Annotated in this window: 69 protein-coding genes and 2 riboswitches (1 of these 71 running past the window's edge); of the genes, 13 read left to right on the top strand and 56 right to left on the bottom strand. The window is 62.3% G+C overall.

Features of this window, described 5'->3' with window-relative positions:
* From BM186_RS22755 to BM186_RS22740, 4 genes are all read left to right on the top strand, one after another.
* Nucleotides 1-561, top strand: partial view of an alpha/beta fold hydrolase gene (locus BM186_RS22755; RefSeq protein WP_074918569.1) — the 3' portion only. Its footprint begins 390 nt before the window's first position; 561 of the gene's 951 nt are visible here — the last part of the coding sequence; its start codon lies beyond the left edge, outside the window; it ends in the stop codon at nt 559-561.
* A gap of 82 nt (nt 562-643) precedes the next feature.
* On the top strand, nt 644-2539 hold the full coding sequence (dxs, locus tag BM186_RS22750; RefSeq protein WP_074918567.1) for a 1-deoxy-D-xylulose-5-phosphate synthase: 1896 nt from the start codon (nt 644-646) through the stop codon (nt 2537-2539).
* A 79-nt stretch (nt 2540-2618) separates the two neighbouring features.
* Nucleotides 2619-4868: a methyl-accepting chemotaxis protein gene (locus BM186_RS22745; RefSeq protein WP_241519885.1), complete on the top strand. Its 2250-nt coding sequence runs from the start codon at nt 2619-2621 to the stop codon at nt 4866-4868.
* Nucleotides 4869-4917: 49 nt separating this feature from the next.
* Nucleotides 4918-5123, top strand: a riboswitch (cobalamin riboswitch).
* Nucleotides 5124-5210: 87 nt separating this feature from the next.
* Nucleotides 5211-7076, top strand: a complete 1866-nt coding sequence (locus tag BM186_RS22740) for a TonB-dependent receptor domain-containing protein (protein WP_074918563.1) — start codon at nt 5211-5213, stop codon at nt 7074-7076.
* 215 nt (nt 7077-7291) lie between these two features.
* Here the strand turns inward: BM186_RS22740 and BM186_RS22735 are convergent, their stop codons facing one another.
* From BM186_RS22735 to nrdR, 13 genes are all read right to left on the bottom strand, one after another.
* Nucleotides 7292-8086: a cobalamin-binding protein gene (locus tag BM186_RS22735; RefSeq protein ID WP_074918561.1), complete on the bottom strand. Its 795-nt coding sequence runs from the start codon at nt 8084-8086 to the stop codon at nt 7292-7294.
* Entirely contained in the window at nt 8086-8499 is a 414-nt protein-coding gene (locus tag BM186_RS22730; RefSeq protein ID WP_074918559.1) for an MFS transporter, read from the bottom strand. Before BM186_RS22730 ends, BM186_RS22735 begins: the two co-directional genes overlap by 1 nt.
* The gene (gene ribA, locus BM186_RS22725) at nt 8496-9116 is read right to left on the bottom strand and encodes a GTP cyclohydrolase II (protein ID WP_017675575.1); all 621 of its coding nucleotides are present in this window, start codon (nt 9114-9116) and stop codon (nt 8496-8498) included. Before ribA ends, BM186_RS22730 begins: the two co-directional genes overlap by 4 nt.
* A 111-nt stretch (nt 9117-9227) precedes the next feature.
* Entirely contained in the window at nt 9228-9872 is a 645-nt protein-coding gene (locus tag BM186_RS22720) for a retropepsin-like aspartic protease family protein (protein ID WP_074918557.1), read from the bottom strand.
* A gap of 18 nt (nt 9873-9890) precedes the next feature.
* Nucleotides 9891-10625 carry a substrate-binding periplasmic protein gene (locus BM186_RS22715; RefSeq protein WP_074918555.1) on the bottom strand — a complete coding sequence of 245 codons (735 nt, stop codon included), beginning with the start codon at nt 10623-10625 and terminating at the stop codon, nt 9891-9893.
* A gap of 9 nt (nt 10626-10634) precedes the next feature.
* On the bottom strand, nt 10635-11162 hold the full coding sequence (locus tag BM186_RS22710; protein ID WP_017675578.1) for a phosphatidylglycerophosphatase A family protein: 528 nt from the start codon (nt 11160-11162) through the stop codon (nt 10635-10637).
* Nucleotides 11163-11177: 15 nt separating this feature from the next.
* Entirely contained in the window at nt 11178-12131 is a 954-nt protein-coding gene (thiL, locus tag BM186_RS22705; protein ID WP_074918553.1) for a thiamine-phosphate kinase, read from the bottom strand.
* A complete protein-coding gene (gene nusB / locus BM186_RS22700) occupies nt 12128-12607 on the bottom strand; it encodes a transcription antitermination factor NusB (RefSeq protein WP_017675580.1) in 480 nt (159 codons plus the stop codon). The genes thiL and nusB overlap by 4 nt, the downstream gene beginning before the upstream one ends.
* Complete coding sequence (gene ribH / locus BM186_RS22695) at nt 12604-13080, bottom strand: 6,7-dimethyl-8-ribityllumazine synthase (RefSeq protein WP_003243999.1); 477 nt, start codon at nt 13078-13080, stop codon at nt 12604-12606. The genes nusB and ribH overlap by 4 nt, the downstream gene beginning before the upstream one ends.
* Nucleotides 13081-13354: 274 nt before the next feature.
* Nucleotides 13355-14434, bottom strand: coding sequence for a bifunctional 3,4-dihydroxy-2-butanone-4-phosphate synthase/GTP cyclohydrolase II (gene ribBA, locus BM186_RS22690; RefSeq protein WP_072424491.1), 1080 nt, complete (start codon nt 14432-14434; stop codon nt 13355-13357).
* A gap of 12 nt (nt 14435-14446) precedes the next feature.
* On the bottom strand, nt 14447-15109 hold the full coding sequence (locus BM186_RS22685) for a riboflavin synthase (RefSeq protein ID WP_003243995.1): 663 nt from the start codon (nt 15107-15109) through the stop codon (nt 14447-14449).
* A 126-nt stretch (nt 15110-15235) separates the two neighbouring features.
* Nucleotides 15236-15390: riboswitch (FMN riboswitch) on the bottom strand.
* 194 nt (nt 15391-15584) lie between these two features.
* Nucleotides 15585-16700: a bifunctional diaminohydroxyphosphoribosylaminopyrimidine deaminase/5-amino-6-(5-phosphoribosylamino)uracil reductase RibD gene (ribD, locus tag BM186_RS22680; protein ID WP_074918551.1), complete on the bottom strand. Its 1116-nt coding sequence runs from the start codon at nt 16698-16700 to the stop codon at nt 15585-15587.
* Entirely contained in the window at nt 16697-17164 is a 468-nt protein-coding gene (nrdR, locus tag BM186_RS22675) for a transcriptional regulator NrdR (protein WP_003243991.1), read from the bottom strand. Before nrdR ends, ribD begins: the two co-directional genes overlap by 4 nt.
* 145 nt (nt 17165-17309) lie before the next feature.
* On the opposite strand from nrdR, the gene BM186_RS22670 reads away from it, so the two are divergent.
* From BM186_RS22670 to trxA, 3 genes are read left to right on the top strand one after another with little or no spacing between them, the layout of a single operon-like run.
* Nucleotides 17310-17750: a hypothetical protein gene (locus BM186_RS22670; RefSeq protein ID WP_072424494.1), complete on the top strand. Its 441-nt coding sequence runs from the start codon at nt 17310-17312 to the stop codon at nt 17748-17750.
* On the top strand, nt 17747-18406 hold the full coding sequence (locus BM186_RS22665; RefSeq protein WP_074918549.1) for a class I SAM-dependent methyltransferase: 660 nt from the start codon (nt 17747-17749) through the stop codon (nt 18404-18406). Before BM186_RS22670 ends, BM186_RS22665 begins: the two co-directional genes overlap by 4 nt.
* A gap of 55 nt (nt 18407-18461) precedes the next feature.
* Entirely contained in the window at nt 18462-19334 is an 873-nt protein-coding gene (gene trxA / locus BM186_RS22660) for a thioredoxin (protein WP_074918547.1), read from the top strand.
* A gap of 126 nt (nt 19335-19460) precedes the next feature.
* Here the strand turns inward: trxA and BM186_RS22655 are convergent, their stop codons facing one another.
* On the bottom strand, nt 19461-19802 hold the full coding sequence (locus tag BM186_RS22655) for a hypothetical protein (RefSeq protein ID WP_072424497.1): 342 nt from the start codon (nt 19800-19802) through the stop codon (nt 19461-19463).
* A gap of 113 nt (nt 19803-19915) precedes the next feature.
* Between BM186_RS22655 and BM186_RS22650 the strand changes: the two genes are divergently transcribed.
* The 4 genes from BM186_RS22650 to BM186_RS22635 all read left to right on the top strand — a co-directional run bounded on the left by BM186_RS22650 (nt 19916) and on the right by BM186_RS22635 (nt 23263).
* Nucleotides 19916-20500: a DUF2796 domain-containing protein gene (locus BM186_RS22650; protein ID WP_074918545.1), complete on the top strand. Its 585-nt coding sequence runs from the start codon at nt 19916-19918 to the stop codon at nt 20498-20500.
* Between the two features lie 214 nt (nt 20501-20714).
* A complete protein-coding gene (locus tag BM186_RS22645) occupies nt 20715-21422 on the top strand; it encodes an ABC transporter ATP-binding protein (protein ID WP_074918543.1) in 708 nt (235 codons plus the stop codon).
* Between the two features lies 1 nt (nt 21423).
* Nucleotides 21424-22689 carry an ABC transporter permease gene (locus BM186_RS22640; protein WP_074918533.1) on the top strand — a complete coding sequence of 422 codons (1266 nt, stop codon included), beginning with the start codon at nt 21424-21426 and terminating at the stop codon, nt 22687-22689.
* A gap of 52 nt (nt 22690-22741) precedes the next feature.
* A complete protein-coding gene (locus BM186_RS22635; RefSeq protein ID WP_017675594.1) occupies nt 22742-23263 on the top strand; it encodes a DUF3299 domain-containing protein in 522 nt (173 codons plus the stop codon).
* 181 nt (nt 23264-23444) lie between these two features.
* Here the strand turns inward: BM186_RS22635 and BM186_RS22630 are convergent, their stop codons facing one another.
* The 6 genes from BM186_RS22630 to BM186_RS22605 are packed head-to-tail and all read right to left on the bottom strand — an operon-like array spanning nt 23445 to nt 28301.
* The gene (locus BM186_RS22630; RefSeq protein ID WP_074918531.1) at nt 23445-24542 is read right to left on the bottom strand and encodes a tetratricopeptide repeat protein; all 1098 of its coding nucleotides are present in this window, start codon (nt 24540-24542) and stop codon (nt 23445-23447) included.
* Between the two features lie 2 nt (nt 24543-24544).
* Nucleotides 24545-25219: an energy transducer TonB gene (locus BM186_RS22625; protein ID WP_074918529.1), complete on the bottom strand. Its 675-nt coding sequence runs from the start codon at nt 25217-25219 to the stop codon at nt 24545-24547.
* Nucleotides 25219-25629: an ExbD/TolR family protein gene (locus BM186_RS22620; RefSeq protein ID WP_021489595.1), complete on the bottom strand. Its 411-nt coding sequence runs from the start codon at nt 25627-25629 to the stop codon at nt 25219-25221. The genes BM186_RS22625 and BM186_RS22620 overlap by 1 nt, the downstream gene beginning before the upstream one ends.
* Before the next feature lie 11 nt (nt 25630-25640).
* Complete coding sequence (locus BM186_RS22615) at nt 25641-26189, bottom strand: MotA/TolQ/ExbB proton channel family protein (RefSeq protein ID WP_074682460.1); 549 nt, start codon at nt 26187-26189, stop codon at nt 25641-25643.
* Nucleotides 26182-27531: a MotA/TolQ/ExbB proton channel family protein gene (locus BM186_RS22610; RefSeq protein WP_074918527.1), complete on the bottom strand. Its 1350-nt coding sequence runs from the start codon at nt 27529-27531 to the stop codon at nt 26182-26184. The genes BM186_RS22615 and BM186_RS22610 overlap by 8 nt, the downstream gene beginning before the upstream one ends.
* The gene (locus BM186_RS22605) at nt 27528-28301 is read right to left on the bottom strand and encodes a DUF3450 domain-containing protein (protein WP_074918525.1); all 774 of its coding nucleotides are present in this window, start codon (nt 28299-28301) and stop codon (nt 27528-27530) included. Before BM186_RS22605 ends, BM186_RS22610 begins: the two co-directional genes overlap by 4 nt.
* Nucleotides 28302-28493: 192 nt before the next feature.
* Between BM186_RS22605 and BM186_RS22600 the strand changes: the two genes are divergently transcribed.
* Nucleotides 28494-29177: an OmpW family outer membrane protein gene (locus BM186_RS22600; protein WP_074918523.1), complete on the top strand. Its 684-nt coding sequence runs from the start codon at nt 28494-28496 to the stop codon at nt 29175-29177.
* 55 nt (nt 29178-29232) lie between these two features.
* Here the strand turns inward: BM186_RS22600 and BM186_RS22595 are convergent, their stop codons facing one another.
* From BM186_RS22595 to BM186_RS22580, 4 genes are read right to left on the bottom strand one after another with little or no spacing between them, the layout of a single operon-like run.
* On the bottom strand, nt 29233-30156 hold the full coding sequence (locus BM186_RS22595; protein WP_074918521.1) for an NAD-dependent epimerase/dehydratase family protein: 924 nt from the start codon (nt 30154-30156) through the stop codon (nt 29233-29235).
* On the bottom strand, nt 30149-31033 hold the full coding sequence (locus tag BM186_RS22590; protein WP_074918519.1) for a sugar nucleotide-binding protein: 885 nt from the start codon (nt 31031-31033) through the stop codon (nt 30149-30151). The genes BM186_RS22595 and BM186_RS22590 overlap by 8 nt, the downstream gene beginning before the upstream one ends.
* Before the next feature lie 19 nt (nt 31034-31052).
* Nucleotides 31053-31544 (bottom strand): single-stranded DNA-binding protein, encoded by a 492-nt coding sequence (locus tag BM186_RS22585; protein WP_003463262.1) that lies wholly within the window; start codon nt 31542-31544, stop codon nt 31053-31055.
* A gap of 9 nt (nt 31545-31553) precedes the next feature.
* Entirely contained in the window at nt 31554-32948 is a 1395-nt protein-coding gene (locus tag BM186_RS22580; protein ID WP_074918517.1) for an MFS transporter, read from the bottom strand.
* Between the two features lie 191 nt (nt 32949-33139).
* Here BM186_RS22580 and uvrA point away from each other — a divergent pair, with 191 nt between their 5' ends.
* Entirely contained in the window at nt 33140-35974 is a 2835-nt protein-coding gene (gene uvrA / locus BM186_RS22575) for an excinuclease ABC subunit UvrA (protein ID WP_074918515.1), read from the top strand.
* A gap of 46 nt (nt 35975-36020) precedes the next feature.
* Here the strand turns inward: uvrA and bfr are convergent, their stop codons facing one another.
* The 32 genes from bfr to BM186_RS22415 form a co-directional block, all read right to left on the bottom strand.
* The gene (bfr, locus tag BM186_RS22570; RefSeq protein ID WP_074918513.1) at nt 36021-36485 is read right to left on the bottom strand and encodes a bacterioferritin; all 465 of its coding nucleotides are present in this window, start codon (nt 36483-36485) and stop codon (nt 36021-36023) included.
* A gap of 135 nt (nt 36486-36620) precedes the next feature.
* The gene (gene katG / locus BM186_RS22565; protein ID WP_074918511.1) at nt 36621-38771 is read right to left on the bottom strand and encodes a catalase/peroxidase HPI; all 2151 of its coding nucleotides are present in this window, start codon (nt 38769-38771) and stop codon (nt 36621-36623) included.
* 183 nt (nt 38772-38954) lie between these two features.
* Nucleotides 38955-40334: a Na+/H+ antiporter NhaC family protein gene (locus BM186_RS22560; protein WP_074918683.1), complete on the bottom strand. Its 1380-nt coding sequence runs from the start codon at nt 40332-40334 to the stop codon at nt 38955-38957.
* 198 nt (nt 40335-40532) lie between these two features.
* Entirely contained in the window at nt 40533-40919 is a 387-nt protein-coding gene (gene rplQ, locus BM186_RS22555) for a 50S ribosomal protein L17 (protein ID WP_003243945.1), read from the bottom strand.
* Between the two features lie 44 nt (nt 40920-40963).
* Complete coding sequence (locus BM186_RS22550; RefSeq protein WP_003463273.1) at nt 40964-41965, bottom strand: DNA-directed RNA polymerase subunit alpha; 1002 nt, start codon at nt 41963-41965, stop codon at nt 40964-40966.
* Nucleotides 41966-41987: 22 nt separating this feature from the next.
* On the bottom strand, nt 41988-42608 hold the full coding sequence (gene rpsD, locus BM186_RS22545) for a 30S ribosomal protein S4 (RefSeq protein WP_017675608.1): 621 nt from the start codon (nt 42606-42608) through the stop codon (nt 41988-41990).
* 17 nt (nt 42609-42625) lie between these two features.
* Entirely contained in the window at nt 42626-43015 is a 390-nt protein-coding gene (gene rpsK / locus BM186_RS22540) for a 30S ribosomal protein S11 (RefSeq protein WP_003243933.1), read from the bottom strand.
* A 30-nt stretch (nt 43016-43045) separates the two neighbouring features.
* Nucleotides 43046-43402: a 30S ribosomal protein S13 gene (gene rpsM, locus BM186_RS22535; protein ID WP_012019780.1), complete on the bottom strand. Its 357-nt coding sequence runs from the start codon at nt 43400-43402 to the stop codon at nt 43046-43048.
* Between the two features lie 133 nt (nt 43403-43535).
* A complete protein-coding gene (gene rpmJ, locus BM186_RS22530) occupies nt 43536-43652 on the bottom strand; it encodes a 50S ribosomal protein L36 (RefSeq protein WP_002555468.1) in 117 nt (38 codons plus the stop codon).
* Between the two features lie 28 nt (nt 43653-43680).
* On the bottom strand, nt 43681-45009 hold the full coding sequence (gene secY, locus BM186_RS22525; protein WP_017675609.1) for a preprotein translocase subunit SecY: 1329 nt from the start codon (nt 45007-45009) through the stop codon (nt 43681-43683).
* Nucleotides 45010-45441: a 50S ribosomal protein L15 gene (rplO, locus tag BM186_RS22520; protein ID WP_017675610.1), complete on the bottom strand. Its 432-nt coding sequence runs from the start codon at nt 45439-45441 to the stop codon at nt 45010-45012.
* 2 nt (nt 45442-45443) lie between these two features.
* A complete protein-coding gene (rpmD, locus tag BM186_RS22515) occupies nt 45444-45623 on the bottom strand; it encodes a 50S ribosomal protein L30 (protein ID WP_003243922.1) in 180 nt (59 codons plus the stop codon).
* Nucleotides 45624-45625: 2 nt separating this feature from the next.
* Nucleotides 45626-46126 (bottom strand): 30S ribosomal protein S5, encoded by a 501-nt coding sequence (rpsE, locus tag BM186_RS22510; RefSeq protein WP_074918509.1) that lies wholly within the window; start codon nt 46124-46126, stop codon nt 45626-45628.
* A gap of 3 nt (nt 46127-46129) precedes the next feature.
* A complete protein-coding gene (gene rplR / locus BM186_RS22505) occupies nt 46130-46480 on the bottom strand; it encodes a 50S ribosomal protein L18 (protein WP_017675612.1) in 351 nt (116 codons plus the stop codon).
* Between the two features lie 11 nt (nt 46481-46491).
* Nucleotides 46492-47025: a 50S ribosomal protein L6 gene (gene rplF / locus BM186_RS22500; RefSeq protein WP_017675613.1), complete on the bottom strand. Its 534-nt coding sequence runs from the start codon at nt 47023-47025 to the stop codon at nt 46492-46494.
* 13 nt (nt 47026-47038) lie between these two features.
* On the bottom strand, nt 47039-47431 hold the full coding sequence (gene rpsH / locus BM186_RS22495) for a 30S ribosomal protein S8 (protein ID WP_003243915.1): 393 nt from the start codon (nt 47429-47431) through the stop codon (nt 47039-47041).
* Between the two features lie 192 nt (nt 47432-47623).
* Nucleotides 47624-47929 (bottom strand): 30S ribosomal protein S14, encoded by a 306-nt coding sequence (rpsN, locus tag BM186_RS22490; protein WP_003463288.1) that lies wholly within the window; start codon nt 47927-47929, stop codon nt 47624-47626.
* 14 nt (nt 47930-47943) lie between these two features.
* Complete coding sequence (gene rplE / locus BM186_RS22485; protein ID WP_017675614.1) at nt 47944-48483, bottom strand: 50S ribosomal protein L5; 540 nt, start codon at nt 48481-48483, stop codon at nt 47944-47946.
* A 19-nt stretch (nt 48484-48502) separates the two neighbouring features.
* Complete coding sequence (gene rplX, locus BM186_RS22480; protein ID WP_017675615.1) at nt 48503-48817, bottom strand: 50S ribosomal protein L24; 315 nt, start codon at nt 48815-48817, stop codon at nt 48503-48505.
* Nucleotides 48818-48828: 11 nt separating this feature from the next.
* Entirely contained in the window at nt 48829-49197 is a 369-nt protein-coding gene (gene rplN / locus BM186_RS22475) for a 50S ribosomal protein L14 (RefSeq protein ID WP_003243907.1), read from the bottom strand.
* Between the two features lie 23 nt (nt 49198-49220).
* Entirely contained in the window at nt 49221-49487 is a 267-nt protein-coding gene (gene rpsQ / locus BM186_RS22470) for a 30S ribosomal protein S17 (RefSeq protein ID WP_026088453.1), read from the bottom strand.
* 2 nt (nt 49488-49489) lie between these two features.
* On the bottom strand, nt 49490-49681 hold the full coding sequence (gene rpmC, locus BM186_RS22465; RefSeq protein ID WP_003463299.1) for a 50S ribosomal protein L29: 192 nt from the start codon (nt 49679-49681) through the stop codon (nt 49490-49492).
* The gene (gene rplP, locus BM186_RS22460; RefSeq protein ID WP_003243901.1) at nt 49681-50094 is read right to left on the bottom strand and encodes a 50S ribosomal protein L16; all 414 of its coding nucleotides are present in this window, start codon (nt 50092-50094) and stop codon (nt 49681-49683) included. Before rplP ends, rpmC begins: the two co-directional genes overlap by 1 nt.
* A gap of 12 nt (nt 50095-50106) precedes the next feature.
* Nucleotides 50107-50793 (bottom strand): 30S ribosomal protein S3, encoded by a 687-nt coding sequence (gene rpsC, locus BM186_RS22455; RefSeq protein ID WP_017675617.1) that lies wholly within the window; start codon nt 50791-50793, stop codon nt 50107-50109.
* Nucleotides 50794-50806: 13 nt separating this feature from the next.
* The gene (gene rplV / locus BM186_RS22450; RefSeq protein ID WP_003103908.1) at nt 50807-51139 is read right to left on the bottom strand and encodes a 50S ribosomal protein L22; all 333 of its coding nucleotides are present in this window, start codon (nt 51137-51139) and stop codon (nt 50807-50809) included.
* An 11-nt stretch (nt 51140-51150) separates the two neighbouring features.
* Entirely contained in the window at nt 51151-51426 is a 276-nt protein-coding gene (rpsS, locus tag BM186_RS22445; RefSeq protein WP_017675618.1) for a 30S ribosomal protein S19, read from the bottom strand.
* 16 nt (nt 51427-51442) lie between these two features.
* Nucleotides 51443-52267, bottom strand: a complete 825-nt coding sequence (gene rplB / locus BM186_RS22440; RefSeq protein WP_017675619.1) for a 50S ribosomal protein L2 — start codon at nt 52265-52267, stop codon at nt 51443-51445.
* A gap of 14 nt (nt 52268-52281) precedes the next feature.
* On the bottom strand, nt 52282-52581 hold the full coding sequence (gene rplW, locus BM186_RS22435) for a 50S ribosomal protein L23 (RefSeq protein ID WP_003463306.1): 300 nt from the start codon (nt 52579-52581) through the stop codon (nt 52282-52284).
* Complete coding sequence (gene rplD / locus BM186_RS22430; protein WP_072424511.1) at nt 52578-53180, bottom strand: 50S ribosomal protein L4; 603 nt, start codon at nt 53178-53180, stop codon at nt 52578-52580. Before rplD ends, rplW begins: the two co-directional genes overlap by 4 nt.
* Before the next feature lie 14 nt (nt 53181-53194).
* On the bottom strand, nt 53195-53824 hold the full coding sequence (gene rplC / locus BM186_RS22425) for a 50S ribosomal protein L3 (RefSeq protein WP_017675621.1): 630 nt from the start codon (nt 53822-53824) through the stop codon (nt 53195-53197).
* Nucleotides 53825-53907: 83 nt separating this feature from the next.
* Nucleotides 53908-54219 carry a 30S ribosomal protein S10 gene (rpsJ, locus tag BM186_RS22420; protein WP_003463313.1) on the bottom strand — a complete coding sequence of 104 codons (312 nt, stop codon included), beginning with the start codon at nt 54217-54219 and terminating at the stop codon, nt 53908-53910.
* Between the two features lie 155 nt (nt 54220-54374).
* On the bottom strand, nt 54375-54572 hold a 198-nt coding region (locus tag BM186_RS22415), incomplete at its 5' end, for an EF-Tu C-terminal domain-related protein (RefSeq protein ID WP_074918507.1).

Genomic DNA, 54572 nt, shown 5'->3' with positions numbered 1-54572 from the left:
GGCCGGCCGAAACGCCCGGCCATCGAGATGATGCGCGAGGCCTATGCCGGGCGCTTTCACTACATCCTCTACTTCCAGCAACCGGGGCTGGCCGAGGCCGAACTGGACGACGACATCGGCCGCAGCCTGCGCCTGCTGCTTGGCGGCCTGGACGATGCCCTGCTGGCAGCGGACAAGCCGGCCGATGCGCGGCTGTTCGATGGCATGCCGGACGACCTGCCGCTGCCACCCTGGTGCAGCGAGGCGATGTTCGCCCACTACCTGCGCACCTTCGAGCGCCACGGCTTTCGCGGCGCGCTGAACTGGTACCGCAACTTCGAGCGCAACTGGCAACGCAGCGAGCATCTGGCGGGTCTGCAGATCACGCAGCCGACGCTGTTCCTGCTCGGGGAGAATGACCCGGTGGGCCGCTTCGAGGCACCGACGCTCAAGCGCATGGGCGACAAGGTGCCGCACCTGGAACGCCACGACCTGCCCGGCGCAGGCCACTGGCTGCAGGCCGAATGCGGCGAGCGGGTCAGCGCCCTGCTGCTGGACTTCCTCGCACGAAACTACCAGTAACGGCGATATGGACAGCGGATTGGGCTGTTTTCCTGGCATCAGGTAAACTGCCGCATCTTTTACGCCTATAACGATTCGCCTGATGCCGACCACTTTCCACGAGATCCCCCGCGAGCGCCCGTTGACGCCGCTGCTCGACAGCGCCAACACGCCCGACGAACTGCGCCGCCTGGCCGAAGCGGACCTGGAAACCCTCGCCGACGAACTGCGCCAGTACCTGCTCTACTGCGTGGGTCAGAGCGGCGGGCACTTCGGTGCCGGCCTCGGGGTGGTCGAGCTGACCATCGCCCTGCACTACGTCTTCGACACCCCCGATGACCGTCTGGTGTGGGACGTCGGCCATCAGGCCTACCCGCACAAGATCCTCACCGGCCGTCGCGAGCGCATGGGCACGCTGCGCCAGAAGGACGGCCTGGCCGCCTTCCCACGGCGTAGCGAGAGCGAATACGACACCTTCGGCGTCGGCCACTCCAGCACCAGCATCAGCGCGGCGCTGGGCATGGCCATTGCTGCTCGCCTGAAGGGCGAGAAGCGCAAGAGCGTAGCGGTGATCGGTGACGGCGCACTGACCGCCGGCATGGCCTTCGAAGCGCTGAACCACGCCACCGACGTCGGCGCCAACATGCTGGTGATCCTCAACGACAACGACATGTCGATCTCCAAGAATGTCGGCGGCCTGTCCAACTACCTGGCCAAGATCATCTCCAGCCGCACCTACGCCAGCATGCGCGAGGGCAGCAAGAAGATCCTCTCGCGCCTGCCCGGCGCATGGGAAATCGCGCGCAAGGTCGAGGAACACGCCAAGGGCATGCTGGTACCCGGCACCCTGTTCGAGGAACTGGGCTGGAACTACGTCGGCCCCATCGACGGCCACGACCTGCCGACGCTGCTCGCCACCCTGCGCAATATGCGCGATCTGGACGGCCCGCAGTTCCTGCATGTGGTGACCAAGAAGGGCAAGGGCTTCGCCCCGGCCGAGGCCGACCCCATCGGCTACCACGCCATCACCAAGCTGGAGCCTGTGACCCCGGTGGCCGCACCGAAGAAGCCAAGCGGCCCGAAATACTCCAACGTGTTCGGCCAGTGGCTGTGCGACATGGCCGCAGCCGATAACCGCCTGGTTGGCATCACCCCGGCGATGAAGGAGGGCTCCGACCTGGTGGCCTTCGCCGAGCTCTTCCCCGATCGTTACTTCGACGTGGCGATTGCCGAGCAGCACGCCGTGACCCTCGCCGCCGGTATGGCCTGCGAAGGCGCCAAGCCGGTGGTGGCGATCTACTCCACCTTCCTCCAGCGCGCCTATGACCAGTTGATCCACGACGTGGCCGTGCAGCACCTCGACGTGCTGTTCGCCATCGACCGCGCCGGCCTGGTGGGCGAAGACGGCCCGACCCATGCCGGCAGCTTCGATATCTCCTACCTGCGCTGCATCCCCGGCATGCTGGTGATGACCCCGAGCGACGAGAACGAGCTGCGCCGCATGCTCAACACCGGCCACCTGTTCGACGGCCCGGCGGCGGTGCGCTACCCACGCGGCAGCGGCCCCAACGCGCCGCTCGATGCTGGCCTGGAGCCACTGGAAATCGGCAAAGCCGTAGTGCGCCGCCAGGGTAAGGGCGTTGCCCTGCTGGCCTTCGGCGTGCAACTGGCCGAAGCCTTGCGCGTGGGTGAGACAATGGACGCCACGGTGGTCGACATGCGTTTCGTCAAACCGCTGGACGAAGCGCTGCTGCGCGAGCTGGCGAGCAGCCACGTGCTGCTGGTGACCATTGAGGAGAACAGCATCATGGGCGGCGCCGGCAGCGCGGTCAGCGAGTTCTTCGCCGCCGAGAACCGCCAGGTGCCGATGCTCCATCTGGGCCTGCCGGACTACTATGTCGAACACGCCAAACCGAGCCAGATGCTGGCCGAGTGCGGCCTCGACGAAGCCGGTATCGAACACGCAGTACGCCAACGCCTGAACTTGCTACAGCCCTGATCTGACGCCCTGCACGGCCCAATTATTGCAAAATATTTGGGCTACGCTCTCAGCATTGAGCAGCGGACAGGGGCGCATCATGTCGTTACGCAGTCATCAGATGAACTTCACCGGACAGGAACGGCGCTGGCTGCCCTGGTTCGGCAAAACCGGCAAACTGGCCATGCGCTGGTCATGCCTGCTCAATGCCGGACAGGTGGCGCGCGTCGAGAAAACCTTCGCCGGCTTGGCGCAAACCCGTGTCGACCTGCTGGTCAACTGGGCGCGCCAGCACTGGCAAGAGTTCGAGCTGATCGCCAGTGGCCTGCAGCAGGCCTGGCCCATCACGGCCAACAGCGAGTTGCAGAGAGCGCACAGCCACATGCCGGAAGTCTCCGAGCTGTTCGTGGTGGACGTCAGTGGCCTCGTTATCGCCTCCACTCATGCACCCCGCGCAGGTCAGCGCCACGATGCAAAGCCCCTCGCCGCCGGCCTGGCCGCACCCTTCCTGCACGGTCCTTATGTCGACCCGGTGACCCGGCAACTGGGTGCGACCACCTCCAAGTTCCATGACGCCGTTACCCTGATGTTCCATCAGCCGCTGCGCCATGCCGGCAAGGTAGTCGGTTGCCTGTGCGCACGCATTCCCAACGACGTGCTGAGCGACCTGATCCAGCGCGAGGCCGGACACGTCTACCGCGACTCGGGTGACAACTACCTGTTCATGGTGCAAAGCCGTCATGACCCGCAGATCGCCCCGGGCACCGCCCTGTCCCGCTCGCGCTTCGAAGACGATACCTTCAGCGGCGGCGACAACCTGAAACAGGGCGTAAAAACCGCTTTCGGCACCGTTCGGGTGCAGAACCATACCGAGTTCGAGCTGCGCTTCACCGATCCAGCAACGGGCGAGCTGCACCCGGGGGTGCGCGAAACCATCCGCAACGGCAGGAACCTTTTCGCCCTTTACCCGGGCTACCCGGATTACCGGCACATCCCGGTGATCGGCGCCGGACTGACCCTGCAGATGCCCGGCTCGCCCGATACCTGGGGGCTGATGTGCGAGGGCGACCTGGAGGAGGTTTACCGTCAGCGCAGCCTCAGCTATACGCTTTCCAGCCACCTGCTCCTTGGTCTACTGGCCTTGGGGTTGCTGCAGTGGCAACTGCAGCAACTGGTGCCGGCCTTCGCGGTACAGGCCGGCATGATCGCCACAGCGGCCATGATGTTCGCTTACTGGGGCTTGAGCCTGCGTCCGCGCGTGCGCAGGCTCCAGGCTCTCTCGGACTTCTTCCTGGAAACCGCCGAATGCGGCGCACCACTGAGCAACCGCCTGGCCCCCGAATTGTTCGGCAGTGACGAAGCCGGCGCGCTGGCCGGCTGGGTAAACAGCTTCGTCGACAAGATGGACCACACCATGCAGGGCATCCTCACTGCCGGTACGGCCCTGCAACAGACCTCCACAGGACTGACGCGCACCTCCATCAATGCCAGCCAGTGTGCTACCCAGGGACAGAACGCGGCGACCTCCACTGCCCGCGCGATGGTCGAGGTCAACCACAGCATCGGCCAGGCCACAACGCACATCCTCGACAGCGAACGCGCCTCGCAACAGGCTCTGGCCATGACGCGCCAGGGCAGCGCTGCGGTTAACCAGAATGCCGAGGAAGTCAGCCAGCTGGCCGAGCGCATCGAACAGTCCAGCCAATCCCTGCAGGCACTGAATCGACAGACCGAAGAGATTCAGCACATCAGCGAGTCGATCCACGCCATCGCCGAACAAACCAACCTGCTGGCCCTGAACGCTGCGATCGAAGCCGCCCGTGCCGGCGACAGCGGCCGCGGCTTCGCGGTGGTGGCAGATGAAGTACGCAACCTGGCGCAGCGCACGGCGCAAGCGACCGAGGAGATCACCACCACCTTGGCCAGCGTGCGCCAGCAGACCCTGGACAGCATGAGCAGCATGCGCAGTTGCCAGGAAGCGGCGCAGCGCAGCGTGACGCGTTCCGATGAAGCCACCGCAGCCCTGGCGCGCATCCAGCACGAAGTGGAAGCGATGCAGAGCCGCCTTGGCCAGTTGAGTCAGGGCATGCAATCTCAACTGGCGCAGGTGCATGCAGTCAACGATCAGGCCCAGGCCATTACCGGCGCCGCCGAACGCAGTAGCCAGAGCGCAGATGAAACCCTGCAAGCAGCACAAGTCCTGGCGCAACTGGTGCTCGATCTGCACAAGACGGCGAGCCGCCTCAGCCATCAGGAGCCCCAGACTGATCAGCGCACGACGATCCAGCATGGCTGGCAAGCGCCGCCCAGGATGAAGAGCGATCTGAGCATGAGCACCACTCATCGCTGAATGAGCGGCGCTTGCTTGTCATTCATACTCGCGCGCACTAAGGTGCGCGCCATTCATGTTCCGCCAGGGTGCGCTGCGCAAGCAGTGTTAAACGGGAAGTCGGTGCGCTTGTGTTGAGCAAACCCGACGCTGCCCCCGCAACGGTAATCGACAGCAAGCGCTGAGCTTGCGCCACGTCCAACAGCCACTGGGCCAAGCCTGGGAAGGTGGACGCGGGTCGAGAGCCCGGAGACCGGCCAAGGCGGTGCGACTGGTGTTGCGGAGGGCGACACGGTCAAGCGCCGTCCTGCCCGCGCTTGCGCCTGCCCTCCTCGAACGTCTGCCGACTGTTGAGGAAAAATAATGAAACTGTCTCGTCTGGCTCTGGCCATCGCCGTCATGCCAGGTCTTTCGCTGGCCGCCGAAACCTACGTGGCCGAGCCACTGGTCGTCACCTCCGGGCGCCTGGCCGAACCGCAAGCGCAGGCTACCGCCGCCACCACGGTGTTCAAACGGGACGACATCGAGCGCCTGCAGGTCAGCAGCGTTACCGAGCTATTGGAGCGTGTGCCCGGCCTCAGCGTCGTCCGCACTGGCGGTGCAGGCAGCCAGACGGGCGTGTTCCTGCGCGGCACCAGCACGGCACAAACCCTGGTCCTGGTCGACGGGCAACGTATCGCGGCAGCCTCCAGCGGCACCAGCAGCCTCGAGTTTCTCGCCCCCGAGCAGATCGAACGTATCGAAGTGGTTCGTGGAGCGCGTTCGGCGCTATACGGCTCAGACGCCATTGGCGGGGTGATTCAGATCTTCACTCGCCAGGGCGATGGCCAGGGACTCAAGCCTTACGCGCGTCTGGCGGCTGGCAGTGATAGCACTTACCAGCGCAGCCTCGGCCTCTCCGGCGGCGACAAGCGCACTCGCTTTCACCTCGGCGCCGCCCTGGACGAAACAGCCGGTATTGACGCAACCCGCGACGGTTTCGGCGCCAATGGCGACGACGACGCCTACCGCAACCGCTCGTTAAGCCTGAATCTGTCGCACCGCTTCAACGACTCGCTGGAGGTTGGCGTCACTGCGCTCGATCAGCGCGGGCAGGTGGAGTATGACGACACCTTCACTGGCTCCCTGCCAACCACCGATTTTCTGCTCAGCAGCATCTCTGGTTTTATCGAGGCTCGTGTTACCGAAGTCTGGAGCAGCCGCCTGGAACTGGGACACAGCGAGGACAAGCGCGACAGCGGCAACGACCAGGCAGGCGGTACCGTCAGCCAGTTCAATACCTACCGTGACGCAGCCAACTGGCTGAACACCCTGACACTCAACGAAAACCACCAACTGCTGCTAGGTCTGGACTGGTATGAAGATCGAGCGCAGGGCACGACGGACTTTGTCGAGGACTCACGCTGGAACCGCGCGACCTTCGTTCAGCATCGTTATATCGGAGAAACGTTCTCGACCGAGCTAGGGGTGCGCCACGACGACAACCAGCAATTTGGTAACGAGAACACATGGAACGCGTCATTGACCTTACCCCTCAACAACGCCAACGACCTGATCCTGTCGTATAGCGAAGGCTTCCGCGCCCCGACCTTCAACGACCTTTACTACCCGGACTTCTGCTTTGGTGGCATGTGCTTCCCCAGTGCCAATCCCGACCTCGCCCCGGAACGCTCCAAGAGCTACGAGCTGCAATGGCGTAGCCGCTACAGCGACACAGGATCGTTGCAGGCTTCCGTGTATCGAACCGATATCGAGGACGCCATCGTCCTGGACGAGAACTTCATTCCACAGAACGTCCAGACAGCCCGGATCAATGGCTTCGAAGCCGCCGTGCAGCAGGAGTTGTTCGGCTGGCAAGGCAATCTCGCGCTGGCCCTGATCGACCCGCGTGACCGCGCCAGCGGCCATACCCTGCAGCGCCGCGCCAAACGCACTTTGAGCCTGGACGTCGACCGCCGCTTTGGCGATGTGTCGGTGGGCGCAGGCTGGCGTGCGATCAGTGGTCGCTACGACGACGCCGACAACGAGATCGAAATGAGCGGCTACGGCCTGCTGAGCCTGCGCGCCGCCTGGCAGGCCAATGAGGAACTGGGGCTGAGCCTGAAGCTGGATAACCTGCTGGACAAGGACTATGCAGAAGCGACCTACAGTACACCCAATGGCCGTTTCGGCTACAACAGCGCCGGCCGCACCGCACTATTCGCCGTCACCTGGACGCCGCAACTCTAAAGTTGATGTGCAATCTGCGTAGGGTGGTTTAGCGGAGCTGAACACCAATCTTGCAAACGCAGATACAGGCAGCGCGCTCGGATGGCCGCCCCACGTAACCCACCAGGCGATGGATCGCCTTGCACCAATGGTGGGTTACGCCGCATCAAGCACAGTGAATCACGCAACCACCGCAACAAGCGCACCCTACGCAACCATATGCAACCCACGTAACGCTACCGTGCCTCGGCCATCAACACGCACAACTGCTCGATGGCACCCAGCATCTGCCGGCTAGGCCGTTCCAGGCCCTTGTCCGGCACCGCCCAGACCTGTCCCAGCCGCACCGCATGCAACTGCGGCCAGGCTTGCCAGGCGCTCAGCTCGGCATTGCTGCCACCGAGTATCACGTCCGGATCACGCGCCAGCACCGCCTCGACGCTTACCTGCGGCGCCGGCTGCGGCAGGTCGGCGAACAGGTTGCGCGCTCCACACACCTGCAAGGCGTCACCAATCAGTTGCTCGCCACCAATGGTGTAAAGCGGTTGGTGCCAGACTTGGTAGAACACCGCAAGGGGCTGCTCCCGCCGATAGCGCTGGCGCAGCGCATCCAGTTCGGCGCGAAACTCAGCCGCCAGCCGCGTCCCCTGCTCGGCCCGGCCCACTTGCTCGCCAATACGCATGAAGGCCTCGCCGAGTTGCTCGAGGCGCTGCGGCTCGACAATCAGCAGGTCAATGCCGAAACGCTGCAACTGCGCTTGTTGCGCCGGCGGCACACTGCCAGGCGCGATGAGGATCAGATCCGGCGCCAGCTGTAACAGACGCTCGAATTCCAGCTGGCCATAACGACCGACTGTGGGGAGATGCGCCAGCGCGGCGGGACGCTCATCACCGTCGAGCACGCCGACCAGCAGGTCGGCGGCATCCAGATCGAGCATGATTTCACTGAGCGATGGGGCCAGGCTGATCACCCGCTCGGCGGCTGTCAGCGGCAACGCCAGCAGGCAGAGCGCGAGCAGCAGCGTGCGCATCAGCCCAACTGGCGGGGTATGCGGTAGAGGCTGTGCAGCACGATGGACGACAGCGCCAGCAGTACCAACGGGATCGCCTCGAGGCCAGCGAGGACTGCCAACGCAGCGATCCACGCAGGCAGCGCAGCACCGAGCAAGGCACGCAGACGGACACGATCCAGCTCCAGCCAGGCGGCAGGTTCGTCGTCGCTGTCGAGAGCCTTTTCGGTCGCGATCAGAGCGCGTTTGTAAGCGGAGAACAACGGCAGGCTGACGAACATCGCAGCCAGGCCAGCGATGAACAACGGCATGGTCAGCACCGTGGTGCTACCGCCGCCGAACAGCAGGTTGAACATGAACACGGGCGCCAGCGCCACGCCCAGCTGACGCCACCAGGCCAGCGCCAGGCGACGCTTTACCTGGCCTCGGGTCACAGGCTTTCCTCGGTCTCGCCCTGATGCTGGTTGCCCAGCATATGACCGAGCTTGCCGGCCTTGGTGGCGAGGTAGCGCTTGTTGTAGGGATTGTGCGCAATCTGCAGCGGCACACGGTGATCCACGGCGATGCCCATGTCGCCCAAGGCTTTGACCTTGCGCGGGTTATTGGTCATCAGCTTGAGGCTGTCGATGCCCAGGTGCTCGAGCATCGGCAGGCAGATGGCGTAATCACGCTGGTCGGCGCCGAAACCCAGGCGCTCGTTGGCTTCCACGGTATCGGCACCGCCGTCCTGCAGTTCATAGGCGCGAATCTTGTTCAGCAGACCAATACCACGGCCCTCCTGACGCAGATACAGCAGCACGCCGCGGCCTTCGTTGGCGATGGCCTGCAGCGCCGCCTGCAGCTGGGCACCACAGTCGCAACGCAAGCTGAACAGTGCGTCGCCGGTCAGGCATTCGGAATGCAGACGTCCCAGCACCGGTGCACCGTCGGCGACGTTGCCGAAGGTCAGGGCGACATGTTCCTTGCCGGTAGCCTCATCGAGGAAACCGTGCATGGTGAACACACCGAAGGGCGTGGGCAGTTGGGAGGCGGCGACGAACACGACGGACACCGGATACTCCTAGCAATGAGTACGAAACAGGGCCGGCATTGTATCAGCAGCCCCCGCTGGCGGGTCAGTCAGAATTGCCGATCATCAGTATCGAAACGGTCAATGGCAGTCTCATAGCTTGGACTCCAGCACTAGCATCCCCTGCTCCTCGCGCCAGCCAACCCGACCGAGGAAGCTCATGCCCAGCAGCGCCTCATGCGGCGCGCCACCTTCGAGCACCACAGCTTCGACGCCGAGCACCTCGAGATCGCCGACCTTGACCCGGTCGAGCATCACTCGCCAGCCACGCGCAACGCCGCTGGCGGTGTTGACCTGCAGAGGCCGCCCACTGACTCGATAATCGATACCCAGGCGTCGGGCATGGGCGTCGTTGAGCGCCACCGAGGTGGCGCCGGTATCCACCAGAAACTGCACCGTCTGGCCGTTGACCGAACCGGCCACCCAGTAATGTCCGCCGATGCCCTTGGCGATGCTCAGACGCTTCCTTACCGGCTCGGCGAAACCGGCACTGTATTCACGACTCAGTGGATAGACGCGCTCGACGCCCTCGACACGCAGCACCGCGCCCTGCTTGTCGACGCTGACCACTTCCACCCCGCCAGGGCCGGCCTGGCCGACCCGCACCAACTTGCGCTGGCCATCGACATTGAGCACCGCCGCACCGGGAAACAGGCCGACCACCTGAACCTGAGAGGCCGCCCAGGGAGAACTCGCACATAGCAGCGCCAGCGCGGCGAGACAATGACGAAGCTGCATGTATGAAGGCCTCCCGGCTCAGTCGAAGGGATAGGGTTGCTGCCAGCGCTCGAAGATTGGCCGCAGCTCACCACTGGCGATCAGCTGCGTCATACGCTGATCGAAGAGCTTGGCCAGGATATGGCCGCGTGGCGTATCGGCAAAGCCGAGATAGAGCGGCAATTGCATCAGATTCGTCACCCGGTATTGCTGAGGCTTGGCGGCCCGGCCCAGTACGTAGTCGACCTCGGGACGGGCATCGATATAGAAATCCGCGTGGCCCAGCTCGAGCATGCCGAGGATACCGTCACGCCGCTGTACTTCCCGGTAGTCGTGCACATTCGGCAGATATTCCTCGTAACCGTAGCCTCGCACCCAGACCAGCCGGTGCTTGCCCAGGCCGTCCAAGGTCGGCACCGGTTTGTCCTTGAGGGCGAGTGCGACGATCTGATCACGGTCATAGTGATGCTTGGGGTAGAACACCGGCCCCTCGACCTCGTCACGATAGGAACCGACCCAGGCATCGGCTTCGCCACGCTGCACCAACCCGACAGAACGGGTGTATGGCACGCTGTGAATATCCAGACGGACGCCTGCCGGCTCGAACACCTCGCGCATGACATCCCAGCCCAGACCGGTACCATCGGCTTCGGTATAGGCCTCCCAGATTTCACTGGCCAGACGTATTTCACCTGGCAGCTCGCCCTGGGCCTGAGCACCAGACAAGGCAGAGAGCATCAGCAGCATCCCCAGCCAGACTTGCCTCATGCGCATGTCCACTCCTTAGAAACCCAGCCCGGCTCCATAGTTGGCCCAGCCCCAGACCAATCCCTGCATCGCCAACCAGGCAAAGACCCCGGCGATGACATCATCGAGCATGATGCCTACACCGCCATGCACGTGCCGATCGATCCAGCGAATCGGCCAGGGTTTGACGATGTCGAACAGGCGAAACATGAGAAAGCCTAGCAGCAACCAGACCCAGCCCTCGGGCACCAGCCACAGGGTGATCCACATGCCGACCATTTCGTCCCAGACGATGCCTTCGTGGTCGTGCACGCGCAGATCGTCGGCCACCTTGCCGCATAGCCAGAAGCCGAACAGCATGGTCACCCCGAGCATCAGCCAGTAGCCCCAGTCCGGCAACATCTGCCATAGCGGCACGAACGGCAGCGCCACCAGCGACCCCCAGGTGCCGGGCGCCTTGGGCAGGGTGCCGGAGCCGAAGCCGAAGGCGATGAAATGCCAGGGATTGCGCCATACCGAGGGCGGTACGTACTCGGCGGGAACCTGGTTGGGGTGATCGGTCACACGCACTCCGTCCTGTCAGAAATGTTGGTAGCCGCCACGCGGCAGCTCGATGGGCTGGCCGGCGGCGTCCAGCAACTCTACCCCAGAGCCAGCCTGCACACGGCCAATCACCCGTATTTCGGGCCAATCGGCCTGCAGATCGGCGAGCAGGGCTGGCGGTAGGGTAAAGGCCAGTCGGTAGTCATCGCCACCGCCCAGCGCGCAGACCCGCGCCTGCTGCTCGCCGGCGAAGGCGCGCAGCGGCGCAGACAGCGGCACGTGCTCCAGCTCGATCTTAAGGGCGACCTGTGAAGCCTTGGCGATATGCCCGCAGTCGGCCAACAGGCCGTCGGAAATATCCAGCGCGGCCGTGGCGCGGCCACGCAGCGCTTGCCCCAAAGCCAATTGGGGTTGCGGCGACCAGTAGCGCGCCAGCAATGCTTCGCTGATGTCCGCCGCCGCCTCGCGCTGCCCCAGCACCAACGGCAGCGCGCCCGCGGCATCGCCCAGCTCGCCGCCGACGCAAAGCAGATCGCCCACCTGCGCGCCGCTACGCAGCAGCGCCTGTCCGCTCGGCACTCGGCCGAACACGGTGAGCGTCAGACTCAGCGGACCGCGCGTGGTGTCGCCACCGACCAGCGCCAGCGAACAGCTCTGCGCCATCGTTTGCAGGCCGCGAGCGAATTCGGCCAGCCAGGTTTCATTGGCGCTCGGCAGGGTCAGGGCAAGGGTAAAAGCCAGCGGCGTAGCGCCCATGGCGGCCAGATCACTGGCGGAAACGGCCAGCGCACGCTGACCGAGGAGAAAGGCATCGCAGGATTCAGGGAAATGCACCCCGGCAACCAGGGTGTCGGTGGAAACCGCCAGCTGTTCACCGGCAGGCAACGCCAGCAGCGCGCAGTCATCACCGATGCCGCGAACCACGCCGTCGCCGCCCTGCGCACAGGGGGCGGCGGCGAAGTAGCGGCGGATCAGCTCGAACTCATTCACCGCTTGTTGGCGTTGACTTCGGCGGCACGCAGCTTGGGCGCGAGCTTGTCGAGAATGCCGTTGACGAACTTGTGCCCGTCGGTGGCACCGAACACCTTGGCCAGCTCGATACCTTCGTTGATCACCACCTTGTAGGGGACGTCGACGCGGTTCTTCAGCTCGTAGGTGGACAGGCGCAGGATGGCCAGCTCGACCGGGTCGATCTCTTCCAGCGGGCGATCGAGCAGGGGCGTGAAGGTCTCGTCCAGCTCGGTCTTCTGCCGCGGCACGCCGTGCAGGATCTCGTGGAAGTAGGCACCATCGACCTTGCTGAAATCGTTGTCGACGCGAAACTGCGCTTCGATCTCGTTCAGCGGCTGGCCGGCGATGTGCCAGGAGTACAGGGCCTGCATGGCCAGGGTACGGGCTTCGCGGCGCGCGAGAATCTTGCCGCTGGGGCCCTTCTTGGCCGGCTGGCCGTTACCGGAGTTGCTCACTTGGCCTCCAACTGCGCCAGCAGGCTGACCATTTCCAGGGCAGACAGCGCAGCTTCGGCACCCTTGTTACCCGCCTTGGTGCCGGAGCGTTCGATGGCTTGTTCGATAGAGTCGACGGTCAGCACGCCGAAGGCGACCGGCACGCCGTATTCCATGGAAACCTGGGCCAGGCCCTTGGTGCACTCGCCCGCTACGTATTCGAAGTGCGGGGTGCCGCCACGAATGACCGCGCCCAGGGCGATGATCGCGGCGAACTCACCACGCTGAGCGACCTTCTGGGTCACCAACGGAATCTCGAAAGCACCCGGCGCACGGATGATGGTGATGTCGCTCTCGCTAACACCGTGGCGAACCAGGGCGTCGATGGCGCCGCTGACCAGGCTCTCGACGACGAAGCTGTTGAAACGGCCTACCACCAGGGCGTATTTGCCCTTCGGGGCGATGAAGGTACCTTCGATGGTCTTCAGGGTCATGACGGGTCTCACATGGGTTAAAGAGCCGGAGCGCCTTGCGCTCCGAAAATAAAATTCGTTTGTCAGCGTAGCCTTCTCGCCACATGCAGAGGGCTCACTTTCTCCCCTCTCCCATTTATGGGAGAGGGGGAGAGGGTTAGGCGTTGACCACAACACCCTCTCCCGCCCTGCGGGCACCCTCGGCTTTGGCATCCTGCGTCGCCCTACCTCCTGCATCCATGCAGTCGTCTCCCAGAGGGAGAGGGTCATCAGATGCGGCTCTTCAAGCCGCCTGTTAATCAGCCGGCAGGTATTCTACAACCTCGAGGTCGAAGCCGGATATCGCGTTGAACTTCATCGGCGAGCTCATCAGGCGCATCTTGCGCACACCAAGGTCGCGCAGAATCTGCGAGCCGGCGCCCACGGTACTGTAGGTCGCCGGATTAGCCGGCTGCTGGCGGCTGATCAGCGCCAGCAGCTCCGGCCCGGTCAGCGGGTTGCCCAGCAGCAGCACCACGCCGCTGCCGGCCTTGGCCACTTCCGCCATGGCAGCACGCATGCTCCAGCGCCCTGGCTGGTTGACCATGAACAGGTCGCGCAGCGGGTCCATGTTGTGCACGCGCACCAGGGTCGGTTCCTCGGCGCAGATGGTGCCCAGGGTCAGCGCCATGTGCGCGGTGTCTTCCACCGCGTCACGGTAGGTCACCAGGTTGAACTGGCCCAGTTCGGTGTCCAGCGGCTGCTCGCTGATGCGCTCGACGGTGCGCTCGTGGATCAGACGGTAGTGGATCAGGTCGGCGATGGTGCCGATCTTCAGGCCGTGCTCTTCGGCGAACTTTTCCAGCTCCGGGCGACGCGCCATGGTGCCGTCGTCGTTCATGATCTCGCAGATCACCCCGCTCGGCTCGAAACCGCCCATGCGCGCCAGGTCGCAGGCCGCTTCGGTGTGACCGGCACGGGCCAGTACGCCGCCAGGCTGGGCCATCAGCGGGAATATATGACCGGGGCTGACGATATCGTCGGCCACGGCATTGCGCGCCACAGCGGCCTGCACGGTACGCGCGCGGTCGGCGGCGGAGATGCCGGTGGTCACGCCCTCGGCAGCCTCGATGGAGACGGTGAACTTGGTGCCGAAGCCGGAGCCATTACGCGGCGCCATCAGCGGCAGCTTGAGCAGCTCGCAGCGCTCGCGGGTCATTGGCATGCAGATCAGGCCACGGGCAAAGCGGGCCATGAAGTTGATATGTTCGGCCGTCACGCATTCCGACGCGATGATGATGTCGCCTTCGTTCTCGCGGTCCTCGTCATCCATGAGGATGACCATCTTGCCGGCGCGGATGTCTTCGATCAGTTCTTCAGCGGTATTGAGCGCCATCGGGGCGTCTCCTCAATTCTTCAGGTAGCCGTGTTCGGCGAGAAAGCTTTCGGTCAGGCCCGAGGCCTTGGGCTCTGCGGCCTTGTCGCCGAGCAGCAGGCGCTCCAGGTAGCGAGCCAGCAGGTCGACTTCGAGGTTGACCTTACGCCCGGCCTGGTAGTCGACCATGATGGTCTCGGCCAGGGTGTGCGGCACGATGGTCAGTTCGAACTCGGCGCCATCGACCGCGTTGACGGTCAGGCTGGTGCCGTCGACGGTGATCGAGCCCTTGTGCGCGATGTACTTGGCCAGCTCACGCGGGGCGCGCACCCTGAACTGCACGGCGCGGGCGTTATCGGCTCGGGAGACGATCTCGCCGACGCCGTCGACGTGGCCGCTGACCAGGTGCCCGCCGAGGCGGCTGGTGGGCGTCAGGGCCTTTTCCAGGTTAACCGCGCTGCCGGGTTTGAGGTCGACGAAGGCGGTACGCGCCAGCGTCTCGCGGCTGACGTCGGCCCAGAAGCCGTCGCCGGGCAGTTCCACTGCGGTCAGGCACACGCCGTTGACGGCGATGCTGTCGCCGAGCTTGACGTCGCCCAGATCGAGCTTGCCGGTGGCCACGTAGACGCGCACGTCGCCGCCCTTGGGCGTCATGGCGCGGATGCTGCCGATGGCTTCGATTATGCCGGTGAACATGCGCGCTCCGGTGTCACGTTGAAGATGGTGCTGAACAGCATGGACGAACTCCTGTTTTGGTCAAAAACAGGGCAATGCCGATCGATAGGGATTTCGCGGACGCGCAAAAAGCGCCCGAGGAGGGAATCCCGCTCTCTCTTTATCCGGACTATACCGTCGGCCCCGGAATCGCACCGGGTCTGCTGGACCTCGCCAGGCAGGTGCCATGGCGAGCGCTCGCGGGCTAGGTTCTGCGAACCATTACCGCCGGTGGGGAATTCCACCCCGCCCTGAGAACGTTGCGGCCATATGAATGGCCGCGTGGCGTTTTACCATATTTATCGCAGCGCTGCATGGCCTGTAGGGTGCGCTGTGCGCACCAGGGCCAACCGCCGATCTACCAGGCCAGCACCTGTTCCCGTGCCAGCTCGAATCATTGCCGCCAGGCAAAGGGGATGTGGAGAGAGCCGCGGCGGCCACGGTGCGCACGGCGCCCCTACCTGGCCTTGGGCACCGCGGTGATCTGCCAGTCGTCGCCCACGGCGCGGATATCGACAATCTGCAGCTCCGGCGCCTCGGCCATACGGTTGAGCGGCAGCTCGAACAACGGCCGAGCACTGGAGCCGAGCAGCTTGGGCGCAACGAAGATGCGGTACTCGTCCACCAACCCGGCACGCGCGAAGGCGCCGGCCAGACGCGGCCCGGCTTCGACCAGCACCTCGTTGACGCCACGGCCGGCCAGTTCCAGCAGCAACTTGCGCAAATCGACGTGACCATTGCTGCCCGGCACGGCAAGCAGTTCGTGGCCGTCGGCCAGGTAGCGGTCGCGCGCGGCAGCGGCCGCGCAGGTGGCCACCAGCGCCGGGCCGACCTGGAAGAAGGACTTGCTCATCGGCACCCGCAGCCGGCCATCGACCAGCACCCGCAGTGGCGGCCGCGAGGCTGCCATGAAGGTGGCCTCCACACCCAGTCCCAGCTCATCGGGGCGCACGGTCAACCGGGCATCGTCAGCTAGCACGGTATCGGCACCGCTGAGCACCACGCTGGACTGCGCACGCAAACGCTGCACCTCGGCACGCGCCGCCGGGCCGGTGATCCACTGGCTTTCGCCACTGGCCATGGCCGTGCGGCCATCGAGACTCATCGCCGATTTGACTCGCACAAACGGCAGGCCGGTTTCCATGCGCTTGATGAAGCCGACATTGAGCGCGCGCGCCTCGGCCTCCAGCACGCCGGCCAACACCTCGATACCGGCATTGGCCAGGCGCAACAAACCGCGACCCGCGACCTGCGGGTTGGGATCCTGCATCGCCGCGACCACCCGGCCGACACCGGCGGCGACCAGCGCATCGGCGCAGGGCGGCGTACGCCCATGGTGACTGCAGGGTTCCAAAGTGACATAGGCGGTGGCACCGCGCGCCCGTTCGCCTGCCTGGCGCAGAGCATGCACCTCGGCGTGCGGTTCACCGGCACGAGCATGCCAGCCCTCGCCGACGATCTCGCCATCACGCACGATGACGCAGCCAACACGCGGATTGGGATGAGTGGAGTAAAGGCCTTTGCGCGCCAGCCGCAGGGCGCGCGCCATGAACAAGTGGTCGCGCTCGCTCATCGGCTTTTCGACGGCTCGCGGGCCAGGCGTTCGATCTCTTCGCGGAACTCGTTGAGATCCTGAAAGCGTCGATACACCGAGGCGAAACGAATGTAGGCCACCTCGTCGAGCTTGCTCAGCTCGGTCATCACCAACTCACCGAGCACCAGCGATTTCACCTCACGTTCGCCGGTGGCACGCAGTTGCTGCTTGATGCGGGCGATGGCCTCTTCCAGGCGCTCGACGCTTACCGGGCGTTTTTCCAGCGCACGCTGCATGCCGGCGCGCAGCTTCTCTTCATCGAAGGGCTGACGACTGCCGTCCTGCTTGATCAGGCGCGGCATCACCAGCTCGGCGGTTTCGAAAGTGGTGAAGCGCTCGCCGCAGGCCACACATTCGCGGCGGCGGCGAACCTGATCGCCCTCGGCGACCAGGCGGGAATCGATGACCTTGGTGTCGTTGGCGGCGCAGAAGGGACAATGCATGGCAGGCGCTGACTGATTGGCGGCAAAGGCGCCATGGTAGCGCATAGCACGCCGTTGAAAAATGTAAGTAGCCTTGAGAAGGCCTGCTTGGCAGGTACAAGACAAATTAAGCTATGGGCAAGCACCTCCAAGAGCAGTACATGCCATGAACCGATACCTGCCCCTTCTGCCACTGGCCCTGAGCGGCCTGCTTGCCGCCTGCGCCGGCGAGCCAACAACCACCGTGCCGCCCCCCATGCCTGCACCTGCACTGGCAGCCCCCAGCACTGCGCCGATTCATGGCCCTGGCCTGCGTGGCGAGTTGCTTGGCGTCGCGGCAGGCGCCGATGTCGACCTGGCACTGCTGGGCGTGGATATGCGCGGCAGGCCGCGCGCGCTGCTCGGCCAGGTTCATCTGCGTGGAAGCGGCGAAGCGCTGCCGTTTCATCTGCCCCTGAGCAACCTGCAGACGCCGCAGGATCTGCGCCTGGAGCTGCGTGGCCGGGTCAGCCAGTCCGGGCGACTGGTGCAACGCCTGCCGGCACGCACCATCGCCGAGCTGCGCGATCAGGACCTTGGCGCACTGCAGCTGGTGCCGGCGCCATGAGGCCACCCGAAGCGCTGCAGCAGGCACTGAGCGACCTGCTCGGCGATGCCCGCCTGGTGGCCGAAACGCTGCCGGGTACCGATATCGCCCTATGGCTGATCGATGCCAGCAATATGGATCGCGCGTTCAACCCCGAGGAAACCCGCCGCATCCTCGAAGAGCCGCCCTACTGGTGCTTCTGCTGGGCCAGCGGCCTGGTGCTCGCCCGCTGGCTCACCGAACGCCCCGAGTGGGTACGCGGCAAACGCGTGCTGGATTTCGGCGCAGGCTCCGGCGTGGCTGCCATCGCCGCAGCCAAGGCGGGTGCCGCCGAAGTGGTGGCCTGCGACCTCGACCCAGTGGCGCTGGCCGCCAGCCGCGCCAATGCCGAGCTCAACGGCGTGACGCTGAACTACTCGGAAGATTTCTTCGCCGAAGCGGACCGCTACGACCTGATTCTGGTTGCCGACGTGCTTTATGATCGCGCCAACCTGCCGCTGCTCGATCATTTTCTCAGCCGCGGCCATCAGGCGCTGGTGGCCGATTCGCGGGTCAAGGATTTCCAACATCCGCTCTACCAGCGCCTGGCAATGCTGGATGGCTGCACCTGGCCGGACCTGGCCGAGCCGGCGGAATTCCGCGAAGTCAGCCTGTATCACGCCGCGCGCCCCTTGTAACCGCGCCACACTGCCCGCATTAATAGGCCATTGCCCTGCTTTTTCGAGACCGACCATGAGCGACTCCCCCTACATCTTCGACATCTCCGGCGCCGCCAGCTTCGAGCAACTGGTGATCGAGAACTCCTTCCACAAACCGGTGCTGGTGGACTTCTGGGCCGAGTGGTGCGCGCCGTGCAAGGCGCTGATGCCGATGCTGGCGAAGATCACCGAGGAATACGCCGGTGAATTGCTGCTGGCCAAGGTCAACTGCGATATCGAGCAGGACATCGTCATGCGTTTCGGCATTCGCAGCCTGCCGACCGTGGTGCTGTTCAAGAACGGTCAGCCGGTGGACGGCTTCGCCGGTGCCCAGCCGGAAGCGGCGATCCGCGAAATGCTCAAACCCCATGTCGCCGAACCGGCTCCTGCCGCTGCCAATCCGATGGAAGCTGCCCAGGCGTTGTTCACCGAAGGACGTTTTGCCGACACCGAAGCGCTACTCAAGCAGGTGCTGACGGAAGACAACGAGAACGCGGCCGCGCTGATTCTCTACGCACGCTGCCTGGCCGAACGCGGCGAGCTGGGCGAGGCGGAAACCGTGCTCAACGCGGTCAAGGGTGATGAGCACAAGCAGGCACTGGCCGGCGCCAAGGCGCAGCTGACCTTCCTGCGCCAGGCCGTCGACATGCCAGACGCTGCCACGCTGAAAAGCCGCCTGGCACAGAATGCCGAGGATGACGAAGCGGTGTATCAACTGGCCGTGCAACAACTGGCGCGCCAGCAGTACGAAGCGGCGTTGGACGGCCTGCTCAAGCTGTTCGTGCGCAATCGCAGCTACAGCGACGGCCTGCCCCACAAGACCCTGCTGCAGGTGTTCGATCTGCTAGGCGGCGACCACCCGCTGGTCACCAGCTACCGCCGCAAGCTGTATCAGGCGATCTACTGACCTCTCGGACTTTAAATAACACTCGCCGTAGGGTGCGCCATGCGCACAGGAAGCTCATCAGTCCAAGCGGGTAATACTTGGTGCGCGCAGCGCACCCTACGAGGAGCCAGCGCGAAACGGGATGCCCTACTCCTGCCAGTGATAGATCGGTGCATCCGCGCCGGTTTCCATGCGGATCTGCGAGCAGTGGCGCAGGCGCACCAGCAGACGCTTGCCCGCTGCCTCACCGCCAGCCAGTGCCGCCAGTTGCGCCAGCAACCGCGGACCCTCGACCGAACCGGCATCGCGCACCAGTTGCAGTGTGGTCTGCCATAGTCGGTCACTGCTATCAGCCGCCGTCCCTGCTAAGGGCTGAATAGCCGCCGGTGTGACGGCGACGTGCTCTGCCAGTTGCACCCAGTCCTCGGCATCCAGCTCCAGCGTCAGATCCACCGGCCAGTCGCCAATGCGCCCACGTATTCGCACCATGTTCAGCCTCCAGTCAGGATCTTGCATGCTCCCATGACAGCGCCAGGCTGGCCAGTTCGCCACGAAAGTTGTTATAACGTAACAATCAAATCGCACCTACGCTGGAGATAACCATGCGCCACCTGCTGCTCGCCCTGCCCTTAGCCCTGTTGCCCCTGGTCGCTGCCCAGGCTCATGAGCACGGCCATGATCACGACCACGAACATTCCCACGACAGCCTGGGTGCCCACGAGCATGGTGTCGCCAGCCTCAATGCCGCGCTGGACGGCAATCTGCTGGAGCTGCAATTCGAAAGCCCGGCGATGAACCTGGTCGGCTTCGAACATGCGGCCAAGAGCGATGCCGACAAGGCCAAGGTCGCGGCCGCCAAGCGCGAGCTGGAGCAGCCCATCAGCCTGTTCGCCCTGACCAGCGGCGACTGCAAGGCCACTCAGGTCGAACTGCAAAGCCCGCTGTTTGGCGACGCAGACCACGACCACGACCACGACCACGACCATCATGATCATGAGGGCGAACACAGCGACATCCATGCGCACTACCGCTTCGAATGCGCCAAGGCCAACGAATTGAAACAACTGGATCTGGCCGAGCTGTTCAAACGCTTCCCCGCCACCGAGAAGATTCAGGTACAACTGATCGGCCCGAACGGCCAACAGGGCGTGGAACTGACTCCAGCCCAGCCACGCCTGTCTTTCTGATGCCGCAGGGTGGATCGGGGCGCTTAGCTGGCGCTCTTTTCATCCACCACGCCTGCTTTGAGGGAGGGCCAGGGGCGACTCGCTTTAGCTGCCAAAAAGCTCGCTAAAACGCCTCCCACAACCTGCTCCGGAGGTGTGAATGCCATCCGAGAGCTCGGCTCAGATGATCAGGCCAGCATGCCCGGCTTTTCATGAACGACGATTCGAAGAAACCATGACCCAACCTCTGATCGAACTCGCCGATCTCGGCTTCGCCTGGCCTGGCCAGGCGCAGTTGCTGAATATTCCCCATTTCACCCTGGCGCGTGGCGAAACCCTGTTTCTCAAGGGCCCCAGCGGCAGCGGCAAGACCACCCTACTCGGCCTGCTGGGTGGCGTGCAGAAGGCCCAGCACGGACACATCCGCCTGCTCGGCCAGGATCTTGGCCAGCTCTCGGCCGGTGCCCGTGATCGCTTCCGCGTCGATCACACCGGCTACATCTTCCAGCAGTTCAACCTGTTGCCCTTTCTCTCGGTGCGCGAGAACGTCGAACTGCCCTGCCGCTTCTCGCGTCTGCGCGCAGAACGTGCGCGCCAGCGCCATGGCAGCGTCGATGCTGCAGCCGCGGCGCTGCTCGACCACCTCGGCCTGCGCGCCGAACTGCTCGGCCGCCGCGCCGACGAGCTGTCCATCGGCCAACAACAACGCGTTGCCGCCGCGCGTGCACTGATCGGCCAACCGGAACTGGTGATCGCTGACGAACCCACTTCGGCGCTGGACTTCGACGCCCGCGAAGCCTTCCTGCGACTGTTGTTCGCCGAATGCCGCGCCGCCGGCGCCAGCCTGCTGTTCGTCAGCCACGACCAGAGCCTGGCGCCGCTATTCGACCGCAGCCTGTCGCTGGCCGAACTGAACCGCGCCACGCGCGCCCAGGAGGCCTGAGATGCACCTGATCCGCATCGCCCTGGCCAGCCTGGCCAACCGACGCTTCACCGCCTTGCTCACGGTATTCGCCATCGCCCTCTCGGTGTGCCTGCTGCTGGCCGTGGAACGTGTACGTACCGAGGCGCGCGCCAGCTTCGCCAATACCATCAGCGGCACCGACCTGATCGTTGGCGCACGCTCGGGTAGTGTGAACCTGCTGCTGTACTCGGTATTTCGCATCGGCAACGCCACCAACAACATCCGCTGGGACAGCTTCGAGCGCTTCGCCCAGCACCGTCAGGTGAAGTGGGCCATCCCCATTTCCCTCGGCGACTCGCACCGCGGCTACCGGGTAATGGGCACCAGCACCGCCTATTTCGAGCATTATCGCTACGCCCGCAGCCAGGCGCTGCAACTGGCGCAGGGCCGCGAGTTTGCCGACGACCCGTTCGAGGTGGTTCTGGGCGCGGAAGTGGCGCAGGCGCTGGGCTACGGCCTGGGCGAGAAGATCGTTCTGGCCCACGGCGTCGCCACCATCAGCCTGGTCAAGCATGACGACAAGCCGTTCACCGTGGTCGGCATCCTCGAACGTACCGGCACGCCGGTGGACCGCACGCTGCACATCTCCCTGGCCGGGATGGAGGCGCTGCATATCGACTGGCAGAACGGTATGCCGGCACGCGGCGCGGCGCAGATCAGCGCGGATCAGGCACGCGCCATGGACCTGCAGCCAAAGCAGATCACCGCGTTCATGCTCGGTCTCAACAGCAAGATCGCCACCTTCAGCCTGCAGCGCGAGATCAACGAGTTCCGTGGCGAGCCGCTGCTGGCCATCCTGCCGGGTGTCGCCCTGCAGGAGCTGTGGAGCCTGATGGGCACCGCCGAACAGGCGCTGTTCGTGGTCTCACTGTTCGTCGTGCTGACTGGTCTGATCGGCATGCTCACCGCCATTCTCACCAGCCTCAACGAGCGTCGCCGGGAGATGGCCATCCTGCGCTCGGTGGGTGCTCGCCCCTGGCATATCGCCAGTCTGCTGGTGCTGGAGGCCTTCACCCTGGCGCTGGCAGGCGTGGCCTTCGGTGTCGCGCTGCTCTATCTGGGCATCGCCGGTAGCCAGGGTTTCGTCCAGGCCAATTACGGTCTGTACCTGGCACTCAATGCGCCGTCGAGTTACGAATGGAAACTGCTTGGCGGCATTCTCGCCGCCGCCGTGGCGATGGGCAGCGTACCGGCCTGGCGGGCCTATCGGCAGTCACTCGCCGACGGCCTGTCGATACGCCTGTAAGGCGCGATTCGCCTGTACACTGTGCAGGCGAATCACTGCACAGAGGTAATCCATGTTCCGCCCCCTGCTCGCCAGCCTGCTGCTGACGCTGGCCCTGCCGCTGGCCGCCGCCGATGTGCGCGAAATCACCTGGTCGGAGCTGATTCCGCCGGATGCTCCGCCGCAGGTCATCAACCCCGCGCCGATCCACGACCTCTCGCAATTGGCCGACGCCCTGGCTGAATCCGGCCCGGCCGCCATGCAGCAATCGCCGGCCGCCCCGGTGGTCAAGGAGCTCAATGGCCAGCAGGTGAAACTGCCCGGCTATATCGTGCCGCTGGATGTGACAGACGAAGGCCGGGTGGTGGAGTTTTTGCTGGTGCCCTACTTCGGCGCCTGCATCCACGTGCCGCCACCGCCCTCGAACCAGATCGTTCATGTCACCAGCGAACTCGGCGTGCTGCTCGATGCGCTGTACCAGCCCTTCTGGGTGGAAGGCCCGCTGAAGACCGAGCATGTCAGCAGCGAACTGGCAGAGGTCGGTTACCAGATGGAAGCGGACAAGATCTACGCCTACGAACTGCCGGATAGCTGACCCCTGCCGGGGCATTCGTAAGTGTGGCTGTAGGAGCGGCTTCAGCCGCGAAAAGATTCGCGGATAAATCCGCTCCTACAGAGATACGCCACCCAAGAAAAAGCCAGACACTAGGTCTGGCTTTTTCTTGGTGCGTACGGCGCACCCTACGGTAGGGTGCGCCGTGCGCACCGAGAACGACTCAACTGCGACTGGCTACCCGATTTTCTCGTTCGAAACGCAGCTCGCTTTCCGCCCACTGCCGCCACGAACGCACCTTGGCCCGCTCGGCACCGCCACGTTCGGCACGCGCCAGCGCATCCAGGCCGGCCTGCCAGCGCGACTGCTCCAGCTCCAGTTGAGCGACGTACAGCCAGTGTTTGCCATTGCCGCTGCGTTCGGCCAGCGGTCGCAACACGCGCACCGCAGCAGCACGATCACGCGCCTGCCACCAGAACAGGCCCAGACGCTCCTGGCGAGCCGCGGTATTGGCCAGCAGACCGCTGTCGAGCATGCCGGCGAGCAGCTTGGCGCCCTGCCAGGGCTGGTCGGCAGCGCCAGCCAGCAGCACCAGGTTGTCCAGTTCCGCCTCGCTGAAACGCAGACCCTTGCTGTGCGCCGCACGCAGGGTCGCCAGCGCCTTGTCGTTGCTGCCGGCCATCTGCTGCAGACCGGCCAGTTGGCGCCAGCCCTTGGCATCGTTCGGCTGGCGCGCCAGCAACTGACGCTGCCAGCGCTCGGCCTGGGCATAGCGCTTGAGGTCGGCGTTGGCACCCACCAGAAACTGCAGCCAGATGTCATCGGCCTTGGGATTGGCCTGCACGTAGCGCTCAGCCAGGGGCAATGCCTTGGCCGGCTGGTTCATTCCCTGATAGGCCTGCACCAGCATCTGCAACACCTCCTCGGAGGCGCTGGCCTGATTCGGCGCCAGCAGCTCGACGACCTTGGCGTAGCGGCGCTCGCCCAGGTTGAGCTTAGCCAGGTTAAGGCGCTCGCCAGCCAGCATCTCGGCGTCCAGCTTGCCGCTGCGCACGGCCTTGTCCAACCAGTCGATGGCCTGGCCGTTGTTGCCGGCCGACCAGGCCACGTAGGCCTTGCTGCGCCAGACCAGTGCCTCTTCGAGGCTGCCGCTCTTGGCCTGGACATCATCCAGCGCGCGTCGTGCAGCGGCATAATCGCCCTTCTGCTGCGCAACCTGCGCCGTGTTCAGAGCCTTAAACACGGCCGGGTCGACGGTCTGCTGGGCCATGCCAGGCACGGCCGCAGCACTGAGCATCACGAGCAACAACCAACGGTACATGGTCAGCTCCTTTCCAGACGGAAGTAGAGGGTCTTCACCGCTTCGCGGTCCACCGCCAGGCCACCCTCGGTACGTGGCGCGAAGCGCCAGCGAGAGGCGGCACGGCGTGCTTCGCGCTCGAAGACGTTACGCGGGTTGGCCTCCAGCACGCGGATATTCTCCACGTTGCCGGAGCGATTGATGGTGAAAGCCAGTTTGACGAAACCTTCGATGCCACGCTGCAGCGCATAACGCGGGTATTCCGGGCGCACGTCGTTGAGCGGCATGACTTCGCTCTCCATGCCGCCCATCTGCCCACCGGACTCGCTCGGCGGCGTCGGCGCTGGAGCACCCGGCGCAAGGCCGGACAGACTCGGTGCCGGCGCGCTGTTGACGGCAATACCGCTGGCCAGGCTGGGCAGCTGGATATCCAGCGCCGGCAGGTTGGCATTCGGCGTGGCCGTTTGCGGCGTCGGCGGCGTGGGGGGCTGCGGCGTCTGCGGTTGCGGCGGCTGCGGTGCCTGCTGACGGGTGCGGCTGGCGGTCTCGCTGGCGTTACCGTCCATGCGCACGAAGTTGGCCACGCTGACCGGCTCCTGGTTCACCTTGGCGCTCGGTGGCGCGACCATATACAGCATCAGGGCGAACAGCCCCAAGGCCATCAGGCAGGCGCCGAGAAAAGACAGCGGCAGGCGCATCAGTTGACTCCGCTACCGGCGGCCAGGGCGACATCCTGCACGCCGGCCAGTCGCGCCTGATCCATCACCTGAACCACCAGGCCGGTACGCGCATCCTGATCGGCCTGTACCACCACGGCGCCTTCCGGCTGATCGACGCGCATGCGCTCGACATGGGCACGCACGCTGCGGATGTCCACCGGCTGCTTGTCCATCCAGATCTGCCCGTCGGCAGTGACGGCGATAAGGATATTGCCCTTGTCCTGCGGGCTGGCGGTTTCCGCCTGCGGGCGCTGCACCTCGACCCCGGACTCACGAATGAAGGAGCTGGTGACGATGAAGAAGATCAGCATGATGAAGACCACGTCGAGCATCGGCGTGAGGTCGATACCGGTGTCTTCGTCCTGCTGGTGGTGACGACGCATTCTCATGTTGGGCGATCTCAGTCGTGACGCAGCTGGTCGGCCAGCCGCTCGATGGCCTGGCTGGCTTCGCGTTCGAGGCGCGCCAGGCTGAACAATCCAGGAATGGCCAGAACCATGCCGGCCATGGTCGGCAGGGTCGCCTGCCAGACGCCTGCGGCCATGCCACGTGGGTTACCGGTGCCGTTGAGGGCGAGCACGTCGAACACGGCGATCATGCCGAGCACGGTGCCGAGCAATCCCAGCAATGGATACAGCGCCACCAGGGTCTTGCCCAGGCGCAGCGGCGCCGCCAGTTGCTGACGCGCCTGTGCCAGCCAGGCCAGGCGCACGGCGCGCTGCCAGTTGCCGTTGTCATCGGCGAGCACCTGCTGCCAGGCCTCGCGGCGCTCCTGCACCCAGCGCGGGAAAATCCTGCGCATGTACCAGAAACGCTCGAACACCAGGGTCCAGAACACCACGCAGAGCACCGCCAGCGCCCACATCACCACGCCGCCGGCGCCCATGAAGTCGAGCAGTGCATAGGCACTGTCGACTGCACGCAGCCAGAAGGCGAACAGATCAGTCACGGCGCGGCGCTCCCGACAGGTGCAGGGCGATCAGGCCGGCGCTCTGCTGCTCCAGAATCTGGATCAGGCCCTTGCTGCGGCTGGCCAACAGGCTGTGCAGGAACAGCAGCGGAATGGCCACAACCAGGCCCAGTACGGTGGTCACCAGCGCCTGGGAGATACCGTCGGCCATCAGCCGCGAGTCGCCGCCACCGCTCTGGGTGATGGCCTGGAAGGTCACGATCATGCCGGTCACGGTGCCCAGCAGGCCGAGCAGCGGTGCCACGGCGGCGAGCAGCTTGAGCAGGCCCTGGCCTTTCTCCAGCGGCGGTGTCTCCTGCAGGATCGCTTCGTCGAGCTTCAGTTCCAGGGTTTCCAGATCCGCCAGTTGCGGCTTGGCACCCAGCACGCCAATCACGCGGCCCAGCGGGTTGTCATTGCGCGGCGCGCTGAGGTCGTGCATCTGCGCCTTGACGCCACTGCCAACGCGCCCCAGATAGACCATGCGCCACACAGCCAGAAGCAGGCCGAAAGCACCCAGCACGACGATCACCCAGCCGACCAGACCGCCCTGCTGCAGACGATCCCACAGGGTCGGCTGCTGCTGCAGCTGCGCCAGCAGGCTGCCACGGCTCGGGTCGATGGGCAGCGTGGCGAGCGCATCGGTGCTGCTCAGGTAGTCCTTGACCTGGCCCAGGCCGGACGGCTGACGTGGCGGGGCTACCAGTTGCCCTGCATCGGCGTCGTAACGCAGGAACGCATCGTCACCATATACGGCAAAGGCGCCAACACGCAGCACCTGCTGCTCCTGGCGCGAGCCATCGGCATTCACCACCGGCAGTTGCAGGCGCTCGATACGACCGCTGGCGGCCAGGTCTTCGAGCAGCAGCATCCAATAGCCGTCGAGGTCTTCGGCAGACGGCAGCGAACGGCTCTCGGCCAGTGCCTTGAGGCGCTTCAGGCGCTCCGGATACTGGGCGTTGAGCAGGCTGTCCTGCCATTGCCCGGCGACATCACCGGCACTCTGGCGTACCACACCGAACAGTTCACCGAGGTGGCCGACACGCTGCGCCAGAAGTTTTTCCTGCTCGGCCAGTTCGGCCTCCTGCCGGTCGAATTCGGCCTTCAGACGCTCGCTTTCGGCTTTCTGGGTATTCAGCGCGGAACGCGCGGCAGCCAGCAGCTGCGCCTGCTCGCTACGCTTGGCCAGGAAGGCCTGCTCGCGCTCCTGCATGGCGCTGACTTCAGCAGCGCGCTCGCTGCGAATGCGCTGCAGCAGTTGATCGGGGTTGAGGGTTTCGGCCACGGCGGCGAGTGCCGGCAACAGGCTGAGCGCCAATACGGCTACAACATGACGACTCATTGTGCGGCCTCCTCGGCCAGGGTCTTGATCGGCAGGGACAGCACGGCAGGCGCCTGTTGCTGACGGGCAATGGCGATGGCCTGAGTCAGCGGACGACGCGCGCTGCCGTCGAGCACTTCCCAGGCCTGGGTCTGCGGGTTCCACCAGCCGCTCTCGTGAGCATCGAGGGTCTGGTAATAGAGCATGCTGCGGCCCAGGCGCAGGAACTCGACGCTACGCGAGCCGCCATCGGCCTGGTTCAGCTCGCCACGCCAGGCTTCCAGGGTGCGACCGTAGTCGCTCTCGATCTGGTAGGCCTCGAGGATGCGGCGGTATTTGTCGGCCAGGCTGACGTCGGCGCGCGGCAGCAGATCCTGCAGCTGAGCCAGACGGTCTTCACGTTCTTCGGGCAGGAACGGCAGATCGGCGGCGATGAACTCACCCAGCACCTCGACCATCTTGACCATCTGCGGGCTCACCGCTTCCTGGGTACGTTCGATGCCATCGAGCTGCTTCTGATAACTGGCCAGTTCCTGACGCTGGGCTTCGACCAGGTCACGAAGTTGACTGTTATAACCTTTCAAAGCCTCAGCCTGCTGCAGGGCATTTCGGTACTCATTGAGCATCTCACGGCTGGCGTCATCCAACTGTTCGACACGGCCCTGGGAGGCTTTCGCCTCGGCGGCCAGGCGCTGGCTTTCGTCGAGCGCAGCATCCAGCGGCGCGGCAAGCAGCGAACCGCTGCTCAGCATCAGTGCCACGGCCAGGGAACGGAGGGGGAAGCGATTCATGCGCAGAGGGTCCTCGACAGACGGGCTTGCTTCAAAAAGAGAAACATTATCATCTACAGACGCATTCGAAGCAATGGACAAAACACCGCAACAGAGCTCGCCGATCTATTGAGCCAGGTCAAAAAGTGGATTGTTGCTTGGCTTAGCATTGATTCCAGCCAAAGACACAACCGACTCGAACTGGAGCTCGCCATGTACAAATCACTGTTCACTGCCTCGCTGCTGGCCCTCGCCATCGCCGCCCCTGTTGCCCAGGCCCACCAGGCCGGCGATGTCATCGTCCGCGCCGGTGCCATCACCGTCGATCCGCGCGAAGACAGCGGCAATATCGATCATGCCGTACTGGGCAAGGTAGCCGGCAGCGGCGCCACCCTGAACAGCGACACCCAGCTGGGCCTGAACTTCGCTTACATGGTGACCGACAACTTCGGCATCGAGCTGCTGGCGGCCACGCCGTTCAGCCACGACGTCGGTGTCAAGGGCATGCCTGGTGCCTTCGCCGGTCTGAACGGCAAGCTCGGTAGCCTCAAACACCTGCCGCCGACCCTCAGCGCTATTTACTATCCGCTAGATAAGAGCTCGGCCTTTCAGCCCTATGTCGGCGTCGGCATCAACTACACCTGGTTCTTCGATACCGAGCTGAGCAGCGAAGCTGAAGGCAAGGGCTTCCGGGGCCTGGACATGAAGGACTCCTGGGGCCTGGCCGGGCAGATCGGCATGGACTACATGCTGACCGACAACCTGATGCTCAACGCCCAAGTGCGCTACATCGATATCGATACCACCGGCACCACCTATCTGGCCGGCGACAAGGTCAAGGTCGATGTGGATGTCGACCCCTTCGTCTACATGGTCGGCCTGGGTTACAAGTTCTGATAACCCTCGCAGAAACGAAAAAGCCGGCGCATGCCGGCTTTTTCATGAGCTCGATTCACAAACCGAGCAGTTGGCGCAAGCCTTCACGCAGCGGCGTCTGCTCTGGCATGTGGTAATGAGCCTGCAAGCGCGCATTGTCAGCACGCGAATGGCGAATATCGCCAGCACGCGCCGGCAAGTGCGTCACCGGCGGCAGGCCGCCGCACAGCACGCCGATCTCAGCCAGCAATTGGTTGAGACTTACCGCCTGGCTCCAACCCACATTGAGCGGATCACTCACCACCTGCTCGCTGAGCAAGCCCTGCATCAACAGCGCGACCAGATCACCGACATAGAAGAAATCACGGGTCTGCTCACCATCACCGAAGACACTGATCGGCAGCCCCTGCTGCGCACGTTGGGTGAAGATACTGATCACCCCGGAGTACGGCGAGGATGGATCCTGGCGCGGCCCGAAGATATTGAAGAACCGAAACACCGCCGGCTCCAGGCCATGCTGACGGCGGTAGAAATCCAGATAGTGTTCGCCAGCCAGCTTGTCGGACGCGTAAGGCGTCAACGGCGCCTTGGCGGTGGCTTCATCGATTGCCACGCCCTCGCCATTATTGCCATAGATGGCCGCACTGGAGGCATAGACCACGCGTCGCACGCCATGCTGACGCATGGCCTCGCAGACATTCAGGGTACCGATGAAATTGCTCTGGTGCGTGGATACCGGATCATCCACAGAGGCCTGCACCGACGCCACCGCAGCCAGATGCGCTACCCCTGCACAACCAGCGACCGCCTGCGCGACCACCTCGGCATCGGCGACGTCGCCCTCGATGAAGCGCAAATGCGGGTTGTCCAGCGGCAGATTGCTGCGCTTGCCCATGGACAGATTGTCCAACACACGCACATTGTGACCGGCGGCCAGCAAGGCATCGACCAGGTTTGAACCGATAAAGCCTGCACCACCCGTTACGAGAAATTCAGCCATGGCGATAGTAACGATCCAGTAAGCTCGGCAGACCGGAGCGCCAGGCGCGCGGCTTGATGCCGAAGGTGTGAAGAATCTTCTTGCAGGCCAGCACGGCATGCTGCGGCTCATCGGCTGCATCCGGACGGGCGGCGTGCGCCTGCGGCGCAACATCCTCGACCAGATTGCTGCGATAGTGACGCGCCTCGCTCAGTACTGCCTGCCCCAGGCTCAGCGATGTACTCGCCTCATGGCCGCCGTAATGATAGGTACCCCACAAGGGCGACTCGCAATCGAGCTGCTTGAGCACGGCCAGAATCACCCGTGCAGCATCGTCCACCGGCGTCGGGTTGCCGCGCCGGTCATCGGCGAGGTAGAGCGCATCGTCGCGCTCGGCGCGCAGCAGAAAGCGCCCCAGCAACCCTTCACGGCTGTCATCGAGCAGCCAGCCGAAGCGCAGCAGCACGTGGCGCGGACAGATCGCCCGAACGCTCTGCTCCAGACGCCATAGCGCCTGGCCACGCAGCCCGAGGGGGACCGGCTCTTCCTTTTCGCTGTAAGCGGTGACACGTGAGCCATCGAAGACCCGATAGCTGGACGGCTGCAGCAAGACGATGGAATGGTGTTGGCACAGCTCGGCCAGGCGCTCCACCGCGCGTTCCTGCGTCTGCAGGCGCGACTCGGCCACCGACTCGGCCTGGAACCAGTCGAAGTAGTAAGCCAGGTTGATCAGTGCATCCGGGCGGGTCTCGTCGAGCAACTCGGTGAGGCTCGCCGCATCCCAGCCACCTTCCGGCGGGCGTGGCGCGAGGAAGCCGATGTCTTCCTCGGCGCCAAGACGGATCAGCGCTTGCCCCAGGGCACTACCACCGCCCAGCAGCATCAGGCGCATTCGCATAGGCTAGAGCCCGCTCAGATCAGAACGGGATGTCGTCATCGAAGCTGTCGTAGTCAGGCGCTGGCTGGGCCTGCTGCGGAGCCGGACGCTCCTGACGCGGGGCCTGTTGCGGCTCGCGCTGCGGAGCCGGACGCGACTGGCGCGGCGCGCCGCCTTCGTCACCGCTAGGACGACCGCCCAGCAGCTGCATGGTGCCCTGCATGTCGACGATGATCTCGGTGGTGTAACGCTTGATGCCGTCCTTTTCCCACTCGCGGGTCTGTAGCTTGCCCTCGATGTACACCTGCGAACCCTTGCGCAGGTACTCGCCGGCGATCTCGGCGACCTTGCCGAACAGGGCGACACGGTGCCATTCGGTCTTCTCGACCTTCTGCCCGGTCTGCTTGTCGGTCCACTGCTCGCTGGTGGCCAGGCTCAGGTTGGTGACCGCGTTGCCGCTGGGCAGGTAGCGTGTTTCCGGGTCCTGGCCGCAGGTGCCGACCAGAATGACTTTGTTAACCCCACGGGCCATAACGTTCTCCTAGACTCGGCACGCCGCTGGTGCCGATATGATCAGGCTTTCCAGCGTCGTGCGATCCACTTGTTGGGTATCGACTTTGATATAGATGGCCGCTTCGTCGACCACCACCACGGCGTCCGCCACTCCCGGCGTTGCCTTGAGGCGTTCGACCAGTCCGACATCGGCCAGTGCCGCGGCATCGAGCGGCAGGCGCAAACTGGTCACGTACGGCGGTTCGCGCATAGTAACAGCAATAGCCAGCCAAATTGCACAGAGCACGGCGCAGCCGATGAACACACCGCCCAGGCCCACGTGCTGGTACAGCCAGCCACCGAGAATGCCGCCCAGGGCTGCGCCGAGGAACTGGCTGGTGGAATAGACGCCCATCGCCGTGCCCTTGCCGCCTGCCGGCGCCACCTTGCTGACCAGCGACGGCAGCGAGGCCTCGAGCAGGTTGAAGGCGGTGAAGAACACCACGATACCCAGTACCAGCGCCCGCAGGCTGCTGCCGAAGAAAGCGAAGTAGAGCTCGCAGGCCAGCAACACGCTGACGGCACCGAGCAGCACGCGCTTCATCTGGCGTTTCTTCTCGCCATAGATGATGAACGGCACCATGCCGAAGAAGCCGATCAACAGCGCGGTGAGGTACACCCACCAGTGCTCTTCTTTGACCAAGCCGCCCTGCTCCACCAGCGCCAGCGGCAAGGCGACGAAACTGGCCATGAGCACCGCATGCAGGGCCAGGATGGCGAAGTCCAGACGCAGCAGGTCGCCATGCTTGAGGGTCGGCCACAGCGCCTGTGCCGCCACGCCGGATTCACGGTGCTGCAGCGGGCCGGTGTCTTTCGGCACGATGCCGGCGACGATCAGGATGCCGAGCAAGGCCATCGCCGCCGTCGCCCAGAACAGACCGGACAAACCGAAGGCGCGAGTCAGCAGCGGGCCGACCACCATGGCTATGGCGAACGACAGACCGATGCTCATGCCAATCATGGCCATGGCCTTGGTGCGGTGCTGCTCGCGAGTCAGATCCGACAACAACGCCATCACCGCCGCAGAGATCGCTCCAGCCCCCTGCAGCACACGCCCGGCGATCACGCCCCAGATCGAATCGGCATTGGCCGCCAGCACGCTGCCTGCAGCAAAAATCAGCAAGCCGGCGTAGATCACCGGGCGTCGGCCGATACGGTCACTGAGCATGCCGAAGGGAATTTGCAGCACAGCCTGGGTCAAACCATAGGCACCGATGGCCAGGCCGATCAGCGCGGGGGTACTGCCGGCCAGATCCATGCCGTAGGTGGCCAACACCGGCAGCACCATGAACATACCCAGCATACGAAACGCGAACACCATAGCCAGGCCGCCGGCCGCGCGGGTCTCGCTACTACTCATGCGCTCGCTGTGCGGATCGTGCATCGAATGAACCCTGAGGAAATCAGCCGGCGATTCTAGCAGCCGCCGTCGTTTCGGCACAGGCGCACACTTTGCCGCAGGGTAGCGCCTGGCCCTATACTCGACCGTTTTCCGCCCGCCCAGCGAGGCCCGTTGCAAGCCGCCTGAATTTGAAGCGGCAGTGGCAACGCAGATAGCATTCAGAGGTTCCCTAAGTGGACAAAATCCTGATCCGTGGGGCTCGCACCCACAATCTGAAGAACATCGACCTGACTCTGCCGCGCGACAAGCTGATCGTGATCACCGGCCTGTCCGGCTCCGGCAAGTCCTCTCTGGCCTTCGATACCCTTTACGCGGAAGGCCAGCGCCGTTACGTCGAGTCGCTGTCGGCTTACGCCCGGCAGTTCCTGTCGATGATGGAAAAGCCCGATGTCGACACCATCGAAGGCCTGTCACCAGCGATTTCCATCGAACAGAAATCCACCTCGCACAACCCGCGCTCGACCGTCGGCACCATCACCGAAATCTACGATTACCTGCGCCTGCTCTATGCCCGCGCCGGTATTCCGCGCTGCCCGGACCATGACGTGCCACTCGAGGCGCAAACCGTCAGCCAGATGGTCGACCAGGTGCTGGCGCTGCCGGAAGGCCGCAAGCTGATGCTGCTGGCACCAGTGGTCCGCGAGCGCAAGGGCGAGCATCTGTCGGTGTTCGAGGAGCTGCGCGCCCAGGGCTTCGTCCGCGCCCGGGTCAATGGCAAGCTGTTCGAGCTGGACGAGCTGCCTAAGCTGGACAAACAGAAGAAGCATTCCATCGACGTGGTGGTGGACCGCTTCAAGGTCCGTGAAGATCTGCAGCAGCGTCTGGCCGAGTCCTTCGAGACCGCCCTCGGCCTGGCCGACGGCATCGCCCTGATCGCCCCCATGGATGATGAGCCGGGCGAAGAGATCATCTTCTCCGCGCGCTTCGCCTGCCCGCATTGCGGCCACTCGATCAGCGAGCTGGAACCCAAGCTGTTCTCCTTCAACAACCCGGCCGGCGCCTGCCCGACCTGCGATGGCCTGGGCGTGAAGCAGTTCTTCGACGTCAAGCGCCTGGTCAATGGCGAACTGACCCTGGCCGAAGGCGCCATACGCGGCTGGGATCGGCGCAATGTCTACTACTTCCAGATGCTCGGTTCGCTGGCCGCGCACTACGGCTTCAGCCTGGAAGAGCCCTTCGACGAGCTGGCCGCCGAACACCAGAAAGTCATTCTGTTCGGCAGCGGTACGCAGAGCGTCGACTTCAAGTACCTGAACGACCGTGGCGACATCGTCAAACGTTCGCACCCCTTCGAGGGCATCATTCCCAACCTCGAGCGCCGCTACCGCGAGACCGAGTCGGCCAGTGTGCGCGAGGAGCTGGCCAAGTTCCTCAGCACCCAGCCCTGCCCCGATTGCCGTGGCACGCGCCTGCGCCGCGAAGCGCGGCATGTCTGGGTCGGCGAGAAGACCCTGCCGGCGGTGACCGGCCTACCGGTCGGCGATGCCTGCGATTACGTCGCCAACCTGCACCTGACCGGGCGGCGTGGCGAGATCGCCGAGAAGATCCTCAAGGAAATCCGCGAGCGCCTGCAGTTCCTGGTCAATGTCGGCCTCGATTATCTGACGCTGGATCGCAGCGCCGACACCCTGTCCGGCGGCGAAGCGCAACGCATCCGCCTGGCCAGCCAGATCGGCGCCGGCCTGGTGGGCGTGATGTACATCCTCGATGAGCCCTCCATCGGCCTGCACCAGCGCGACAACGAGCGCCTGCTGGGCACCCTCAACCACCTGCGCAACCTGGGCAATACGGTTATAGTGGTCGAGCACGACGAGGACGCCATCCGCATGGCCGATTACGTGGTCGATATCGGCCCGGGCGCCGGTGTGCATGGCGGCCGCATCGTCGCCGAAGGCACGCCGGACGAGGTGATGAATCACCCCGACTCGCTGACCGGCAAATACCTGTCCGGCCGTGAGAAGATCCGCTATCCGGCGCAGCGCACCCCGCGTGACAAGAAGAAACTGCTCAAGCTCAAGGGCGCACGGGGCAACAACCTGCGCAATGTCGATCTGGAGATTCCGGTGGGCTTGCTCACCTGCGTCACCGGCGTGTCCGGCTCAGGCAAGTCGACGCTGATCAACAACACCCTGTTCCCGCTGACCGCCACGGCGCTGAACGGTGCGACCACCCTGGAAGCAGCGCCGCACGATTCCTTCGACGGCCTGCAACACCTGGACAAGGTGGTCGACATCGACCAGAGCCCGATCGGCCGCACGCCGCGCTCCAACCCGGCCACCTACACGGGTCTGTTCACACCGATCCGCGAACTGTTCGCAGGCGTGCCGGAATCGCGCTCGCGCGGTTATGGCCCGGGCCGTTTCAGCTTCAACGTCAAGGGCGGGCGCTGCGAGGCGTGTCAGGGCGACGGCGTGATCAAGGTGGAAATGCACTTTCTGCCGGACATCTACGTGCCGTGCGACGTGTGCAAGGGCAAGCGCTACAACCGCGAAACCCTGGAAGTGAAGTACAAGGGCAAGAGCATCACCGAAGTGCTGGACATGACCATCGAGGAGGCCCGCACCTTCTTCGACGCAGTGCCGGCCATCGCCCGCAAGCTACAGACGCTGATGGACGTCGGCCTGTCCTATATCAAGCTGGGCCAGAGCGCGACCACCCTCTCCGGCGGCGAGGCGCAGCGGGTCAAGCTGAGTCGCGAACTGAGCAAGCGCGATACCGGCAAGACCCTGTATATCCTCGATGAGCCGACCACCGGCCTGCACTTCGCCGATATCCAGCAACTGCTGGACGTGCTGCACCGCCTGCGCGACCACGGCAATACCGTGGTGGTGATCGAGCACAACCTGGACGTGATCAAGACCGCCGACTGGCTGGTGGATCTCGGCCCCGAGGGCGGCTCCAAGGGCGGCATGATCATCGCCACCGGCACACCGGAGGACGTGGCCGACAATCCGGCATCGCATACCGGGCACTTCCTCAAGCCGCTGCTGGAACGCGACCGCGCCTGAAACGAGAGAGCCCCGCAGATGCGGGGCTCTTTTTTGGCAAATCAGCTTACATCTGACTTTGCAGGTACTTCTCCAGCCCCAGCTTGTCGATCAGCTGCAACTGAATCTCCAGCCAGTAGGCGTGGTCTTCCTCGGTGTCCTTGAGCTGCAGCAACAGGATGTCGCGGCTCTGATAATCCTGATGTTTCTCGCACAACTCGATGCCCTTGCTCAGAGCCCCGCGCACTTCGTACTCCAGGGCTAGATCCAGCTTCAGTGCCTCAGGTACGGTCTGCCCGAACGTGAAAGCGTTGGGCACCATGTCCGGCACACCCTCAAGGAAGATGATGCGCTTGAGCAGGGCATCGGCGTGCTGGGTTTCCTCTTCCATCTCGTGATTGATGCGCTCGTAGAGCTTGCTGAAGCCCCAGTCCTCATACAGCCGCGAATGAATGAAGTACTGGTCGCGCGCAGCCAGCTCGCCCTTGAGCAGGTGTTTGAGATAGTCGATGACTTCGGTATGGCCTTTCATGCCGGCAATCCTTGTTGCATTCGTGAGCAGGGGGCAATGCTCCGCCTGACGCCCGGTTCGGTCAAGCAAAAGCACAACGCCTCCACGAGGGAGGCGTTGCGGTTTACTGACGCACCGTCGGTGCGCCAATCAGGCTCAGGCCAGATCGAAACGATCCAGGTTCATCACCTTGGTCCAGGCGGCGACGAAGTCCTTGACCAGCTTCTCCTTGCCGTCAGCACTGGCATAGACCTCGGCGTAAGCGCGCAGAATCGAATTGGAGCCGAACACCAGGTCGTTGCGGGTGGCGGTGTATTTCACCTGGCCATCCTTGCGTGTACGCCCTTCGAAGACTTCGTTGCTGTCATCGGCTGCCTTCCATACGGTGCCCATATCCAGCAGGTTAACGAAGAAATCGTTGGACAGCACACCGACCTTGTCGGTGAACACGCCATGCTGACTGCCGTCGTAGTTGGCGCCCAGCACTCGCAGGCCGCCGACCAGCGCAGTCATCTCCGGCGCGGTCAGTGTCAGCAACTGCGCCTTGTCGATCAGCATCGCCTCGGTGGGCACGCCCAGGTTGCCTTTGCTGTAGTTGCGGAAACCATCGGCGGCAGACTCCAGCACATCGAAGGAGTCGACATCGGTTTGATCCTGACGTGCATCGACACGGCCCGGCGCGAAGGGTACGTCTACGCTCACACCGGCAGCCTTGGCGGCCAGTTCGACACCGACATTACCGGCCAGCACGATCACATCGGCCAGTGAGGCCTTGCCGGATGCCTGCTGGATTTCCACCAGCTTCGGCAGCACCTTGATCGCCCGCTGGTTGGCGGCCCAATCCTTCTGCGGTGCCAGAGCCAGGCGCGCACCGTTGGCACCACCACGCTTGTCGCCACCGCGAAAGGTCGAGGCCGAGGCCCAGGCCACGGACACCAGATCACCCACCGACAGACCGGACGCCGCAATCTTCGCCTTCAGGTCAGCGATGTCGGCGGCACTCGGGTTGTGGGTGGCAGCCGGCAGCGGGTCTTGCCAGATCAGGTCCTCTTTCGGCACTTCCGGGCCCAGGTAGCGGGCTTTCGGCCCCATGTCGCGGTGGGTCAGCTTGTACCAGGCGCGCGCGAAGGCATCGGCGAAAGCCTGCGGATCTTCATAGAAGCGCTTGGAAATCTTGCCGAACTCCGGATCGAAGCGCAGGGTGAGGTCGGTGGTGAGCATGGTCGGCTTGTGGAATTTACCCGGCACGTGCGCATCCGGGATGATCTCCGGCGCGTCCTTGGCCACCCACTGCTTGGCACCAGCGGGGGACTTGGTCAGCTCCCACTCGAACTTGAACAGGTTCTCGAAGAAATTGTTGCTCCACAGCGCTGGGGTCTTCGTCCAGGTCACTTCCAGGCCACTGGAAACCGTGTCCTTGCCAAAGCCACTGCCGAAGTTGCTGGTCCAACCCAGACCCTGGGCTTCGATAGGTCCAGCCTCAGGCTCCGGCCCTTTGTGCGATTCCGGCGCCGCGCCATGCGCCTTGCCGAAGGTGTGGCCGCCCGCGATCAACGCGACGATTTCTTCGTCATCCATCGCCATGCGATAGAAGGTGGCGCGAATATCCTTGGCCGCTGCCAGATAGTCGCCGCTGGCATTGGGGCCCTCCGGGTTCACGTAGATCAGGCCCATGTGGGTGGCGCCAAAGGGTGCGGTCAGCTCGCGTTCATCATTGACGCGCTTGGGATCGACACCCAGCCAGGCGACTTCGGCGCCCCAGTTGACGTCCTGATCCGGTTCCCATACGTCTTCACGACCGGCACCGAAGCCGAAGGTGCGAAAACCCATGGATTCCAGCGCGACGTTACCAGCGAGGATGTACAGGTCGGCCCAGGAAATGGACTGGCCATACTTCTGCTTGATCGGCCACAGCAGGCGACGCGACTTGTCGATGTTGACGTTGTCCGGCCAGGAGTTGAGCGGCGCGAAACGCTGCTGACCACGGCCGCCACCGCCACGGCCATCGGTGGTGCGATAGGTGCCGGCAGAGTGCCAGGCCATGCGGATGAACTGCGGACCGTAGTGACCGAAGTCGGCAGGCCACCAGTCCTGACTGTCGGTCATCAGTCGGACCAGATCGGCCTTGAGCGCCTTGTAATCGAGCTTCTTGAAGGCTTCGGCGTAGTTGAATGTTTCACCCAGCGGATTGGATCGGTCGGAATGCTGATTGAGCAAATCCACACGCAGCTGATTCGGCCACCAATCTTTGTTGGTCGTGCCACCACCAGCGACGTGGTTGAACGGACATTTACCTTGGTTCGACATGGTTCTCTCCTTCTCCTCATCGGGTCGGTCCCAGCGAGTGCGACCAACAATGGGACAAGCCTAGACCCGCTTCGCCAGGCGAACCAATTCATGAAGCATAACGGCGCGATAGTTATTTTCTTTTGCGCGCGCCATGAAAAAACGGGCCACCAGGGCCCGCTCCTTCATGACGCGCAACAACCTTCAGGCGACGATAACGAAGCCTACGAAAGCCACTGCGGCGGCCACCAGCGTGTAAGGCAGCTGAGTGATCGCATGGCTGATCAGGTTGCAACCCGAGCCCTGTGCCGCCAGCACGGTGGAGTCGCTGTAGAAGCAGGCCTGACTGCCGAAGGCCGAGGCCGACATCAGCGCCCCGATCACCAGCGGAATGTCCGCGCCCAGGGCGTAGGCCAGGGGCATGACGATGGGAATGGTCACAGCGAAGATGCCCCAGGACGAGCCGGTAGCGAAGCTCAGCACCGCCATGCACAGGAACACCATGGCCGGCAGCATCTGCGGCGTCATGTAGGGCTTGAGCGTCTCGACCACGTACTGCGGCAGCATCAGCTGATCGCAGACATCCTTGAAGACGAAAGCTGCCACGCAAATGCCGATGGCCGGAAGCATCGTCTTGAAGCCGTGGACCATCTGATCGAGCATCTCCGACAGCGGCATCAGGCGCTGTACCAGATAGAACGGCAGAGTCAGCAGCATGGTGGCGATCATGCCCATCCATACGTCGATGTCGAAATACACGGTGAAGCCCACCAGCATCGCTAGCGGCACAAGGAAGTTGTATAGCTTTCCGCTCTCCTTGTCGGCGCCTTCGAACTCCTCTTCCAGCGACTTCATCGAATAGTTGTGCTCGGGACTCAGCTCACCAACGTGCATGGCACCAGCGGAGCCGTGGCGCGCCTGCAACTCGACCTTGCGCATCGGCCCGATATCCGGGAACAGCCCGGCGGCCACCAGCACCACCAGCAATACCGCAGCCCAGGCGTAGAGCATGTATGGAATGGCCTGGATGTAGACGTTGATGCCCTGACCAGTCTCGGCGATACCGTTGTTCTCCAGCAGGCCGCCAAAGAACACCGCCCAGGTGGACAGCGGCACCAATACACAGATCGGCGCGGCGGTGGAATCCACCACGTAAGCCAGCTTCTCGCGCGAAATTTTGAAACGGTCGGTAACGCGCTTCATGGTCTCACCGACCGTCAAGGCATTGAGGTAGTCATCGACGAAGATCACCACGCCGAGCACGAAAGTCATCAACAGCGAGGAGCGAGGCCCCTTGGCCAGCTTCAATGCACTGCGACCGAAGGCAAGGGCACCACCGGTACGCACCAGCAGGGCGATCAGCGCACCGAAGCTGCCACACACCAGGATCAGCCAGCCGATGGTTTCGTCCTGCATCACCTTCAGCGAGATTTCCGCGAAGCTCCCCAGCGCATCCTGGGGCGAAAGCAGCAACAGACCGCTGCAGGCGCCGATCAGCAAGGCCAGGATGGGGCGACGCAGCCAGATGGCGAGGGTCAGGACAACGGCAGGAGGGATAAGACTCAGAGCAGTAGGTTCGGACATGATCAGCAATTGTTCTTGTTGGGGCCGGCGCAGCGGCGAAACGGAGACTGCCGCACCTTACCCGAGCCCCTCTGCGTACACAATATCAAACAAGACGTGCGGAAAAATATTCACCCCACACACCGCGCGCTTCCGTTCGGCGAATCTCAGACAACAAAAAACCGGGCACAAGGCCCGGTTTCTTGTACAACCAGCAACTTACTCGGCAGCTTCTACCGAACCGCCGACCGGACGGTCGACCAGTTCAACGTAAGCCATCGGAGCGTTGTCGCCAGCGCGGAAACCGCACTTGAGGATGCGCAGGTAGCCGCCGTTACGGGTGGCGTAGCGCTTGCCCAGATCGTTGAACAGCTTGCCGACGATGGCTTTCGAACGGGTACGGTCGAAGGCCAGACGACGGTTGGCAACGCTGTCTTCCTTGGCCAGGGTGATCAGCGGCTCGGCAACGCGACGCAGTTCCTTGGCTTTCGGCAGGGTAGTTTTGATCAGCTCGTGCTCGAACAGCGAGACCGCCATGTTCTGGAACATGGCCTTGCGGTGAGCGCTGGTGCGGCTGAGGTGACGGCCACTTTTACGATGACGCATGGTTCAATTCCTTACCAAACTTGTTCGTTCGGTGATGATGACGATCAGGCAGTGGCCTTATCGTCTTTCTTCAGACTTGCCGGCGGCCAGTTGTCGAGGCGCATACCGAGGGACAGACCGCGAGAAGCCAGAACATCCTTGATTTCGGTCAGGGATTTCTTGCCCAGGTTCGGGGTTTTGAGCAGCTCTACTTCGGTGCGCTGAATCAGATCACCGATGTAGTAGATGTTCTCTGCCTTGAGGCAGTTGGCCGAACGTACGGTCAGTTCCAGGTCATCGACAGGACGCAGCAGGATCGGATCGATCTCGTCTTCCTGCTCGACCACCACTGGCTCGCTGTCGCCCTTGAGGTCGACGAACGCGGCCAACTGCTGCTGCAGGATGGTCGCGGCACGACGGATAGCCTCTTCAGGGTCCAGAGTACCGTTGGTTTCCAGGTCGATAACCAGTTTGTCCAGGTTGGTGCGCTGCTCAACACGGGCGTTTTCCACCACGTAAGCAACCCGACGCACAGGGCTGAACGAAGCATCCAGCTGCAAGCGACCAATGCTGCGGCTTTCATCTTCGTCGCTCTGACGCGCGTCAGCCGGCTCATAGCCGCGACCACGAGCCACGGTGAGCTTCATGTTCAGCGCGCCATTGGAAGCCAGGTTGGCGATTACGTGGTCGCCATTGACGATTTCGACATCGTGATCCAGCTGAATATCGGCAGCGGTAACTACGCCCGGGCCCTTCTTAGCCAGAGTCAGGGTCACTTCGTCACGGCCGTGCAGCTTGATAGCCAGACCTTTCAGGTTGAGCAGGATCTCAATGACATCTTCCTGCACACCTTCGATCGCGGAGTACTCATGGAGTACGCCATCGATCTCGGCCTCGACTACTGCACAGCCAGGCATGGAGGACAACAGGATGCGACGCAGCGCGTTGCCCAGGGTATGGCCAAAGCCACGCTCGAGAGGCTCGAGGGTGATCTTGGCGCGGGTCGGACTGACCTCCTGCACATCGATGTGACGGGGGGTCAGGAACTCATTTACCGAAATCTGCATGGATGCACCTATTTTCTAGCCCTTACTTGGAGTAGAGCTCGACAATCAGGCTCTCGTTGATGTCAGCGGACAGATCGCCACGAGCCGGTACGTTCTTGAACACACCAGACTTCTTCTCGGCGTCTACTTCTACCCACTCAACACGGCCACGCTGGGCGCAGAGCTCGAGAGCCTGAGCGATGCGCAGCTGATTACGCGATTTCTCGCGAACAGCAACGACGTCGCCAGCCTTAACTTGGTAGGACGGTACGTTTACGGTCTGACCGTTGACGCTGATCGCTTTGTGCGAAACCAGCTGACGGGACTCGGCACGAGTGGCGCCAAAACCCATACGGTAAACCACGTTGTCCAGACGGCACTCCAGCAGTTGCAACAGATTTTCGCCGGTGGCGCCTTTCTGGCTGGCAGCTTGCTTGTAGTAACCGCTGAATTGACGCTCCAGTACGCCGTAGATACGACGAACTTTTTGCTTCTCACGCAGCTGGGTGCCGTAGTCGGACTGACGGCCACGGCGCTGGCCGTGGATACCCGGGGCTGCTTCGATGTTGCACTTAGATTCAAGCGCGCGAACACCACTCTTCAGAAAGAGATCGGTGCCTTCACGACGAGACAGTTTGCACTTGGGACCAATGTAACGAGCCATTTCTCACTGTCTCCTGATTACACGCGACGCTTCTTCGGCGGACGGCACCCGTTGTGCGGGATTGGCGTCACGTCGGTGATGCTGGCGATTTTGTAGCCGCAGGCGTTCAGAGCACGCACGGCGGATTCGCGACCTGGGCCTGGACCTTTGACGTTGACGTCGAGGTTCTTCAGACCGTATTCCAGTGCAGCCTGACCAGCGCGCTCGGCGGCGATCTGAGCAGCGAACGGAGTGGACTTACGCGAGCCGCGGAAACCCGAACCACCAGAGGTAGCCCAGGACAGGGCGTTACCCTGACGGTCGGTAATGGTCACGATAGTGTTGTTGAAAGACGCGTGGATGTGGGCGATGCCATCAACCACCGTCTTTTTGACTTTTTTACGAGTACGAGCAGCAGGTTTTGCCATGACTAAATTCCTGTCGATTCGCGAATGCGATTACTTGCGGATCGGCTTACGCGGGCCCTTACGGGTGCGAGCGTTGGTCTTGGTACGCTGACCGCGAACCGGCAGACCTTTACGATGACGCAGGCCACGGTAGCAACCCAGATCCATCAAGCGCTTGATCTTCATATTCACTTCACGACGCAGGTCGCCTTCGGTATTCACCTTGGCTACTTCGCCACGCAGCTGTTCGATCTGCTCGTCAGTCAGATCCTTGATTTTCGCAGCCGGGTTTACACCGGTAGCGGCACAGATTTTCTGTGCGGTGGTGCGACCAACACCATAGATGTAGGTCAGCGAGATAACAGTGTGCTTGTTATCCGGAATGTTAACGCCTGCAATACGGGCCATTCAGTGGAACTCCAATTGACAGCTACCTACGCCCCGGAAGCCAAGAAATAGGGCGCGAGATATTAACGCTGTAATAACAAATAATCAACCCGGCAGCGCACTAGCTGCCGGGCTTATCACGCGTGGTTCACACTCAGCCTTGGCGCTGCTTGTGACGCGGCTCTGCGCTGCAGATCACCCGCACGACACCTTCGCGACGGATAATTTTGCAGTTACGGCACAGCTTTTTCACCGATGCACGAACTTTCATTACCAACTCCTCGAACCTTACGGGTGGATCAGCGGAGCATGCCGCTGCCATAGCCCTTCAGGTTGGCTTTCTTCATCAGGGAATCGTACTGGTGAGACACGAGGTGCGATTGCACTTGGGACATGAAGTCCATTACAACCACGACCACGATCAGCAACGAGGTCCCGCCAAGGTAGAACGGAACGTTGGCTGCAACCACCAGGAACTGGGGCAACAGGCACACGGCCGTCATGTACAGAGCACCGAACATGGTCAAGCGGGTCAGAACGCCATCGATATAGCGTGCAGACTGCTCGCCCGGACGGATGCCCGGAATAAAGGCACCGGACTTCTTCAGGTTTTCCGCTACGTCTTTCGGGTTGAACATCAGCGCTGTGTAGAAGAAGCAGAAGAAAATGATCCCTGCACTAAACAGCAGAATGTTCAACGGCTGACCAGGAGCGATAGCCTGCGAAATGTCCTGCAGCCAGCCCAAACCCTCGGACTGACCAAACCAGGCACCCAGCGAGGCCGGGAACAGCAGAAGGCTGCTGGCGAAGATGGCCGGGATTACGCCCGCCATGTTCACCTTCAACGGCAGGTGGCTGGTCTGCGCAGCGAAGACCTTGCGGCCCTGCTGACGCTTGGCATAGTGCACCGCAATGCGACGCTGACCACGCTCAATGAACACCACGAAACCGATGATCGCTACTGCCAGCAGGCCGATGGCGATCAGAGCGAAGATGTTGATATCGCCCTGACGAGCAGACTCGAAAGACTGCCCGATCGCCGACGGCAGACCGGCCACGATGCCTGCAAAAATCAGCATCGAGATACCGTTGCCGACACCGCGCTCGGTGATCTGCTCGCCCAGCCACATCATGAACATCGCGCCCGCCACAAAAGTGGTGATCGCCACGAAGTGGAAGCCGAAATCGCCCGAGAACGCAACGCCCTGACTAGCCAGACCAACGGACATACCGATGGCCTGAACGAACGCCAGAACGAGAGTGCCGTAGCGGGTGTACTGGCTGATCTTGCGACGGCCAGCTTCACCTTCCTTCTTCAACTGTTCCAGCTGCGGGCTGACAGCGGTCATCAGCTGCATGATGATCGATGCCGAAATGTACGGCATGATCCCCAGCGCAAAGATGCTCATCCGCTCCAGCGCGCCGCCGGAAAACATGTTGAACAAGCTAAGAATGGTCCCCTCATTCTGCCGGAACAGATCCGCCAGTCGGTCTGGGTTGATGCCAGGAACCGGGATGTGCGCACCTATCCGGTAGACGATGATCGCCAGGAACAGGAAACGCAGACGAGCCCAGAGTTCGGACAACCCGCCACCTGCCAGCGCTGAGAGAGCACCTTGCTTAGCCATTTAGTCCTCGAACTTACCGCCAGCTGCTTCGATAGCCGCACGCGCACCCTTGGTGGCGGCGATACCTTTCAGGGTGACCGCACGGGTAACCTCACCGGACAGCATGACTTTCACACGCTGTACGTGATGGCCTACCAGATTGGCATCCTTCAGAGCCTGCAGAGTTACAACACCCTCTACCTTGTTCAGCTCGGAGGTACGCACTTCGGCGCGATCCATAGCCTTCAGGGAGACGAAGCCGAACTTCGGCAGACGGCGGTGCAGCGGCTGCTGACCACCCTCGAAGCCCGGAGCGATGGAACCACCGGAGCGGGAGGTTTGACCTTTGTGGCCACGGCCACCAGTCTTACCCAGACCGCTACCGATGCCACGGCCCGGACGGTGCTTCTCGCGACGGGCACCCGGCGCGGAACGCAGATCGTTCAGTTGCATGATTAACCCTCCACCTTCAGCAGGTAGTAAGCCTTGTTGATCATGCCGCGGTTTTCCGGAGTATCCAGAACCTCTACGGTGTGACCGATGCGACGCAGGCCCAGGCCCTTGACGCAAGCTTTGTGATTGGCCAGACGGCCATTGGTGCTCTTGATCAGAGTCACTTTGACGGTATTAGCCATGGTTAGAGAATCTCCTCGACGCTCTTGCCACGCTTGGCTGCAACGGATGCTGGAGACTGCATGGTCTTCAGACCCTTGAAAGTGGCGTGAACCACGTTCACCGGGTTGGTCGAGCCGTAGCACTTGGCCAGAACGTTCTGCACGCCAGCCACTTCCAGCACGGCACGCATGGCGCCGCCGGCGATGATACCGGTACCTTCCGAAGCCGGCTGCATGAACACCTTGGAGGCGCCGTGAGCGGACTTGATCGGGTACTGCAGAGTGGTGCCGTTCAGATCAACTTGGATCATGTTGCGACGAGCAGCTTCCATCGCCTTCTGGATAGCAGCCGGAACTTCGCGGGACTTGCCACGGCCGAAACCGACGCGACCCTTGCCATCACCCACCACGGTCAGCGCGGTGAAAGTGAAGATACGGCCACCCTTTACGGTCTTGGCAACGCGGTTAACCTGAACCAGCTTCTCGATGTAGCCTTCGTCGCGCTTTTGGTCGTTATTTGCCATAACTTAGAACTCCAGCCCGCCTTCACGAGCAGCATCAGCCAGCGCCTTGACGCGGCCGTGGTACTTGAAGCCAGAACGGTCGAATGCCACCTGGGTCACACCAGCGGCTTTCGCACGCTCAGCAACCAGCGCACCAACTTTCTTGGCTGCGTCGACGTTGCCGGTGGCGCCATCACGCAGTGCTTTGTCCAAGGTAGAGGCGCTGGCCAGAACCTTGCTGCCGTCGGCCGAGATGACCTGGGCGTAGATGTGCTGCGAAGAGCGGTACACGCACAGACGCACGGCTTCGAGCTCGTGCATTTTCAGGCGTGCTTTGCGAGCGCGACGCAGACGAGTAACTTTTTTGTCGGTCATTTTTCAGCCCCTTACTTCTTCTTGGCTTCTTTACGACGGACAACTTCATCCGCGTAACGAACGCCTTTGCCCTTGTAGGGCTCAGGACGACGGAAGTCACGGATTTCCGCAGCCACCTGACCCACCAGTTGCTTGTCGATACCCTTGATCAGGATTTCGGTCTGGTTCGGGGTTTCAGCCACGACGCCTTCCGGCAGTTCGTAGTCGATCGGGTGGGAGAAGCCCAGTGCGAGGTTCAGCACCTGGCCTTTGGCTTGAGCTTTGTAGCCCACGCCGACCAGCTGCAGCTTACGCTCGAAGCCTTGGCTGACACCGATGACCATGTTGTTCACCAGGGCACGAGTAGTACCGGCCATAGCGCGGTTCTGCTGGTCGCCATTACGGGCGGCGAAACGCAGTTCGCTACCTTCCTGGATCACTTCCACGGACGAGTGAACGTTCAGTTCCAGAGCGCCCTTGGCACCCTTGACCGAGAGCTGCTGACCGGCGAGTTTGATCTCGACACCGGCAGGCAGCACAACGGGGTTCTTAGCAACGCGAGACATGCTTATCCCCCCCTTAGAACACGGTGCAGAGCACTTCGCCGCCGACACCGGCAGCGCGCGCAGCGCGATCCGTCATCACACCTTTGTTGGTGGAGACGATGGAAACACCGAGACCGCCGCGAACCTTCGGCAGGTCATCGACGGATTTGTATTGACGAAGGCCAGGACGGCTCACGCGCTTGACTTCCTCGATGACCGGACGGCCTTCGAAGTACTTCAGCTCGATGGACAGTTGTGGCTTGGCTTCACCATTGACTTCATAACCCGCAATGTAACCTTCGTCTTTCAGAACTTTGGCTACGGCTACCTTCAGAGTGGAAGAAGGCATGCTTACGACGGACTTTTCAGCCATCTGGGCATTACGGATACGAGTTAGCATGTCCGCTAACGGGTCCTGCATACTCATGGGCTAGACGCTCCTGATACAAAAAGAACAGCCCGAGGGCTGTGGGATCATCCAAAAGCTCGGCATGGAAATACCAGGCTCAGGAGAGCCGGACATTCTAGAGACCGATCAAAAATGAATCAAGCCCCAAAAGGGGCTTGTTCAAATAAAGACAAAGCCGGCACTAGGCCGGCTTCGCTTTTTTTACTGCTGTTACCAGCTGGCTTTCACCAGGCCCGGTACGTCACCGCGCATGGCGGCTTCGCGCAGCTTGTTACGCGACAGACCGAACTTGCGGTAAACGCCGTGCGGACGGCCGGTGATGCGGCAACGGTTACGCAGGCGCGAGGCGCTGGCGTCACGTGGTTGCTTCTGCAGAGCGACCTGAGCTTCCCAACGCGCTTCCGGACTGGTGTTCGGGTTAGCGATGGTGGCTTTCAGCTCGGCACGCTTCTTGGCGTACTTGGCAACCGTTTGCTGACGCTTCAGCTCGCGGTTCTTCATGCTTGTCTTGGCCATTATCCAGACTCCGATCAGTTGCGGAACGGGAAGTTGAAAGCACGCAGCAGAGCGCGGCCTTCATCATCGTTACGGGCAGTGGTAGTCAGGGTGATGTCCAGACCACGCAGCGCATCGATTTTGTCGTAATCGATTTCCGGGAAGATGATCTGCTCTTTCACGCCCATGCTGTAGTTGCCACGACCATCGAAGGACTTGGCATTCAGGCCGCGGAAGTCACGCACGCGCGGCAGGGAGATGGACAGCAGACGATCCAGGAACTCGTACATACGCTCGCGACGCAGAGTGACCTTGACGCCAATCGGCCAACCTTCACGAACCTTGAAACCGGCGATCGACTTGCGGGCATGAGTCACAACGACTTTCTGACCGGTAATCTTCTCGAGGTCGGCAACAGCGTTTTCGATGATCTTCTTGTCACCGATCGCTTCGCCCAGGCCCATGTTCAGGGTGATCTTGGTGATGCGCGGAACTTCCATCACGTTCGCCAGCTTCAGTTCTTCCTTCAGCTTGGGCGCGATTTCCTTCCGGTAAATCTCTTTCAGTCGTGCCATGGTATTTACCTACGGATTCTCAAGCGCCAACCGGCTTCTGGGTGGACTTGAAGACACGAATTTTCTTGCCGTCTTCGGTCTTGAAGCCAACGCGGTCAGCCTTGTTGGTTTCAGAGTTGAAGATGGCAACGTTGGAAGCGTGCAGAGGCGCTTCTTTCTCGACGATACCGCCTTGAACGCCCGACATCGGGTTCGGCTTGGTATGACGCTTCACCAGGTTGATGCCACCGACGACCAGACGGTCGTCAGCGAGAACCTTGAGCACCTTACCGCGCTTACCTTTGTCTTTGCCGGCGATCACGATGATCTCGTCGTCACGACGAATCTTTTGCATGTCGGATCTCCTTAAAGCACTTCAGGGGCGAGCGAGACGATCTTCATGAACTTCTCGGAACGCAGTTCACGGGTCACTGGCCCGAAGATACGGGTACCGATCGGCTCTTGCTTGTTGTTCAGCAGAACAGCAGCGTTGCCGTCGAAGCGAATGATCGAACCGTCGGCACGACGAACGCCGTGACGGGTACGAACAACCACTGCGGTCATGACCTGACCTTTCTTCACTTTGCCGCGCGGAATTGCTTCCTTGACGGTGACCTTGATGATGTCGCCGATGCCGGCGTAGCGACGATGAGAGCCGCCCAGCACCTTGATGCACATAACGCGACGTGCACCACTGTTATCAGCAACATCGAGCATGGATTGAGTCTGAATCATAAAATTTCTCCGACCCCTAGCCCTTAGACGTCAACTGCGCGTTCGACGACTTCAACCAGAGCCCAGGACTTGGTCTTGGACTGCGGACGGGTTTCGCGAATGGAAACCTTGTCGCCGATCTTGCACTGGTTGGTTTCGTCGTGAGCGTGCAGTTTGGTCGAACGCTTGACGTATTTACCGTAGATCGGGTGCTTTACACGGCGCTCGATCAGAACGGTGATGGTCTTGTCCATCTTGTCGCTGACAACACGGCCGGTCAGCGTACGGACTGTTTTTTCGGCTTCAGCCATGATCACTTACCTGCCTGCTGGTTGAGCACAGTTTTCACACGAGCGATGTCGCGCTTAACTTGCGAGAGCAGGTGAGACTGCCCCAACTGGCCAGTTGCTTTCTGCATGCGCAGATTGAACTGGTCGCGCAGCAGACCGAGCAGTTGCTCGTTCAGTTGCTGTGCGGTTTTTTCACGAAGTTCGGTCGCTTTCATCACATCACCGTCCGCTTAACAAAGGTGGTGGCGAGCGGCAGCTTTGCAGCAGCCAGGGCGAAAGCCTCGCGCGCCAGCTCTTCGGAAACGCCTTCGATCTCGTACAGGACCTTGCCTGGCTGGATCTGGGCTACCCAATATTCGACGCCACCCTTACCTTTACCCATCCGCACTTCGAGAGGCTTCTTGGTAACCGGCTTGTCCGGGAATACGCGAATCCAGATCTTGCCGCCACGTTTTACGTGACGAGTCAGAGCACGACGAGCGGACTCGATCTGACGGGCGGTGAGACGACCGCGGGCTACAGACTTCAGCGCGAACTCGCCGAAGCTGACCTTGCTACCGCGCTGAGCCAGACCACGGTTGTGGCCGGTCATCTGCTTGCGGAACTTCGTACGCTTTGGTTGCAACATGATGCGTACTCCTTATTTCTTAGCAGCTTTACGAGGAGCGGGCGCTTGCGGCTTCAGCTCTTCAGTGCGGCCACCAATGACCTCACCCTTGAAGATCCAAACCTTGACGCCGATCACACCGTAAGTGGTGTGCGCTTCGTAGGTGGCGTAATCGATATCTGCACGCAGAGTGTGCAGGGGCACACGACCTTCGCGATACCACTCGGTACGGGCGATTTCAGCGCCACCAAGACGACCACTCACCTGGATCTTGATGCCCTTGGCACCAATACGCATGGCGTTCTGTACAGCGCGCTTCATGGCGCGACGGAACATTACGCGGCGCTCCAGCTGCTGAGCTACGCTCTGTGCAACCAGCATACCGTCGAGCTCCGGCTTGCGGATCTCTTCGATGTTGATGTGCACCGGCACACCCATTTGCTTGGTCAGGTCCTGACGCAGCTTCTCAACATCTTCACCTTTCTTGCCGATCACGATACCGGGACGAGCGGTGTGGATGGTGATGCGTGCGGTTTGAGCCGGACGAGCGATGTCGATACGGCTAACGGACGCGCTTTTTAGTTTGTCTTGCAGGTATGCACGAACCTTCAGGTCGGCATTCAGGTAGTCGGCGTAAGTGCGACCATCTGCATACCAAACCGAAGTGTGATCCTTGACGATTCCCAGGCGGATGCCAACGGGATGTACTTTCTGACCCATCTGATCGACTCCGTTACTTGTCCGCAACCTTGACAGTGATATGGCAAGACCGCTTGACGATGCGATCAGCACGGCCTTTGGCACGCGGCATGATGCGCTTAAGCGAACGCCCTTCGTTGACGAAAACGGTGCTGACCTTCAGGTCATCAACGTCTGCGCCTTCGTTGTGCTCGGCGTTGGCAACGGCCGACTCCAGCACTTTCTTCATGATCTCGGCGGCTTTCTTGCTGCTGAAAGCCAGCAGGTTGAGCGCTTCGCCCACCTTCTTCCCGCGGATCTGGTCGGCGACCAGGCGAGCTTTCTGGGCGGAGATGCGAGCGCCCGACAACTTAGCGGCTACTTCCATTTCCAAACCCCTTAACGCTTGCCTTTCTTGTCGGCAACGTGACCACGATAGGTACGCGTGCCGGCAAATTCGCCCAGTTTGTGGCCGACCATGTCTTCGTTCACGAGGACCGGGACATGTTGACGACCGTTATGCACAGCGATGGTCAGACCGACCATCTGCGGCAGGATCATGGAACGACGCGACCAGGTCTTAACCGGTTTGCGTTCGTTCTTTTCCACCGCCGCTTCGACCTTCTTCAGTAGGTGAAGATCGATAAAAGGACCTTTTTTCAGAGAACGTGGCACTGTCGTATCCCTCTATTTACTTGCGACGACGGACGATCATGTTGTCGGTGCGCTTGTTAGCACGGGTTTTCGCGCCCTTGGTCGGGAAGCCCCATGGCGACACCGGATGACGACCACCGGAGGTACGACCCTCACCACCACCGTGCGGGTGATCAACCGGGTTCATGGCAACACCACGAACGGTCGGACGAACACCGCGCCAGCGCTTGGCACCGGCCTTACCCAGCGAACGCAGGCTGTGCTCGGAGTTCGAGACTTCGCCCAGGGTCGCACGGCACTCGGAAAGGACTTTGCGCATTTCGCCGGAGCGCAGACGCAGAGTCACATAGGCACCTTCACGAGCGATCAGCTGAGCGGAAGCACCAGCGGAACGAGCGATCTGAGCACCTTTACCCGGCTTCAGCTCGATACCGTGAACGGTCGAACCTACCGGAATGTTGCGCAGCTGCAGGCTGTTGCCCGGCTTGATCGGAGCCATGATGCCCGCAATCAGCTGGTCGCCAGCAGAAACGCCCTTCGGAGCGATGATGTAGCGACGTTCGCCGTCAGCGTACTTCAGCAGAGCGATGTGAGCAGTACGGTTCGGATCGTATTCCACGCGTTCGACGGTGGCAGGAATGCCATCCTTGTCGTTGCGACGGAAGTCGACCAGACGGTAATGCTGCTTATGACCACCACCGATATGACGGGTGGTAATACGGCCATTGTTGTTACGACCACCGGACTTCGACTTTTTCTCGAGCAGCGGAGCGTACGGAGCGCCTTTGTGCAGCTCCTGATTGACCACCTTGACCACAAAACGGCGGCCAGCGGAAGTCGGTTTGCATTTAACGATTGCCATGATGCACCCCTTCCTTACTCAGCACTGCTGGTGAAATCGAGTTCTTGGCCCGGCTGAAGGGAGATAACTGCCTTCTTCCAGTCGTTACGCTTGCCCAGACCGCGAGCGGTGCGCTTGCTCTTACCCAGAACGTTCTGGGTAGTAACGCGCTCAACCTTCACGCCGAACAGGCCTTCGACAGCCTTCTTGATTTCCAGCTTGGTCGCATCGGTAGCGACTTTGAAAACGAACTGACCTTGCTTGTCAGCCAGAACCGTGGCCTTCTCGGAGATGTGCGGGCCAAGCAGCACTTTGAATACGCGTTCCTGGTTCATCCCAGCAGCTCCTCGAATTTCTTCACGGCCGAAACGGTGACCAGCACCTTCTCGTACGCGATCAGGCTGACCGGATCGGAACCCTGGACGTCACGTACATCAACGTGCGGCAGGTTGCGGGCAGCCAGGTACAGGTTCTCATCGACAGCGTCGGATACGATCAGCACGTCGGTCAGGCCCAGGCCATTGAGTTTGGCCAGCAGGGTCTTGGTCTTCGGCGCATCAACGGCGAAGTCTTCGACCACGACCAGACGGTCGGTACGAACGAGCTCAGCAAGGATGGAGCGCAGAGCTGCGCGGTACATCTTCTTGTTCAGCTTTTGCTCGTGGTTGCGGGTGGACGCTGCGAAGGTCACACCACCGCCACGCCAGATCGGACCACGAGTGGTACCAGCACGAGCACGACCAGTGCCCTTCTGACGCCATGGGCGCTTACCGCCACCGGAAACGTCGGAACGGGACTTCTGACCTTTGGTGCCCTGACGGCCGCCAGCCATGTAGGCCACGACTGCTTGGTGAACCAGTGTCTCGTTGAACTCGCCACCGAAGGTCGCTTCGGACACTTCGATCGCCTGAGCGCCATTTACATTCAATTGCATCTCAGATTCTCCCCTTACGCCTTGGCAGCCGGACGAACGATAACGTCGCCGCCAGTAGCGCCAGGAACGGCACCCTTGACCAGCAGCAGATTACGCTCGGCGTCTACGCGCACGACTTCCAGGGACTGCACGGTAACGCGCTCAGCACCCATGTGGCCGGACATCTTCTTGCCCTTGAATACGCGACCCGGGGTCTGGCACTGGCCAATGGAACCCGGAACACGGTGGGACACGGAGTTGCCGTGAGTGTTGTCCTGGCCGCGGAAGTTCCAACGCTTGATGGTACCGGCGAAGCCTTTACCTTTGGACTGACCGGTGACATCCACCAGTTGACCAGCTTGGAAAATTTCAGCGTTGATCAGATCGCCAGCCTGGTAGTCGCCTTCTTCAAGACGGAACTCCAGAACGGTACGACCTGCCGCGACGTTCGCCTTGGCGAAGTGGCCAGCTTGAGCTGCTGTAACACGCGAAGCACGACGCTCGCCAACAGTGACTTGCACTGCGCGATAGCCATCGGATTCTTCGGTTTTAAACTGGGTGACGCGATTCGGCTCGATCTCGATGACCGTAACCGGAATGGAGACACCTTCTTCGGTGAAAATACGGGTCATACCCGCTTTACGACCGACTACACCAATAGTCATGTTGTAAACCTCATGAGTGTACGGGGCTTTCACCCGCTATGGCCGCCCATTTCAGAGCGTTACACGACTAAAACCGCCAGGTTTTAGCCGAGGCTGATCTGCACTTCCACGCCTGCCGCAAGGTCAAGCTTCATCAGCGCGTCAACGGTTTTATCCGTCGGCTGGACGATGTCCAGAACACGCTTATGAGTGCGGATTTCGTACTGATCGCGCGCGTCTTTGTTGACGTGCGGGGAGACCAGAACGGTGTACCGCTCCTTACGAGTAGGCAGAGGAATCGGACCACGCACCTGAGCACCAGTACGTTTCGCGGTTTCCACGATTTCCTGGGTAGATTGATCGATCAGGCGATGGTCAAAAGCCTTCAACCGAATACGGATTTGTTGGTTTTGCATTTTGACCTCAGATTCCAAGCTGCTAATCCCCACAGACGGACTACGCCCGCTCGAGGGAGGCGCAATTGTACGGATGCCCCCCAGGGGTGTCAACTTTTAACCAGTCCAAAAGAAAAGGGCCCCGAAGGGCCCTTTTCCATACCGCAGATCGTTGATTACTCGACGATCTTGGCAACCACGCCAGCACCAACGGTACGGCCGCCTTCGCGAATCGCGAAACGCAGACCATCTTCCATGGCGATCGGCTTGATCAGGGTAACAACCATTTTGATGTTGTCGCCCGGCATTACCATCTCAACGCCTTCCGGCAGTTCGCACGAACCGGTCACGTCAGTGGTACGGAAGTAGAACTG

The organism is Ectopseudomonas toyotomiensis, from assembly GCF_900115695.1.
GTDB classification, from domain to species: domain Bacteria; phylum Pseudomonadota; class Gammaproteobacteria; order Pseudomonadales; family Pseudomonadaceae; genus Aquipseudomonas; species Aquipseudomonas toyotomiensis.
Note: the sequence above shows the minus strand (reverse complement) of the source record. Positions and strands in the feature narration are given on the sequence as shown.

Coding starts and splice junctions, on each gene's coding strand:
- dxs (WP_074918567.1), top strand. CDS start 644: ATGCCGACCACTTTCCACGAGATCCCCCGCGAGCGCCCGTTGACGCCG.
- BM186_RS22745 (WP_241519885.1), top strand. CDS start 2,619: ATGTCGTTACGCAGTCATCAGATGAACTTCACCGGACAGGAACGGCGC.
- BM186_RS22740 (WP_074918563.1), top strand. CDS start 5,211: ATGAAACTGTCTCGTCTGGCTCTGGCCATCGCCGTCATGCCAGGTCTT.
- BM186_RS22735 (WP_074918561.1), bottom strand. CDS start 8,086: ATGCGCACGCTGCTGCTCGCGCTCTGCCTGCTGGCGTTGCCGCTGACA.
- BM186_RS22720 (WP_074918557.1), bottom strand. CDS start 9,872: ATGCAGCTTCGTCATTGTCTCGCCGCGCTGGCGCTGCTATGTGCGAGT.
- BM186_RS22715 (WP_074918555.1), bottom strand. CDS start 10,625: ATGCGCATGAGGCAAGTCTGGCTGGGGATGCTGCTGATGCTCTCTGCC.
- ribH (WP_003243999.1), bottom strand. CDS start 13,080: ATGACCCTGAAGACCATCGAAGGTACCTTCATCGCCCCGAAGGGCAAA.
- ribBA (WP_072424491.1), bottom strand. CDS start 14,434: ATGGCGCTCAATACCGCTGAAGAACTGATCGAAGACATCCGCGCCGGC.
- BM186_RS22685 (WP_003243995.1), bottom strand. CDS start 15,109: ATGTTCACCGGCATAATCGAAGCCATCGGCAGCATCCGCGCCATGACG.
- ribD (WP_074918551.1), bottom strand. CDS start 16,700: ATGAGCGAGCGCGACCACTTGTTCATGGCGCGCGCCCTGCGGCTGGCG.
- nrdR (WP_003243991.1), bottom strand. CDS start 17,164: ATGCATTGTCCCTTCTGCGCCGCCAACGACACCAAGGTCATCGATTCC.
- BM186_RS22670 (WP_072424494.1), top strand. CDS start 17,310: ATGAACCGATACCTGCCCCTTCTGCCACTGGCCCTGAGCGGCCTGCTT.
- BM186_RS22665 (WP_074918549.1), top strand. CDS start 17,747: ATGAGGCCACCCGAAGCGCTGCAGCAGGCACTGAGCGACCTGCTCGGC.
- trxA (WP_074918547.1), top strand. CDS start 18,462: ATGAGCGACTCCCCCTACATCTTCGACATCTCCGGCGCCGCCAGCTTC.
- BM186_RS22655 (WP_072424497.1), bottom strand. CDS start 19,802: ATGGTGCGAATACGTGGGCGCATTGGCGACTGGCCGGTGGATCTGACG.
- BM186_RS22650 (WP_074918545.1), top strand. CDS start 19,916: ATGCGCCACCTGCTGCTCGCCCTGCCCTTAGCCCTGTTGCCCCTGGTC.
- BM186_RS22645 (WP_074918543.1), top strand. CDS start 20,715: ATGACCCAACCTCTGATCGAACTCGCCGATCTCGGCTTCGCCTGGCCT.
- BM186_RS22640 (WP_074918533.1), top strand. CDS start 21,424: ATGCACCTGATCCGCATCGCCCTGGCCAGCCTGGCCAACCGACGCTTC.
- BM186_RS22635 (WP_017675594.1), top strand. CDS start 22,742: ATGTTCCGCCCCCTGCTCGCCAGCCTGCTGCTGACGCTGGCCCTGCCG.
- BM186_RS22630 (WP_074918531.1), bottom strand. CDS start 24,542: ATGTACCGTTGGTTGTTGCTCGTGATGCTCAGTGCTGCGGCCGTGCCT.
- BM186_RS22625 (WP_074918529.1), bottom strand. CDS start 25,219: ATGCGCCTGCCGCTGTCTTTTCTCGGCGCCTGCCTGATGGCCTTGGGG.
- BM186_RS22620 (WP_021489595.1), bottom strand. CDS start 25,629: ATGAGAATGCGTCGTCACCACCAGCAGGACGAAGACACCGGTATCGAC.
- BM186_RS22610 (WP_074918527.1), bottom strand. CDS start 27,531: ATGAGTCGTCATGTTGTAGCCGTATTGGCGCTCAGCCTGTTGCCGGCA.
- BM186_RS22605 (WP_074918525.1), bottom strand. CDS start 28,301: ATGAATCGCTTCCCCCTCCGTTCCCTGGCCGTGGCACTGATGCTGAGC.
- BM186_RS22600 (WP_074918523.1), top strand. CDS start 28,494: ATGTACAAATCACTGTTCACTGCCTCGCTGCTGGCCCTCGCCATCGCC.
- BM186_RS22595 (WP_074918521.1), bottom strand. CDS start 30,156: ATGGCTGAATTTCTCGTAACGGGTGGTGCAGGCTTTATCGGTTCAAAC.
- BM186_RS22590 (WP_074918519.1), bottom strand. CDS start 31,033: ATGCGAATGCGCCTGATGCTGCTGGGCGGTGGTAGTGCCCTGGGGCAA.
- BM186_RS22585 (WP_003463262.1), bottom strand. CDS start 31,544: ATGGCCCGTGGGGTTAACAAAGTCATTCTGGTCGGCACCTGCGGCCAG.
- BM186_RS22580 (WP_074918517.1), bottom strand. CDS start 32,948: ATGCACGATCCGCACAGCGAGCGCATGAGTAGTAGCGAGACCCGCGCG.
- bfr (WP_074918513.1), bottom strand. CDS start 36,485: ATGAAAGGCCATACCGAAGTCATCGACTATCTCAAACACCTGCTCAAG.
- katG (WP_074918511.1), bottom strand. CDS start 38,771: ATGTCGAACCAAGGTAAATGTCCGTTCAACCACGTCGCTGGTGGTGGC.
- BM186_RS22560 (WP_074918683.1), bottom strand. CDS start 40,334: ATGTCCGAACCTACTGCTCTGAGTCTTATCCCTCCTGCCGTTGTCCTG.
- rplQ (WP_003243945.1), bottom strand. CDS start 40,919: ATGCGTCATCGTAAAAGTGGCCGTCACCTCAGCCGCACCAGCGCTCAC.
- BM186_RS22550 (WP_003463273.1), bottom strand. CDS start 41,965: ATGCAGATTTCGGTAAATGAGTTCCTGACCCCCCGTCACATCGATGTG.
- rpsD (WP_017675608.1), bottom strand. CDS start 42,608: ATGGCTCGTTACATTGGTCCCAAGTGCAAACTGTCTCGTCGTGAAGGC.
- rpsK (WP_003243933.1), bottom strand. CDS start 43,015: ATGGCAAAACCTGCTGCTCGTACTCGTAAAAAAGTCAAAAAGACGGTG.
- rpsM (WP_012019780.1), bottom strand. CDS start 43,402: ATGGCCCGTATTGCAGGCGTTAACATTCCGGATAACAAGCACACTGTT.
- rpmJ (WP_002555468.1), bottom strand. CDS start 43,652: ATGAAAGTTCGTGCATCGGTGAAAAAGCTGTGCCGTAACTGCAAAATT.
- secY (WP_017675609.1), bottom strand. CDS start 45,009: ATGGCTAAGCAAGGTGCTCTCTCAGCGCTGGCAGGTGGCGGGTTGTCC.
- rplO (WP_017675610.1), bottom strand. CDS start 45,441: ATGCAACTGAACGATCTGCGTTCCGCGCCGGGTGCCCGTCGCGAGAAG.
- rpmD (WP_003243922.1), bottom strand. CDS start 45,623: ATGGCTAATACCGTCAAAGTGACTCTGATCAAGAGCACCAATGGCCGT.
- rpsE (WP_074918509.1), bottom strand. CDS start 46,126: ATGGCAAATAACGACCAAAAGCGCGACGAAGGCTACATCGAGAAGCTG.
- rplR (WP_017675612.1), bottom strand. CDS start 46,480: ATGACCGACAAAAAAGTTACTCGTCTGCGTCGCGCTCGCAAAGCACGC.
- rplF (WP_017675613.1), bottom strand. CDS start 47,025: ATGTCTCGCGTTGCTAAGAACCCCGTTGTGCTGCCTGCCGGTGTCGAG.
- rpsH (WP_003243915.1), bottom strand. CDS start 47,431: ATGAGTATGCAGGACCCGTTAGCGGACATGCTAACTCGTATCCGTAAT.
- rpsN (WP_003463288.1), bottom strand. CDS start 47,929: ATGGCCAAGACAAGCATGAAGAACCGCGAGCTGAAGCGTCAGCAAACG.
- rplE (WP_017675614.1), bottom strand. CDS start 48,483: ATGGCACGACTGAAAGAGATTTACCGGAAGGAAATCGCGCCCAAGCTG.
- rplX (WP_017675615.1), bottom strand. CDS start 48,817: ATGCAAAAGATTCGTCGTGACGACGAGATCATCGTGATCGCCGGCAAA.
- rplN (WP_003243907.1), bottom strand. CDS start 49,197: ATGATTCAGACTCAATCCATGCTCGATGTTGCTGATAACAGTGGTGCA.
- rpsQ (WP_026088453.1), bottom strand. CDS start 49,487: ATGGCTGAAGCCGAAAAAACAGTCCGTACGCTGACCGGCCGTGTTGTC.
- rpmC (WP_003463299.1), bottom strand. CDS start 49,681: ATGAAAGCGACCGAACTTCGTGAAAAAACCGCACAGCAACTGAACGAG.
- rplP (WP_003243901.1), bottom strand. CDS start 50,094: ATGTTGCAACCAAAGCGTACGAAGTTCCGCAAGCAGATGACCGGCCAC.
- rpsC (WP_017675617.1), bottom strand. CDS start 50,793: ATGGGTCAGAAAGTACATCCCGTTGGCATCCGCCTGGGAATCGTCAAG.
- rplV (WP_003103908.1), bottom strand. CDS start 51,139: ATGGAAGTAGCCGCTAAGTTGTCGGGCGCTCGCATCTCCGCCCAGAAA.
- rplB (WP_017675619.1), bottom strand. CDS start 52,267: ATGGCAATCGTTAAATGCAAACCGACTTCCGCTGGCCGCCGTTTTGTG.
- rplW (WP_003463306.1), bottom strand. CDS start 52,581: ATGAACCAGGAACGCGTATTCAAAGTGCTGCTTGGCCCGCACATCTCC.
- rplD (WP_072424511.1), bottom strand. CDS start 53,180: ATGCAATTGAATGTAAATGGCGCTCAGGCGATCGAAGTGTCCGAAGCG.
- rplC (WP_017675621.1), bottom strand. CDS start 53,824: ATGACTATTGGTGTAGTCGGTCGTAAAGCGGGTATGACCCGTATTTTC.
- rpsJ (WP_003463313.1), bottom strand. CDS start 54,219: ATGCAAAACCAACAAATCCGTATTCGGTTGAAGGCTTTTGACCATCGC.